This window comes from Paenibacillus tuaregi (assembly GCF_900086655.1).
GTDB classification, from domain to species: Bacteria; Bacillota; Bacilli; order Paenibacillales; family Paenibacillaceae; genus Fontibacillus; species Fontibacillus tuaregi.
The window spans coordinates 4,740,976-4,797,258 of the sequence record NZ_LT575476.1 but is presented as its reverse complement, the minus strand read 5'-3'; the positions used below and the strand labels follow the sequence as shown (position 1 = coordinate 4,797,258).

Genomic DNA, 56,283 nt, shown 5'->3' with positions numbered 1-56,283 from the left:
ATTCATATCGGGAATGCACGGCCGATGATCTTCTTCGATGTTGTGCGGAGTTATCTGGAGAATCAGAAATATGACGTAAACTATGTCGTGAATTTTACCGATGTCGACGACAAGCTGATCCGCAAAGCCGAAGAGATGAAGACTACGGTTCCGGAGGTCGCTGAAACGTTCATTAAAGCGTATTATGAGGACCTCGATGGACTTGGCATCCCCCGTGCAACTTCCAACCCTAGGGTGACCGAGAACATGACGATCATCATCGACTTCATCAAAGAGCTGGAGCGTAAAGGCTATGCCTATGAGTCGGGCGGAGATGTCTTCTACCGTACTGGAAAATTCGAGGATTACGGCAAGCTGTCTCATCAGAATCTGGATGAGCTTCAGTACGGCATCCGCATCAATGTCGATGAGCGCAAGGAGAACCCGCAGGACTTCGTACTTTGGAAAGCGGCAAAGCCTGGAGAGATCTACTGGTCCAGTCCTTGGGGAGACGGCAGACCGGGCTGGCATATTGAATGCTCGGCGATGGCCCGTGATCTGTTGGGCGATACGCTGGATATTCACGGGGGTGGGCAGGATTTGCAGTTCCCACACCATGAATGTGAGGTGGCCCAATCCGAAGCGGTGACCGGCAAGCCGCTGGCTAAATATTGGATGCATAACGGGTTTATCAACATCAGTGGCGAAAAAATGTCGAAATCACTCGGCAATGGGGTTCTAGTCAAAGACCTTCGTAATATGTACAAGCGCGAAGCCATCCGTTATTTCATGCTTTCCAGCCACTACCGCAACCCGCTGAACTTCTCGGAGGAGACGATGGAGCAGGCGGAGAAAAGCGTGGAGCGGATTGCGAATGCGGTAGGGAACCTTAACCACCGGCTTCAGGCGGTGGGAGACACAGGCGGAGAGGTTTCGCCGGAGCTGAAGGAAAGACTCGTGGAGATTCGTCAATTGTTCCACGACAAAATGCAGGACGACTTCAACACGCCGGATGCAATTACGGCTGTCTTTGAATGGGTGAACGAAGTGAATGCGCTGCTGAAGCACTCAGTAGTCAGCAGCGCTGATCTTCTGGCAGCCAAAGCGCTGTTCGATGAGATGAACGGGGTGCTGCGCATCTATACCGAGGAGAGCACCGAGCTTCCTTCGGAGGATATCGAGCGTCTCGTGGCCGAGCGCACCGAGGCCCGTAAGAACAAAAACTGGGCCCGGGCCGATGAGATTCGGGACCTGCTCGATGCACAGGGAATCGTGCTTGAGGATACCCCGCAGGGCATGCGGTGGCGGCGCAAATGACGGGGAACGATATGAACAGCGGCAGCTCCGTGCCGCCGCTGTGGTTCCCGTACCCGTCATCCAAGCCGGCCCGGCTGCTCCCTCCGCTGGCGCTCGCCTATATGGGCGACGCCATCTTTGAGGTCGCGGTCCGGCAGTATGTCATTTCGCGCCCGAACCTGCGCCCGCACCACCTGCACCAGCAGTCGACGAAGTTCGTCTCCGCCAAGGCTCAAGCCACGCTGCTCTCTCTAATCGAGCCGCAGCTTACCGAAACGGAACACGATGTCGTACGCCAGGGCCGCAATGCCAAGTCCGGCAGCGTTCCGAAGAACGCGAACGTGATCGATTACCGTCACGCCACCGCCTTGGAGGCACTGATCGGTTATTTATACTACAATCATGAACAGGAACGAATGATATACCTGATTACACATGGCCTTGACCAGATGGTCTCCGCTCCAAAGTCCTAACCGGACAAGCTGGCCGCGCCAGCCGAAGCGATTCCCGCAGGGAGAGCGCTCGCAGCACGAAGGAACGCCAAGAAGCCCGAAGCTGCCGCCCCGGGCCCTGCGCCAAACGCAAAGCGTATCCCGCAGGGAGACCGCTCGAAGCACGAAGTCACACCGCGAAGCACCAAAGCACCGCCTCAGTGCCCTGCGCTAAACGCAAAGCGAATCCCGCAGGGAGAGCGGCTCACAGCACAAAGTAGCACCGCGAAGCACCAAAGCATCGCCCCGGGCCCTGCACAAACGTAAAGCGCATCCCGCAGGGACAGCGGCTCACAGCACGAAGTAACACCAAGAAGGCACCAAACGCAGCACCCACAGCCCAGGCAGGAGCGCATCATGTAGAGCGGGCCCCGAGGGGGCGGCAAGCGGCTAACCGCACGCAGCCTACCCAGGTGCTCCACACCCTGCGCTCCCGCCAACGGAAACAGGCAACCAAGCACCACAACAAGTCAAGCGGGTCCCGCCAGGGACGGCAAGCGCTCCTCCCACCCAACTGCTAAACACCGCCTCTGCCCCCAACACTCGTTATTCCAATTCCGGGTGTCCAGAGGGCGGAGCCCTTGGGGCCCTCCCTTAGGCAAGGGAGGGTTTGGGAGGGTTGTGAAAGGTTGGTTTGAGAGGGTTGTGAAAAAAATTTGAAGGGAGTCCGAGGCCCCCCTCGGAAAATCCTACTCTGGAGGATACACAGGTGGAAACTAACAACAACGAAGATTGGATTGGCGGCAAGCACTCCTTGCTTGAGGCACTGCGCGCCGGCCGTACGATAAACAAAATTTTGATCGCGGAAGGTGCGCAGAAGCATCTCACACAGCCTATTATCGCAGAAGCGAAAAAGAACGGGATCGTCGTTCAGCATGTCGACAAACGGAAGATCGATCAGCTGGTACCTGATCTGCAGCACCAGGGCGTAGTGGCCCAAGTGGCCCCTTACGCTTATGCGGAAGTGGAAGACCTGCTGGCCAGCGCGGCTGAGAAGGGCGAAGCCCCTTTTTTAGTTATACTTGATGAAATCGAGGACCCGCACAACCTGGGCTCTATTCTACGGACGGCTGAATGCACCGGGGTTCACGGGGTGATTATTCCAAAGCGCCGCTCGGCATCCGTGACGTCTACGGTATCCAAAACCTCAGCCGGTGCGGTGGAGTATGTGCCGGTAGCCCGGGTGACGAATCTTGCCCAGACCATTGATCAGCTTAAGGAAGCGGGCGTATGGGTAGTTGGGACAGACGTAGGCGCCCGTGAAGAGATCTATGATAACGGAGTATTCACCGGCCCGGTTGCCATTGTCATCGGGAACGAGAACAAGGGAATGGGCCGCTTGATCCGCGAGAAATGTGATGTCCTTCTAAAGCTGCCGATGGTTGGCCGGCTTAATTCACTGAATGCTTCCGTTGCCGCGGGGGTCATTATGTACGAAACGCTCCGCAAACGGAAGCTTCAAGGATAGCCCTGTTATGGGGGAGATGCGGGATGTTCTCCTTGTGGATGGCTATAATATGATCGGAGACTGGCCGGAGCTGACCAAGCTCGCCAAGGTGGGACTTGAGGAAGCGAGGGACAGGCTTCTGGAGCGGTTAGCCGATTATCAGGCCTACAGCGGCCGGATGGTGATCGCGGTGTTTGATGCATACCGGGTGCCGGGCCTTGGGAAATCTTTTGCCCAGAACAAGGTTCAAGTTTATTTCACCCGCGAGAAAGAAACGGCGGATGAATGCATAGAGCGTTTGGTCCGCGAGCTCAGCCACCGCAGGCGCCAAATCTATGTTGCGACCAGTGACCTAGTAGAACAGCATGTGATCTTCGGACAGGGTGCTCTGCGTGTTCCTGCCAGGGAATTACTCACCCAGGTGGAAGAGAGTGAGCGGGAGATTCAGTCGAAAATTGCCGAGGATCGGCTTGGCTCAAGCCGAAATACACTCGGTGGCAAGCTGACTCCCGAGATGAGAAAGATGTTTGAACGCTGGCGCAGAGAGTAAAAAGGCACATTTGCGATTTGCTTCCAAAAGCTCTTGACAAAGTTCGACTTTACAAATTTTAGGACTTATGTGGTTGACGCTGTTACATGCCATCATATATACTGATCGTATACTTGATTGAAGTAACGGGGCACTGTGCGTTGCAGCCGGAGGGATTGTGGTGAGTGTCGACCTCAAAGTAATGATTAAATTTGACTATGAGATTCAAAGCGATGAAGACATTGTTGAGGCAGTCCGGGAAGGCGATAGCGAAGCACTGGAGTACTTGATCAACAAGTATCGCAGTTTCGTCAGAGCCAAAGCGAGGTCCTATTTTCTGATTGGAGCTGACCGGGAAGATATCATTCAAGAAGGCATGATCGGTCTGTATAAGTCGATCAGGGATTTTAAGGGTGATAAGCTGGCTTCTTTTAAGGCATTTGCCGAGCTGTGCATTACCAGGCAGATCATCACGGCAATTAAGACGGCGACCCGTCAGAAGCATATTCCGCTGAATTCGTACGTTTCGCTGGACAAGCCCATTTATGATGAGGACTCCGACCGTACCCTTTTGGATGTGATATGCGGCTCACAGGTATCTGATCCCGAAGAACTCATTATCAATCAAGAAGAGTTCGTGGGCCTGGAAGACAAGATGTCCGAGATTCTCAGCGACCTGGAACGTAAAGTTCTGATGCTGTATTTGGACGGAAGATCTTATCAGGAAATTGCAGTGGATTTAAGACGGCATGTGAAATCAATTGATAATGCGCTCCAACGGGTCAAGCGTAAGCTTGAACGCTATTTGGAAGTACGAGATGGACTATAGAATGATGGTAGAGAAGAGACTCAACTGGAGTCTTTTTTTCTTTTTATATGAATGATTCTAGTTTCTCCAGTACATAGGGTAGGTTATGGATCCCTACATGTGGGAGAGGTTTAGAGCAGGGATGATGGGTCCATACTTAAACATAAATGTGAAGCAGCTTGGCAGTGGAAAAAGAATACATCGACAAGGGCCCCCGCTCGGCCCAGAATAAGGCCATTCTTTCGTTGACATGGCTATACCCTTGTGATAAAGTGTTTTAGGTAGGCCGAATTTCGCGCTTGCTTTTTTTGAATTAAGGAGATTTAAGTATATGCTTATTATTTCCTTAAGTTAAGATGAGTGGATGCGGACTTGGTCTCTCTGAACGGCTCGGTTAACTGCCGAGATCAATATAGAGACTTCTGTTAAGAAAGAATGTCTTCGGGAGGTGCACATCATGCGGGTAATTATCACGTTGGCTTGTACGAACTGCAAACAAAGAAACTACACGACAACGAAAAACAAGCGTAACCACCCCGACCGCATGGAGATGAAGAAGTATTGCAAGTTCTGCAACGAGCAAATTCCTCATCGCGAAACCAGATAGTCTTTGGAGGTGTAGGTGCGGATGAAACGTAGTTTCAAGTCGATGTTTTCTTTTTTCTCTGAAAGCTGGGCTGAGCTTAAAAAGGTTCGCTGGCCTAATCGTAAAGAGCTGACTAATTACACGCTGATTGTGCTCGGTACAATCGTAGTTGTCGCCATTTATTTTTGGGTTCTTGACATCGGCATCTCCGCTGTGATCAACGCGATTATTTAAGAAGGGTCCCAGGTGGCTTGATATGGAAAAAAGATGGTATGTTGTTCATACCTACTCCGGGTATGAGAATAAAGTCAAAGCCAATTTGGAAAAACGCGTTGAGTCTATGGGCATGGAAGACAAGATATTCCGGGTTCTTGTTCCGATGGAAGAAGAAATTGTAAACAAAGACGGTAAGAAAAAAACCGTTATGCGTAAGGTTTACCCTGGTTATGTCTTGGTGGAAATGATCCAGACTGACGATTCTTGGTATGTTGTCCGCAATACACCGGGAGTTACAGGTTTCGTCGGCTCGACAGGTTCCGGTTCCAAACCGACGCCTTTGCTTCCTGAAGAAGTGGAACAGATTCTGAACCACATGGGAATGGAAGAACCGAAGCCGGTTATTGAGTTTGAACTCAAGGAGTCTGTGCGTATTAAAGTTGGTCCTTTTGCTAATTTTGTTGGATCTGTAGAAGAAATTCTCACCGACAAGAGCAAGGTCAAGGTTCACGTCAACATGTTTGGACGGGAAACCCCGCTTGAGCTTGACTATACTCAAGTGGAGAAGATATAGGTTTCTTCTGGTTTTCTGTGGGAGGGGTTATGTTGTGTAATCCCGGGTACCACTACTAGTGCAAGGAGGTGTTTTACATGGCTAAAAAGATCATTAAAGTTGTAAAACTGCAAATTCCTGCGGGGAAAGCGAATCCAGCACCTCCGGTAGGTCCAGCGCTGGGTCAAGCGGGTGTCAACATCATGGCATTCTGTAAAGAATTCAACGCTCGTACTGCCGATCAAGCTGGTTTGATCATTCCGGTTGAAATTTCGGTATTTGAAGATCGTTCTTTCACTTTCATTACCAAAACTCCACCGGCTGCAGTATTGCTTCGTGTAGCTGCTAAGATCGAGAAGGGTTCAGGAGAACCTAACAAGAAGAAAGTAGCAACTGTGACTCGTGCAACTGTACGTCAGATCGCAGAACAAAAAATGCCTGACCTTAACGCAGCTTCCGTTGAAGCGGCAATGCTTATGGTTGAAGGTACTGCCCGCAGTATGGGTATCACTGTTCAAGACTAATCGTCTGAACGCACTGGACAGGTTGTCCGGTTAACAAGTGGGAGGAATATCCGCTAATACCACAAAGGAGGAAATTTAAATGGCTAAACACGGTAAGAAATACCTTGAAGCTGCCAAGCTGATTGACAGCGAAGCAACTTACGAGCCTGCTGAAGCCGTTGAGCTGGTTAAGAAGGCAGCTACTGCGAAATTCGACGAAACTGTTGAAGCTGCAGTACGTTTGGGTGTAGACCCTCGTAAACAAGACCAGGCTGTTCGTGGCGTTGTTGTACTGCCTCACGGTACTGGTAAAACTCAACGCGTTCTTGTATTCGCTAAAGGTGAGAAAGCAAAAGAAGCGGAAGCTGCTGGCGCTGACTATGTAGGCGATCAAGACGTAATCAACAAAATCCAACAAGGCTGGTTCGAGTTCGATGTTTGCGTAGCAACTCCGGACATGATGAGTGAAGTTGGTAAATTGGGTCGTCTTCTCGGGGGTAAAGGTTTGATGCCTAACCCTAAAGCCGGTACAGTTACGTTTGACGTAGCTAAAGCGGTTCAAGAAATCAAGGCGGGTAAAATCGAGTACCGTCTTGATAAAGCAGGTCAAATTCATGCACCAATCGGCAAAGTATCTTTTGATGCTGACAAGCTGAATGAGAATCTTAAGACTCTCATCGATGCATTGAACCGCGCTAAACCAGCGGCTGCTAAAGGCGTATACTTGAAGAACATCGCGATTTCTTCGACGATGGGACCAAGCGCCCGTGTAAACACTGCTGCTTACAGATAAGAAATGTTGCATCTGGCAATAATTTCAGGGTTGACTCTTGAGACGACCCTCTGGTATAGTAAAGTGGTTGCACTACGCTTTAACTAAATTTGAATATGCTTACCGTAGACAGTAGGTGCCGCAAGGCTTAATTTCCTACCGAGGTGTTGTGATAGAAATTCGGAATTTGCAGTATTCTGTAAATGATGATTTATCAGGCCTTCGTGATTCTACGGAGGCTTTTTTAATGGATTCAAACAGATTGTTGTTCATATAACAACTTGCGTTTGAACTATTAAGAAATCTTCCTCATATATACGGCTGGTCCGTTATTGCAGGAGAGCACCGGTGTTTCTTGTACGGAATAAAGGCCGGCAGCTCAGAAAATCTATCAGGAGGTGTACAGTTTGGCAAATGCAAAAGTGATTCAAGCAAAACAAGATGCCGTTGATGTGGTAACTTCTAAACTGCGCGAAAGCGTAACGACTGTTGTTGCTGACTACCGCGGTCTGAATGTTGCTCAAGTGACTGAACTTCGTAAACAGCTGCGTGAAGCTGGAATCGAATTCCAAGTACTGAAGAACTCGCTCGTTCGCCGTGCAACTGCAGCTGCAGAATTGTCTGAACTTGATGAAGTTCTGACAGGTCCTACAGCAATCGCATTCAGCACGGGCGATGCCGTAGCTCCAGCTAAAATTCTTAGTGATTTCGCTAAGAAGAATGATGCTTTGGAAATTAAGGGTGGCGTGGTTGAAGGCCGTGTAGTCGGCGTTGACCAAATCAAAGCTCTTGCGGATCTTCCGTCCCGCGAAGGTCTCCTCTCTATGCTCCTCAGCGTTCTTCAAGCTCCAGTTCGCAACTTCGCGCTTGCAGTTAAAGCCGTTGCGGAGAAAGAGGAAGGCGCTAGCGCGTAAGAGAATTCTTGATCCAGTGATCTGAATTAACAAAAACTATAAAATTATATAACGGAGGTTCTACCATGAGTAAAGAAACAATTTTGGAAGAAATCAAAGGTATGACTGTTCTTGAGCTTAACGATCTCGTTAAAGCAATCGAAGAAGAATTCGGCGTAACTGCAGCAGCTCCAGTAGTTGTAGCAGGTGGCGGCGCTGGCGAAGCAGCTGCTGAGCAATCCGAATTCGACGTAATTTTGACAAGCGCTGGCGCTTCCAAAATCAACGTAATCAAAGTGGTTCGCGAAATCACTGGTCTTGGCTTGAAAGAAGCAAAAGACCTGGTTGACAACGCTCCAAAAGCATTGAAAGAAAAAGTATCCAAAGAGGATGCTGAAGCGGTTAAAGCTAAATTGGAAGAAGCAGGCGCTTCTGTAGAAGTGAAGTAATTCTTCCTTACCGCACAAACCCCTTGAAGAAATTCAAGGGGTTTGTTTTATATAAAGTGAGAGGGTCTTGTTCTTCTGAATGAAAGGATTCTGATCGAGGGAATCTAGGGAGAACTGATCCGAAATTTAAGGCTGGAGGGAAAGCATGCCCGATCATTATTATTCCAGTAAGCCGGAAACGGCGCATGACCGTAAAGTGTGGGAAGCCACGCTCCGGGGCAAGACCTTTAAATTTGTAAGCGATGCGGGGGTATTCTCTAAACAAGGGGTAGACTTTGGAAGCCGCGTGCTGATTGAGGCTATGGAGATGCCGGAGAATGCACATGTTTTGGATGTAGGCTGTGGATACGGCCCGATTGGGCTTGCTGCTGCAGGACTCGCTTCTAGAGGACAGGTAACCATGATTGACGTGAATGAGCGTGCAGTTGAGCTTGCCAAGGAGAACGCGGTGTCTAACGGCATTACGAATGTTACCATTCTGCAAAGCGATTTATATCAAGAACTGGGGAACCAGACCTTTGATGTTGTTCTGACGAATCCTCCGATCCGTGCAGGCAAACAGACTGTACATGCTGTATTCGAGGGTGCAGCAGAACGGCTTCGTGTAGGCGGCTCTCTCTGGGTGGTTATTCAGAAGAAGCAGGGGGCGCCATCGGCCAGGGAGAAGCTGGAGTCTTTGTTTGCCCAAGTGGACGAAGTGACAAAGGACAAGGGGTATCGGATTTTTAAAGCTACAAAATAAATCCGGAGGATTCTCAAAAAAAGTGAGGAAGGCTGTTGACTCGGGTCTTCTGGTGTGATATTATTATAAAATGTCAGTATTAGGATGCCCTACATGGCTTTAGCGCGCTGAAATGTCAAGCATAAATTCGCAAGCCGAGGTTTTCGAATCTCCTGCAAACGTATATTATGCCCAATTTTGGCAAATCTACTGAGTATGAGGACATCGACAGGAAAGGCACTAATAATGATGCTCTTTTTTCGATAGCATTCGATAAGGGCTTTTCTTTATTTGTGCGTGAATCCGTTTCTATGGACTTATTATATAGGGACAAACACGGGTTCGCAATGAAATTTTTAAGTGAGTAGACATGAGGGGTGAGTTTAAGTTGGCAGGACATCTTGTTCAATATGGTCGACGCACTCGGCGTAGTTATGCGCGAATTAACGAGGTACTCGAGGTTCCGAACCTGATTGAAATCCAACAAAAATCATATGAGTGGTTTTTGGAGGAAGGTCTTCGGGAAATGTTTCAGGACATCTCGCCGATCCAGGATTTTACCGGCAATTTGATTCTGGAATTTATCGACTACAGTCTTGGTGAACCAAAGTATACCGTGGACGATGCGAAAGAACGTGACGTTACGTATGCAGCACCACTTAGAGTAAAAGTCCGGCTCATTAATAAAGAAACCGGCGAAGTCAAAGAGCAGGAAGTGTTCATGGGGGATTTCCCGCTGATGACCGAAACCGGCACCTTCATTATCAATGGTGCAGAACGGGTTATTGTCAGCCAGTTGGTCCGCTCCCCTAGCGTCTATTTCAATACAAAAATAGATAAGAACGGTAAGAAGACTTACACGGCGACGGTAATTCCTAACCGCGGTGCGTGGCTCGAGCTTGAGACGGACGCGAAGGACATTATTTATGTCCGGATCGACCGCACACGCAAAATTCCAGTAACCGTGCTGCTTCGCGCACTCGGGTTCGGGACGGACGCTGAAATTCTGGATCTTCTCGGCAACGATGAATATATCCGCAATACACTCGACAAAGACAACACCGATTCTACTGAGAAAGCTCTCATTGAAATCTATGAGCGTCTTCGTCCGGGTGAGCCTCCTACACTGGATAATGCAAGAAGCTTGCTGGTTGCCCGCTTCTTCGATCCAAAGCGCTACGATCTGGCGAATGTAGGCCGCTACAAAATCAACAAGAAGCTTCATATCAAGAACCGTTTGTTCAACCAGCGTCTTGCTGAATCCCTGATTGATACAACAACAGGTGAAATCATTGCGGAAGCGGGTCAAATGGTTGACCGTCGTTTGCTGGATGAGATTCTTAAGAATCTGGAAGAAGGCGTCGGCTTTAAGACTTACCATGTTGCTAATGGTGTCCTGGAGTCCGAGGATGTACCTCTTCAGACGATTGATGTATTCTCTCCGATTGAAGACGGCAAAGTAGTTAAAGTGATTGCAAACCGCAATATTGATAAATCGGTGAAGCATATCACTCCTGCTGATATTATCTCCTCAATCAGCTATTTCATTAATCTGCTGCACGGAATCGGAAGTACAGATGATATCGATCATCTGGGTAACCGTCGTCTGCGCTCTGTAGGTGAGCTGCTTCAGAACCAGTTCCGTATCGGTCTGTCCCGTATGGAACGTGTAGTTCGTGAGAGAATGTCGATTCAGGATGCCAATGTGATCACGCCGCAGGCGTTGATCAATATTCGTCCGGTTATTGCCTCGATTAAAGAGTTCTTCGGAAGCTCCCAGTTGTCCCAGTTCATGGACCAGACGAACCCGCTTGCTGAGCTTACGCATAAGCGCCGTCTGTCTGCACTCGGACCTGGTGGTCTGACGCGGGAACGCGCGGGCATGGAAGTGCGTGACGTTCACCACTCTCACTATGGCCGTATGTGTCCAATCGAGACGCCGGAAGGACCGAACATCGGTCTGATCAACTCCTTGTCTACATTTGCCCGCATTAATGAGTACGGCTTTATTGAAGCTCCTTACCGTTGGGTTGATCCTAAGACAGGAAAAGTTACAGATCAAATCTCTTATCTGACTGCAGATGAAGAGGATAACTATGTTATCGCACAGGCGAACGTTGAACTGACCGAAGACGGATCATTCAAAGATGATATGGTTATCGTCCGTTACAACAAACAATCCGATAACATCTTGACGATGCCTAGTGACCGCGTCGATTATATGGACATCTCTCCTAAACAGGTTGTGTCGGTTGCGACCGCGCTTATTCCGTTCCTGGAGAACGATGACTCCAACCGCGCACTCATGGGATCGAACATGCAGCGTCAGGCGGTACCGCTTCTGATTCCTAAGGCACCTCTGGTAGGTACAGGGATGGAGCACAAGTCTGCTAAAGACTCCGGTGTATGTATTGTTTCCAAGTATGACGGGATTATCGAGCGTTCCGCAGCAAATGAAATTTGGCTGCGCCGTGTGGAAACTGTAGATGGCAAGGAAGTTAAAGGCGATCTTGTTAAATATAAATTACACAAATTTATGCGTTCGAACCAAGGAACATGCATCAACCAGCGTCCGATCGTTAAGAGAGGCGATATCGTCAAGAAGGGTGATATCCTGGCTGACGGTCCTTCCACAGAGATGGGCGAATTGGCACTGGGCCGCAATGTGGTCGTAGCCTTCATGACTTGGGAAGGTTACAACTATGAGGATGCGATTCTCCTTAGCGAGAAGCTCGTTAAGGAAGATGTATACACCTCCATCCACATTGAGGAGTATGAATCCGAAGCGCGTGATACGAAGCTTGGACCAGAAGAGATTACCCGTGACATCCCGAACGTCGGGGAAGAAGCGCTCAAGAATCTCGACGAGCGTGGAATTATCCGTGTGGGTGCCGAGATTGGAGCAGGCGACATTCTGGTTGGTAAAGTAACACCGAAAGGGGTTACCGAGCTGACTGCGGAGGAACGCCTCCTGCATGCGATCTTTGGTGAGAAGGCCCGCGAGGTTCGCGATACTTCCCTCCGTGTACCGCATGGTACGGATGGTATTGTCGTTGATGTTAAGGTGTTCACCCGTGAGAACGGGGATGAACTGCCACCGGGTGTGAATCAGCTTGTTCGGGTATATATTGCCCAGAAACGTAAAATTTCCGAAGGTGACAAGATGGCCGGACGACATGGTAACAAGGGTGTCGTTGCACGGATTCTGCCTGAGGAAGATATGCCGTTCCTGCCTGATGGCACACCGGTACAAGTCGTGCTCAACCCGCTTGGGGTACCATCGCGGATGAACATCGGACAGGTGCTGGAGATTCATTTGGGTATGGCCGCCATGCGTTTGGGTATCCATGTTGCCACTCCGGTATTTGATGGCGCGAACGAGTATGACGTGTTCGATACGATGGAAGAAGCGGGAATGCAGCGTAACGGTAAGACCGTGCTTTATGACGGACGTACCGGGGACCGTTTCGAGCGTGAAGTAACTGTAGGTGTCATGCATATGATTAAGCTGGCGCACATGGTTGACGATAAAATCCATGCCCGTTCTACGGGACCATACTCTCTCGTTACTCAACAGCCGCTGGGTGGTAAAGCCCAATTCGGTGGACAGCGTTTCGGGGAGATGGAGGTTTGGGCGCTCGAGGCCTACGGTGCTGCGTATACCCTGCAGGAAATTCTGACCGTCAAATCCGATGACGTGGTAGGCCGCGTGAAGACCTATGAGTCCATTGTCAAAGGCGAGAACGTGCCGGAACCGGGCGTACCTGAATCCTTTAAGGTTCTGATTAAGGAACTGCAAAGTTTGGGTATGGACGTTAAAATCCTGAGTGAGAACGAAGAAGAGATTGAAATGAGAGAAATTGACGATGATGAGGACACCGCAGGCGACAAACTTAGTTTGAACCTGGAAGGCTCCGAAGTCGGCGTAGAATAGAAGTACAAATCAGGATTTGGTTAAGGAGGGATGCTCTTTGTTGGACGTCAACAATTTCGAGTTTATGAAAATTGGGCTTGCTTCCCCAGATAAAATTCGTTCTTGGTCCCGCGGAGAAGTGAAGAAACCGGAGACGATTAACTATCGTACGCTGAAGCCGGAGAAAGAAGGGCTCTTCTGCGAGAAAATTTTCGGTCCTACAAAAGACTGGGAATGTCATTGCGGTAAGTACAAGCGTGTGCGTTACAAAGGCGTTGTCTGCGACCGCTGCGGCGTTGAGGTCACACGCGCTAAAGTGCGCCGTGAACGTATGGGCCACATTGAACTGGCTGCACCTGTTTCACATATATGGTATTTCAAAGGGATTCCTAGCCGGATGGGATTGGCTTTGGATATGTCCCCTAGATCTTTGGAAGAGATTATTTACTTTGCATCATATGTTGTCACAGATCCTGGCGATACGCCGCTTGAGAAAAAGCAGCTCCTGTCCGAGAAGGAATACCGTAGCTACCGTGAGAAATACGGCTACGGTTTCCAAGCCGGCATGGGTGCCGAAGCTGTCAAGAAGCTTCTGCAGGATATCGACGTGGAGAAAGAACTTGATTTCCTGAAGGAAGAGCTGCGCACGGCCCAAGGCCAGCGCCGCAACCGGGCAATCAAGCGTCTTGAAGTCATTGAGGCCTTCCGCAATTCCGGCAACGAGCCGGAGTGGATGATTCTGGACGTCCTTCCGGTCATCCCTCCGGAACTTCGTCCGATGGTTCAGCTCGATGGTGGACGTTTTGCAACGTCTGACCTGAACGATCTGTACCGCCGCGTAATCAACCGGAATAACCGGTTGAAACGCCTTCTTGACCTTGGCGCACCGGACATCATCGTTCAGAACGAGAAACGCATGCTTCAGGAAGCGGTGGACGCCCTGATCGATAACGGCCGCCGCGGCCGTCCAGTAACTGGTCCGGGTAACCGTCCGCTTAAATCTCTCAGCCATATGCTGAAAGGTAAGCAGGGCCGTTTCCGTCAGAACTTGCTCGGTAAACGGGTAGACTATTCTGGTCGTTCCGTTATCGTAGTAGGTCCTTATCTGAAGATGTACCAGTGTGGTCTGCCTAAGGAAATGGCACTGGAGCTGTTCAAGCCTTTTGTCATGAAAGAGCTTGTAAATAAAGGCTTGGCCCATAATATCAAGAGTGCTAAACGCAAGGTGGAACGCGTAAGCCCTGAGGTATGGGATGTGTTGGAAGAGGTAATCAAGGAGCATCCGGTTCTTCTGAACCGTGCACCGACGCTTCACCGTCTGGGTATCCAGGCATTTGAACCGATCTTGGTAGAAGGTCGTGCGATCCGTCTTCACCCGCTCGTATGTACGGCGTATAACGCTGACTTCGACGGTGACCAAATGGCGGTACACGTTCCTCTGTCAGCTGAAGCTCAGGCCGAGGCGCGCATTCTGATGCTCGCATCCGGTAACATCCTGAACCCGAAAGACGGCAAGCCGGTTGTTACACCATCCCAGGATATGGTCCTTGGATCGTTCTACCTGACGATGGACGACAACAAAGCCAAAGGTTCGGGTATGATTCTGGGCAGTGTGAACGAAGCCGTATCCGCTTATCAGCGCGGTGTAGCATCCCTGCATGCACGTGTTGTTATTCCGGCCAAAGCTTTGAACAAAGACGGATTTACACCTGAACAGCAAAAGGCGCTGCTTGTTACTACAGTGGGTAAGATTATTTTTAACGAAATCTTCCCATCCAGCTTCCCTTACATCAATGAAGCTACCCGGGATAACCTGTTCAACGGGACTCCTGACAAGTACTTCGTTCATGAGAAAGGCGCTGATCTGGCGGAACGCATTGCCGATCCGGCCATTGCAAGCGCTGTGGGTAAGGAATATCTGGGATCGATTATCGCACGCTGCTTCGAGACCTATCACACGACAGAAACGTCTGTGATTCTGGATAGAATCAAACAGCTTGGCTTCACGTACTCCACACGCGCCGGTGTAAGTATCGCCGTATCCGACGTTGTAGTGCCTGAAGAAAAAGCAACCATCATGCGTGAGTCCGATGAGAAGGTACGTGTGGTTACCAACCAGTACCGCCGCGGCTTGATTACGGATGAAGAACGGTATGACCGCGTAATTGATATCTGGTCCAAATCCAAGGATCAGCTTACAGACGTCCTCATGAAATCGATGGACCGCTTCAACTCCATCATGCTCATGGTTGACTCCAAAGCGCGGGGGAACAAATCGCAGATCACCCAGCTGGGCGGTATGCGGGGTCTGATGGCAACGCCATCCGGACGGATTTATGAGCTTCCGATCAAAGCGAACTTCCGTGAAGGACTTACCGTCCTCGAGTACTTTATCTCGACACACGGAGCCCGTAAAGGTCTGGCGGATACAGCTCTTCGTACAGCCGATTCCGGTTACCTGACACGCCGTCTGGTAGACGTTGCGCAGGATGTTATCGTTCGTGAAGACGACTGTGGTACGGATAAAGGGATTACTGTATCCCGGATTCAAGACGGTAAAGAGATCATTGAAGATCTGTTTGACCGTATTGAAGGACGCTATTCCTTCGAAACAATTAAACATCCGGAGACCGGAGAGATCATCGTTGCGCGCAACGAGCTGATTGATACCGATCGTGCGAATGCGATCGTGAAGGCTGGCGTTGAGAAGCTGCAGATCCGTTCTGTTCTCAGCTGCCGTGCACGTCACGGGGTATGTAAGAAATGTTACGGACGCAACCTGGCAACAGGCAAGTTCGTGGAAATCGGTGAAGCGGTCGGCATCATTGCCGCTCAATCCATCGGGGAGCCGGGAACCCAGCTCACGATGCGTACGTTCCATACCGGGGGCGTTGCGGGTGACGATATCACACAAGGTTTGCCGCGTATCCAGGAGCTCTTCGAAGCACGGAATCCGAAAGGTCAGGCTACCATCAGTGAGCTTGACGGCGTAGTTAAGGAAATCCGTGAAGCGAAGGACCGCCGTGAAATTGAGATTCAAGGTGAAGCCGAGACGAAAGTGTACTCCGTAACTTACGGTTCCCGTCTGCGCGTAAGCGAAGGACAGGAGATCGAAGCTGGGGATGAGCTGACAGACGGTTCCATTGACCCTAAAGAAATTCTGCGCATCAAAGGTATCCGCGGCGTACAGAACTACATTTTGCAGGAAGTACAGCGCGTATACCGTAACCAAGGCGTAGAAATCAACGATAAACACATTGAAGTTATGATCAAGCAGATGCTTCGTAAGATCCGTATTGTGGATGCCGGGGATACAGCACTTCTTCCGGGTTCATTTGTGGATATTTATGAATACGAGACAGCCAACAAAGAGGCCATCCTGTCGGATAAAGAGCCTGCTGTGGCCAAACCGGTTCTGCTGGGTATTACCAAAGCTTCCTTGGAGACAGACTCCTTCTTGTCTGCGGCTTCCTTCCAGGAAACCACACGGGTACTTACCGACGCTGCCATCAAAGGCAAAGTCGACAAGCTGCTCGGACTTAAGGAGAACGTTATTATCGGTAAGCTGATTCCTGCAGGTACAGGTATGAACCGTTACCGCAGCGTTCAGTTTGATGATCAAGAGGAAGATGGCGTTTCTGAAGAAAGCCTTGAACCGGTATCGGTAGAGTAATAGCCGTCCGGGTTGACGCCGGAGCAGTCATATGTGGAGCTATAACTCCACTTACGGCTGCTTCGCCGTTTTATTCATTTAATTGCTTGACATCGCCCATCTGGGATGCTAATATAGCAAAGGTGCGTGAGTAGAGGTAATTCCCTGTATTTTTGGAGGAATCGAAAGATGTCTAATGATAGAGGACTACAGGATGCTCATGTCAAGATTGGCGCCAAGCAAGCGACGAAAGCCGTGGAACTTGGAAATGCCGAAGAGGTTTACATCGCACAAGATGCAGATCCACGTGTTACGTCAAAGATCATAGGGCTCTGCAATAAGGCTTCGATCAAACTGACTTATGTTGATACCATGAAGGAACTCGGCAAAGCTTGCGGGATTGAGGTTGGAGCGGCTGTGGTTGCGATAGTAAAACAATAATCGTATGAAACGTTTTTGCATTAGGGTGAATGCCCGAGGCAAAAACTTTCCTTTGCTTTTTTATGAACCGCCTGGGTCTGTGGGCTTAATTAATTGGTTTGTAAAGATGCGTAAACATTGAGGAAGGGGGTGGCAACAACATGCCAACAATTAACCAACTAGTTCGTAAAGGACGTCAAGCTAAGGTCTACAAGTCCAAATCGCCAGCTCTTCAAAGAGGGTTCAACGCCCTGAAGCGTGAGGCTACTGATTTGAGCGCTCCACAAAAACGTGGTGTCTGCACTCGTGTAGGTACTATGACTCCGAAGAAACCGAACTCGGCGCTTCGTAAATATGCCCGTGTTCGTTTGACGAACCGCGTAGAGGTGACTGCTTACATTCCGGGTATCGGACACAATCTGCAGGAACACAGTGTCGTGCTGATTCGTGGAGGCCGGGTAAAAGACCTTCCAGGGGTACGTTATCATATCGTACGCGGAGCTCTTGATACTGCAGGTGTTAACAATCGTATGCAAGCCCGTTCTAAATACGGTGCGAAACGTCCTAAGGCTAAGAAGTCTTAAGATTAACGAATAACATTAATTGAATGAACTATTACTGAAAGGGGGATAATCCATGCCACGCAAAGGTCCTGTTACAAAGAGAGACGTGCTGCCGGATCCGGTGTATAACAGCAAGCTTGTTACCCGCCTAATCAACCGCATCATGCTCGACGGAAAACGCGGAGTTGCTCAAAGCATCCTGTACAATGCGTTCAACCTGATTCAAGAACGTACTGGTAATGATCCAATGGAAGTGTTTGAAGCAGCTATCAAGAACATCATGCCGGTCCTTGAAGTTAAAGCTCGCCGTGTAGGTGGTGCGAACTATCAAGTGCCTATCGAAGTTAAACCAGAAAGACGTACTTCCCTTGGTTTACGTTGGCTCGTGAACTACTCCCGCAATCGCGGAGAGAAAACTATGGAAGAGCGTTTGGCTGCTGAGATCATCGATGCATCCAACAACACTGGCGCTTCGGTTAAGAAACGCGAAGATACGCACAAAATGGCTGAAGCAAACCGTGCGTTTGCTCACTATCGTTGGTAGGATAAGGCCGAAACTAATAACTTCAATTTTGAAGGGAGACTTTATTCATGGCAAGAGAGTTCTCCTTGAAAAATACACGTAATATCGGGATCATGGCACATATTGACGCCGGTAAGACAACTACCACTGAGCGGATCTTGTTCTACACAGGCCGTACGCACAAAATCGGGGAAGTTCACGAGGGTGCTGCAACAATGGACTGGATGGAGCAAGAGCAGGAGCGCGGGATCACAATTACGTCCGCTGCAACTACCGCTCAATGGAAAGGTCACCGCGTTAATATCATCGATACCCCAGGGCACGTTGACTTCACAGTTGAAGTAGAACGTTCCCTTCGTGTATTGGACGGGGCAGTAGGCGTTTTCAGTGCGAAAGAAGGCGTGGAGCCACAGTCTGAAACTGTATGGAGACAGGCTGACCGTTATGGCGTTCCACGGATCGCATATGTTAACAAAATGGATATTATCGGTGCTGACTACCTGAACGTTGTAAAAGATATGCGTGATCGTCTGCAAGCGAATGCGGTGGCTATCCAGCTTCCAATCGGTGCAGAGAACGACTTTACCGGTATCATTGATATCGTTGAAGAAAAAGCGTATATGTACAAAGACGATCTGGGTCAAAACATCGAAGAAACCGAAATCCCTGCGGAATTCAAAGACCAAGTCGAAGAGCTTCGCAGTGAACTGATTGAGAAGGTTGCAGAACTTGATGAAGAACTGACTATGAAATACCTTGAGGGTGAAGAGATCACAGTAGCTGAGATCAAAGCAGCCCTTCGTAAAGGTGTAGTAGAAGTTAAGATCTTCCCAGTTATCTGCGGTTCTTCTTACCGCAATAAAGGGGTTCAGCTTATGCTGGACGCAGTTATTGATTACCTGCCAGCTCCGATCGACGTGCCGGACATCAAGGGTCACCTTGACGATGGAACTGAAGCGATTCGTAAGTCTTCGGACGAAGAACCGTTCTCGGCATTGGCATTTAAAATCATGACAGACCCTTATGTGGGTAAATTGACATTCTTCCGTGTGTACTCCGGTGTTCTTCAATCCGGTTCATACGTGCTGAATGCTACAAAAGGCAAACGCGAGCGTATCGGTCGTATCCTTCAGATGCATGCGAACAGCCGTCAAGAGATCACTGAAGTTTACTCCGGTGATATCGCAGCTGCCGTAGGTTTGAAAGATACCGGTACAGGTGATACACTGTGTGATGAGAAGCATCCGGTTATTCTTGAATCGATGAACTTCCCTGAACCAGTTATCGAGATCGCGGTTGAACCTAAAACTAAAGCCGACCAAGATAAGATGAGTGTTGCTCTTGGTAAGCTCACTGAAGAGGATCCAACTCTTCGTGCGTCTACTAATGAAGAAACAGGTCAAACGATCCTGGCAGGTATGGGTGAGCTTCACCTTGATATCATCATCGACCGTATGCGTCGTGAGTTCAAGGTTGAAACGAACGTAGGTAAACCACAGGTTGCTTACCGTGAGACTTTCCGTGAAGCTGCACGCGTTGAAGGTAAGTTCGTACGTCAATCCGGGGGCCGTGGTCAATACGGTCACGTATGGGTTGAATTCGAACCGCTTGAACCAGGCAGTGGTAACCAATTCGATAGCAAGATTGTCGGTGGTTCGGTACCAAGAGAATATATCGGACCAGCACAACAAGGTATCGAAGAGCAAATGAAGAACGGTGTCCTTGCTGGATTCCCACTCGTGGATGTAAAAGCGACAATCGTCGATGGATCATACCATGATGTTGACTCCAACGAGATGGCGTTCAAAATTGCAGGTTCTATGGCTCTGAAAGCGGCTAAAGAGAAGTGTAAGCCGGTTATTCTTGAGCCAATCATGAAAGTTGAAGTAACAGTCCCTGAAGAGTACATGGGTGACGTTATGGGTATGCTGAACTCCCGCCGTGGCCGTATCGAAGGTATGGATTCCCGTGGTGGAGCTCAAATCATCCGTGCGAAGGTGCCTCTCTCCGAGATGTTCGGATATTCCACAACTCTTCGTTCTGGTACACAAGGACGCGGTGTGTTCTCAATGGAAATTAGTCACTACGAAGAAGTTCCTAAATCCATTCAGGAAGAGATCGTATCCAAAGCCAAAGGTACAGACTAATCTGTTTTTAACTGCTGGAAGGAAGTCTTTCTTCGGAAAGGCATTCCGGACGGCCCAAACATAACAATCCCATATTTTAAGGAGGAACTGTTTAAAATGGCAAAGGCTAAATTTGAACGTACAAAACCGCATGTTAACATCGGTACAATCGGTCACGTTGACCATGGTAAAACTACCCTGACTGCTGCAATCACTACTGTATTGTCCAAGACTTATGGTGGTGCTGCTGTAGCATTCGACCAAATCGATAAAGCTCCAGAAGAGCGCGAACGCGGTATCACAATCTCAACTGCACACGTTGAGTATGAAACTAACAACCGTCACTATGCACACGTTGACTGCCCAGGTCACGCCGACTATGTTAAAAACATGATCACTGGTGCTGCTCAAATGGACGGAGCAATCCTGGTTGTATCCGCAGCTGACGGCCCAATGCCACAAACTCGTGAGCACATCCTGTTGTCCCGCCAAGTAGGCGTGCCTTACATCGTTGTGTTCCTGAACAAATGTGACATGGTTGAAGACGAAGAGCTCTTGGAACTGGTTGAAATGGAAATTCGTGACCTTCTGAACGAATACGAGTTCCCTGGTGACGACACTCCAATCACTCGTGGTTCTGCTCGTGAAGCTCTTCAAAACCCAGACGGCGACTGGGCTAAGAAAATCGTTGAAATGTTCGAAATCATCGACACTTACATCCCGCTTCCAGAGCGTCAAACTGACAAGCCTTTCCTTATGCCTGTCGAGGACGTATTCTCCATCACTGGCCGTGGTACAGTTGCTACAGGTCGTGTAGAGCGCGGTACTGTTAAAGTGGGCGACGAGATCGAAATCGTGGGTATCACTGAAGAAACTAAGAAATCCGTTGTAACTGGTGTTGAGATGTTCCGCAAATTGCTGGATTCCGCTCAAGCTGGTGACAACATCGGTGCTCTTCTTCGCGGTGTAGACCGTAACCAAATCGAGCGTGGTCAAGTATTGGCTAAACCAGCTTCCGTTAAGCCACACACTGAGTTCACTGCTCAAATCTACGTTCTGACTAAAGAAGAGGGTGGCCGTCACAAGCCTTTCTTCACTGGATACCGTCCACAGTTCTACTTCCGTACAACTGACGTAACTGGTATCATCAACCTTCCAGAAGGTTCTGAAATGGTTATGCCTGGTGATAACATCACTGTTACTGTACAACTGATCTCCCCAATCGCGATTGAAGAAGGAACTAAGTTCTCCATTCGTGAAGGCGGACGTACAGTAGGCGCAGGATCCGTAGCAACAATCCAAAAATAATCAAGCTGCAAAAGCTTGGTTTGAACAATAAAGCAACAGTGTGATGGAACGAGCAACAGTGTGATGTAAACGAAAGAAGAGAAGGTTCGTCTCTTGGAGGCGGACCTTTTTTATTTATAATAGAAGAAAGCTGTATTGGGTGACTGGAAGCGTTAAGCACACTGGTAAATATATCATCTGTGAGCTTGCAAAGTTTTTTGTATATTATGCTTGCATTCAGCCTATGGATTCTATATAATAATGAATGTTGTTCTGTGACGTTGCGATGATGTGAGAGGTTACCGACACACCCGGCCCCTTTGCCATGAGGCAGTGTGATTGGAAAATTTTCACGGAGTATGTCCGATAATAAATTGGGCGATAGAAGGAGGGACTAAAAATGGCAAAGCAAAAGATTCGTATTCGTTTGAAAGCTTACGACCATAGAATTCTTGATCAATCCGCTGAGAAAATTGTTGAAACTGCAAAACGTTCGGGTGCTGGCGTATCTGGACCGATTCCACTTCCAACAGAAAAACAAGTTATTACTATTCTTCGTGCGGTACACAAGTACAAGGATTCTCGGGAGCAATTCGAACAACGCACACACAAGCGTCTGATCGATATTGTGAATCCGACTCCACAAACTGTGGATGCCTTGATGCGCTTGGATCTGCCGTCCGGTGTAGATATCGAAATCAAACTGTAAGTCAATAAAATGCATTGTGATTAGGAAAGGAAATGAGGTGTCAACATGAAAGGTATCTTAGGAAGAAAACTTGGAATGACTCAAGTATTTACCGCTGAAGGTAATGTAATCCCTGTAACTGTAATCGAAGCAGGCCCCAATGTTGTTTTGCAGAAGAAGGATGCTGAGAACGACGGTTATGAAGCGGTACAGCTTGGTTTCTCTGATAAGAAAGAGAAAGCAGCTAACAAACCAGAAGCAGGACATGCCAAAAAGGCTAATACTGCACCTAAGCGCTACGTTCGCGAAATTCGCGGTATTGATTTGGCAGGATATGAGGTTGGCCAAGAGGTTAAAGCTGATGTCTTTGCTGAAGGTGAATTTGTTGACGTAACTGGTATTTCCAAAGGTAAAGGTTTTGCCGGCGTTATCAAACGTTGGGGACAAAGCCGCGGACCAATGGCTCACGGTTCCCGTTACCATCGTAGACCGGGTTCCATGGGTTCCATTCAAGCGAACCGTGTTCCTAAAGGCAAACACCTGCCAGGACATATGGGTAGCGAAACGGTTACGATTCAAGGACTTGAGATCATCAAGGTTGACGTTGAACGTAACGTGCTGCTCGTGAAAGGTTCTGTACCGGGTCCTAAAAAAGGCTTCGTGAAAATCAAAGAAACGGTGAAGAAATAATTCTTCTGAAGAAAGGAGGAACAAACAATGCCTAAAGTAGCACTTTTTAATGTCAGTGGCAGCCAAGTTGGCGAAGTTGAATTGAACGATGCGATATTCGGTATCGAGCCGAACGTCCATGTCCTTCATGATGCGGTTGTTATGCAACGTGCATCCCTTCGTCAAGGCACTCACAAAGTAAAAGGACGTTCTGAAGTACGCGGCGGTGGTCGTAAGCCTTGGAAACAAAAAGGTACTGGCCGCGCTCGTCAAGGTTCGATCCGCGCTCCACAATGGGTAGGTGGTGGTATCGTATTCGGACCAACACCACGCAGTTATGCATTCAAACTTCCTAAGAAAGTTCGTCGTTTGGCGATTAAATCCGCGCTTTCTTCGAAAGTTGTTGATAACGACATTATCGTACTAGATCAATTGAGCTTTGGTGCACCGAAGACTAAAGAATTCGCAGCTATCTTGAACAACCTTAAGGTAGAACGCAAAGCTTTGGTTGTAGGCTCCAGCTACGATGACAACGTTGCGCTTTCTGCCCGTAACATTCCGGGTGTGAAATTTGTAGCAGCTGATGGCATCAATGTTCTTGACGTACTTACGTACGACAAACTGATCATTACGAAAGAAGCAGTTCAGAAGGTAGAGGAGGTGCTCGCGTAATGAAAGATCCTCGTGATGTTATCAAACGTCCAGTGATCACAGAACGTACGGCTGAATACATGGGCGAACAGAAATATGTGTTCGAAGTGGATATCCGTGCGAACAAAACTGAGATCAAACAAGCGATTGAAGCGATCTTTGGCGTGAAGGTAAGCAATGTTAACACCTTGCGTGTCCCTGCGAAGCCAAAACGGTACGGACGTCATTTCGGATACACTTCCGAATGGAAGAAAGCGTTCGTAACACTTACGGCCGACAGCAAACCGCTGGAGTTCTTTGAATCGGTATAAGAATTTTTCACAGTTAGGAGGGAAAACAAGTGCCAATCAAAAAGTATAAACCGACATCCCCGGCAAGACGCGCTATGTCCGTGTCTACTTTTGAAGAAATCACAACAAATGTGCCGGAGAAATCCTTGCTTGCGCCGCTTAGCAAAACTGCTGGCCGTAACAACCAAGGTAAAATTACGGTTCGTCACCACGGTGGTGGACACAAACGTAAATATCGTATCATCGACTTCAAACGGAACAAAGATGGAATACCGGGCCGCGTTGCTACAATCGAGTATGACCCGAACCGTACTTCCAATATCGCTTTGATTCACTATGCAGACGGTGAGAAACGTTACATTCTTGCTCCTAAGGGCTTGAAAGTGGACGACGTTGTAGTATCTGGTGCAAATGCCGACATTAAAATCGGTAACGCGCTTCCTATGGAGAACATTCCAGTAGGTACAGTTATCCACAACATCGAACTTCAACCAGGCAAAGGCGGACAGCTTGTTCGTGCAGCTGGTACTGAAGCTCAACTTCTTGGTAAAGAAGAAAAATATGTCACAGTTCGTCTTTCTTCCGGTGAAGTGCGTAAACTTCTTAAAGTTTGCCGCGCTACAATCGGTTCCGTAGGTAACGGAGACCACGAGCTTGTGAAAATCGGTAAAGCTGGCCGCAGCCGTTGGTTGGGTCAACGTCCGGAAGTCCGCGGGGTAGTTATGAACCCTAACGATCACCCTCACGGTGGTGGTGAAGGACGCGCTCCGATCGGCCGTAAATCGCCATTGTCTCCTTGGGGCAAACCAACCCTTGGTTACAAAACGCGTAAAAAAGGAAAAGCTTCTGATAAATACATCGTTCGCCGTCGCACGAAGTAATACGCTTAGGCGCATTACTTCTCCGGTTAACGGGTTAGAGACTTATAAAGGTTTCATGAAGGGAGGATTCAAGCTATGGGTCGCAGTTTGAAAAAAGGGCCATTCATCGATGGCTACCTGCTTAAAAAAGTGGATGAAGTGAACGAAAGTAACAAAAAAGTTGTGATCAAAACCTGGTCCCGCCGTTCCACCATTTTCCCACAGTTTATCGGACACACTTTCGGCGTATACGACGGCCGCAAACACGTACCGGTATATGTAACTGAAGATATGGTAGGACACAAGTTGGGCGAATTCGCACCAACCCGTACCTACAAAGGTCATACGGACGACGATAAGAAAACAAGACGCTAAAATGAAGTTCTTCGTTTGAGAGGAGGTAACAAACATGGAAGCAAAAGCACATGCAAGATCCATTCGTATTGCTGCTCGTAAGGTTAAGCTCGTGGTTGACCTGATCCGCGGCAAGCAAGTGGGTGAAGCTATCGCCATTCTTCGCCACACTCCTAAAGCTGCTTCGCCAGTAGTGGAGAAGCTATTGAACTCGGCGATTGCGAATGCTGAACATAACTATTCTATGGATGTAAATAAATTGGTTATTTCGGAAATCTTCGTTAACCAAGGTCCGACAATGAAACGTTTCCGTCCTCGTGCTATGGGACGTGCAAGCCGGATCAACAAACGCACCAGCCACATCACTTTGGTGGTATCCGAAAAATAAGGAGGGAAAACGTGTGGGCCAAAAGGTAAATCCCGTCGGATTGCGGGTAGGTATTATCCGTGATTGGGAATCTAAATGGTATGCAGGCAAAGATTTCGGTGATCTTTTGCTGGAAGATGTAAAAATTCGTGAACACCTTAAAGGTAAATTGAAAGAATCCGCAGTATCTCGTATCGAGATCGAAAGAGCGGCTAACCGTGTGAACGTAACTATCCACACTGCGAAGCCAGGTATGGTTATCGGTAAAGGTGGTTCTGAAGTTGAGAACCTTCGTAACGATATCACTAAGATCGCTGGTGGCAAGAAAGTTCATATCAATATTTCTGAAATCAAACACCCTGAGCTGGATGCAATTCTGGTCGCAGAAAGCATTGCACAACAATTGGAACGTCGCGTTTCTTTCCGTCGTGCTCTGAAACAAGCGATTCAAAGAACAATGCGTTCTGGCGCGAAAGGGATTAAAACAGCAGTTAGCGGCCGTCTTGGCGGTGCTGAAATTGCTCGTTCGGAAGGCTACAGTGAAGGAACTGTTCCACTTCATACGCTTCGTGCTGATATTGACTACGGTACAGCTGAAGCTCATACAACTTACGGCCGTATCGGTGTAAAAGTATGGATTTATCGTGGAGAGGTTCTTCCTACGGCTAAGAAACAAGCTGCTCAGGAAGGAGGCAACTAATCATGTTGGTACCAAAACGTGTAAAACACCGCAAACAACAACGCGGTAGTTTGAGAGGTCAAGCTAAAGGCGGCACTGAATTGAACTTCGGTGAATACGGCCTGCAAGCAACTGAACCATCTTGGATCACGAACCGTCAGATTGAAGCAGCGCGTATTGCAATGACGCGTTACATCAAGCGTGGTGGTAAAGTATGGATCAAAATTTTCCCGGATAAGCCGATTACTCAAAAGCCTCTTGAGGTTCGTATGGGTAGCGGTAAAGGTAACGTTGAGAAATGGGTTGCAGTTGTGAAACCAGGTAAGATCATGTTTGAACTTGCTGGTGTATCGGAGGAAATCGCACGCGAAGCGATGCGTCTTGCCGCTCACAAACTGCCTGTTAAAACTAAGTTTGTGAAACGTGAAGAATTGGGTGGTGAAGCAAATGAAAGCTAATGAACTTCGCAACTTAACCACTGTTGAAATTGAACAAAAAATCGCTGGGTTTAAAGAAGAACTCTTTAATCTCCGTTTCCAACTGGCTACTGGCCAGCTTGATAACCCGACTCGCATCCGTGATGTGCGTAAGGCCATAGCTCGTGCTAAAACCGTTTTACATGAAAGAGAACTTGGTATTACTAGCTAAGTTACACACGACGCAGCTTATAGCAGCGCCTGAATTCAGGAAGGAGGCTAACCATGAGCGAACGCAATGCCCGTAAAGTGCAAATTGGTAAAGTTGTCAGCGACAAAATGGATAAAACCATCGTAGTAGCTGTTGAAACTTACAAAAAGCATGACCTGTATCATAAACGCATTAAATACACTAAGAAATTTAAAGCGCATGATGAGAACAACACTGCGAAAATTGGTGACACGGTGAAAATCATCGAAACTCGCCCGCTTTCCAAAGATAAACGCTGGAGACTTGCAGAAGTCGTTGAACAAGCGGTTATTATCTAATTGCTCGTCATTGAAGTCGAAAGGAGGATACTAGAATGATTCAACCATTTACACGATTGCATGTTGCTGACAACTCTGGAGCGAAGGAATTGATGTGTATCCGCGTTCTGGGTGGTACTGGTCGTCGTACAGCTCAAATCGGTGACTTGATCGTTTGTTCTGTAAAACAAGCAACACCAGGCGGCGTTGTCAAAAAAGGTGACGTTGTTAGAGCGGTTGTTGTTCGTACTAAACGTTCGGTGCGCCGTAAAGACGGTTCTTACATCGCTTTCGACGAGAACGCAGCTGTAGTAGTTAAAGAGGACAAGAGCCCACGTGGTACTCGTATTTTCGGACCTGTTGCACGCGAACTGCGTGACAGAGATTTCATGAAGATCGTTTCCTTGGCTCCGGAAGTTATCTAAAGAAAGAGTCCCTTATATTCATGCAACCGGGAGGTGTAATAAATGCCTAGATTGAAAAAGATTCTGGAGTCCCACAACAATAAACTGCACGTCAAAAAAGACGATACGGTGATCGTAATCAGTGGTAAAGACAAAGGCAAGAAAGGCCGCGTCATCGCTGCTTACCCTCGTGAGAACCGTGTGCTTGTGGAAGGCGTGAACATGGTGAAGAAACATCAAAAGCCAAATCAGCTGAACCCACAAGGCGGAATTATTGAGCAAGAAGCTCCGATTCACGCATCGAACGTTATGCATGTCGATCCTAAGAGCGGAAAAGTAACCCGTATCGGTTACAAAGTATTGGATAACGGCAAAAAAGTTCGTGTAGCTAAGAAATCCGGAGAAGTGATCGACTAATCCAGTAAGAAAGAAAGGAGGTCCATGATTCATGGCAGCAAGATTGAAAGAGCGTTTCTTGAATGAAGTAACCCCAGCTTTGATCCAAAAGTTTAACTATACAACGGTTATGCAAGTGCCTAAAATCGAGAAAGTGGTCATCAACATGGGTGTTGGTGAAGCAGTAGCTAACTCGAAAGTACTTGATTCTGCGGTGAATGATCTGCAGCTGATCTCTGGTCAAAAGCCAGTTATCACCCGTGCGAAGAAATCCATCGCTGGATTTAAACTTCGTGAGAACATGCCGATCGGTGTGAAAGTAACACTTCGCGGTGAGCGTATGTACTACTTCCTCGACAAGCTGTTCAATGTAACCCTTCCACGTGTCCGTGACTTCCACGGTGTATCTAACAAAGCGTTTGATGGACGTGGCAACTACACACTCGGCCTCAAGGAACAATTGATCTTCCCTGAGATTGAGTATGACAAAGTAGATAAAGTGCGCGGTATGGATATCGTAATCGTAACTACGGCTAAAACCGATGAAGAGTCGCGCGAACTGTTGGCCGGACTCGGAATGCCTTTTGTAAAGTAAGGAAAAATTCGATTCTTGGAATCGATCAGGAGGTGTCAGGCTAAGTGGCAAAAACTTCAATGAAAGTTAAACAACAACGCACACCAAAGTTCAAAGTACGTGCATATACACGTTGTGAGCGTTGTGGTCGTCCACATTCGGTACTGCAAAAATATAAAATCTGCAGAATTTGTTTCCGTGAATTAGCTTATAAAGGCCAGATCCCTGGCGTGAAAAAAGCAAGCTGGTAAACAATCAACAACGGGAAGGAGGTTTACACGAATGACTATGTCAGATCCAATTGCTGATATGCTTACACGTATTCGTAACGCGAATGTAGTGCGTCACGAAACTGTGGAAATGCCTGCATCCACGATCAAAAAACAAATCGCTGAAATCTTGAAGCGTGAAGGTTTTATCCGTGATGCAGAATATATCGATGACAATAAACAAGGGATTATCCGCATTTTCTTGAAATACGGATCCAATAACGAGCGCGTTATTTCCGGATTGAAAAGAATCAGTAAGCCTGGCCTTCGCGTGTACACGAAGAGCAACGAAGTTCCACGTGTGCTCGGCGGTCTAGGTATTGCGATTATCTCCACATCTAAAGGTGTTATGACCGACAAGGAAGCTCGTCAGGCTAAAGCCGGCGGCGAAGTTGTCTGCTACGTTTGGTAATTAAAGTCACAAAACAAGGAGGTGCAGCAAATGTCTCGTATTGGTCGCAAACCAATTAACGTACCAAGTGGTGTTGATGTTAAAATCGACAACTCGGTAATTACGGTAAAAGGACCGAAAGGTACATTGACTCGTGAACTTCACAAGGACATCAAAGTTTCTGTGGAAGAGAACGTAATCAATGTAGAACGTCCTTCTGATAATAAACTTCATCGTTCTCTTCATGGTACTACGCGCAGCGTGGTGAACAACATGGTGAGCGGTGTAACCGACGGATTCTCCAAATCCCTTGAGCTGGTTGGGGTTGGATACCGTGCAAGTAAATCCGGTGACAAGATCGTCCTGAACGTGGGTTACTCCCACCCGGTTGAAATCACTCCGGAACCAGGCATCGAATTCGAAGTTCCTGCGAATACAAAGATCATCGTTAAAGGAATCGATAAAGAGCGCGTAGGTGCATACGCTGCTAAAATCCGTTCCGTACGCGAGCCTGAGCCTTACAAAGGTAAAGGGATCAAGTATGAAGGCGAACGTATTATTCGTAAAGAAGGTAAAGCTGGTAAGAAGAAGTAAGCTTCTTACAGGTAATAACCCGATTGCGGCTTGAATTGAAACGGCTTGTATGGTAAACCGAAGGGAGTGAAATGGAAGTCATGATTACAAAAGCGGATAAAAACAAAGCGCGTCTGAAAAGACACCTGCGTGTGCGTAAAAAAATCCAAGGAACGGCTGAACGTCCAAGACTTAACGTATACCGTTCTTCCAAACATATCTATGCTCAATTGATCGATGACGTAGCTGGCGTAACTCTTGCGTCTGCTTCTACAATTGATAAAGAGCTTAGCGCTAGCATCAACAACGGCGGTAGTGTTGAATCTGCCCGTCAAGTTGGCGAACTGATTGCAAAACGTGCTCAAGCTAAAAACGTTAAAAACGTGGTATTTGACCGCGGTGGCTACTTGTACCATGGACGGATTCAGGCTCTTGCTGACGCAGCTCGTGAAGCTGGTCTTGAATTCTAAGATTATTTCTAAAAGGAGGTTAACGACTTGCGTATAGATCCTAACGCTTTAGAACTGACTGAAAGAGTTGTAAATATTAATCGTGTAGCTAAAGTTGTAAAGGGCGGACGTCGTTTTAGTTTCAGCGCACTGGTTGTTGTCGGCGACGGCAAAGGCTGGGTTGGTGCTGGCATCGGTAAAGCGGGCGAAGTTCCAGAAGCAATTCGCAAAGGTATCGAAGATGCGAAGAAGAATCTGGTACACGTTCCGCTTGTTGGAACGACTATTCCTCACCTTGTAACAGGACACTTTGGCGCTGGCCGCGTTCTTTTGAAGCCGGCTTCCGAAGGTACTGGAGTTATCGCTGGCGGACCAGTTCGTGCAGTACTTGAACTTGCTGGTGTAGGCGACATTTTGACAAAATCCTTAGGTTCTTCGAATTCCATGAACATGGTCAACGCGACTTTGGAGGGCTTGTCCCGTCTGAAACGTGCTGAAGATGTTGCGAAATTACGCGGTAAATCCGTCGAAGAACTTCTCGGTTAAGGAGGGAATCTCATGGCAAAACTTCAAATTACCCTCGTACGGAGTTTGATTGGCCGTCCGGAGAACCAACGTACTACCGTGAAAACTTTAGGACTTCGTAAAATCAACCAACAAGTGGTTCACAACGACAATCCTGCTATTCGTGGTATGGTTAATCAAGTGAGTCATTTGGTATCTGTACAAGAAATTCAAGAGTAAGACAACATAAAGCTTTAGCCCACAATTATGAAGGAGGTGCAACGAACGATGAAGTTACATGAGCTTTCCCCAGCTCCTGGTTCCCGCAAAGAGCGCAAACGCGTGGGTCGCGGACCAAGTAGCGGTATGGGTAAAACATCTGGACGTGGTCACAAAGGTCAAAACGCTCGTTCCGGCGGTGGTGTTCGTCCGGGCTTCGAAGGTGGACAAAACCCACTGTATCGTCGCTTGCCAAAACGTGGTTTTGTTAACCCAACCCGTAAAGAGTATGCGATTGTGAACATCGAGGAACTTAACAACTTTGCGGCGGATACAGAGGTTACTCCTGAGCTGTTGTTGGAACAAGGTATCGTGAAGAACGCGAAGAGCGGAATCAAGATTCTTGGCAACGGCGAAGTTACAGTGAAATTGTCTGTAAAAGCAAATAAGTTCTCTCAATCTGCGGTAGAGAAGATCGAGGCTGCCGGCGGTAAAACCGAGGTGATCTAATGTTTAAAACCCTCAAGAATATATGGAATGTGAAGGATCTACGCAACCGAATTTTGTTTACTCTGTTTATTTTCTTGATCTACCGGATTGGTACATTCGTACCGGTTCCGGGTGTTAACACGGATGTGTTCACGGCAACGAATCAAGCAGGTAATGCACTGTTCGGTCTCCTGAACACGTTCTCGGGCGGCGCATTGAAGCAGTTCTCAATACTTGCGCTTGGGATCTATCCATATATCACGGCTTCCATCATCGTTCAGCTCCTGTCCATGGATGTCGTTCCAAAGCTTGCGGAATGGGCCAAACAGGGTGAGATGGGGAAAAAGAAATCAGCACAGCTCACTCGTTATTTAACGATTGCGCTGGGTGTGATTCAAGCCTTTGCAATGTCGATCGGTTTTAACCGGATCTACGGCACTCAAATGGTTCCAAATGCTACATTTGCGGACTATGCTCTGATTGCCCTTGTGCTGACAGCGGGAACAGCGTTCCTGATGTGGCTCGGGGAACAGATTACGGAGAAGGGTATTGGTAATGGTATTTCATTGATTATCTTTGCAAGTATCATTGCGGGTATTCCAGGACACATTCAAAGCTTGATCAACTCTGATTTCATTGCGGAAGGCCAAACCTTCCTGAATATCACTAAATTTATAATCATTGCCTTGGTTGTAGCGCTGATTATTGTCGGTGTTATTTACATCCAACAGGCGATCCGCAAGATCCCGGTGCAGTATGCAAAACGGGTGGTTGGCAACAAGATGTACGGCGGACAAAATACGCATATCCCATTGAAAATCAATGCGGCTGGCGTTATCCCGGTTATCTTTGCTGTTTCCCTCCTCCAGTTCCCATCAATCATTGCTGGTTTCTGGTCTACGCATGCTTGGGCTCAGTGGATCATTGACAATTTCTCCATGCAAAAGGGCGCACCGCTCGCTATGGTGCTGTATGTCATAATGATTATTGGTTTTACGTTCTTCTACACCTTTGTTCAGATGAATCCGACTCAAATGGCGGATCAGATGAAGAAGAACGGGGGTTATATTCCGGGAGTTCGCCCAGGGAAAACAACGGCAACTTACCTCACACGTGTGATGACACGTCTGACGATGACCGGTGCAATCTTCCTGGCACTAATTTCACTGCTTCCGATAGCCTTGGGCACTTGGGCTGGATTACCTAGCTCAATTCAAATTGGGGGAACATCTCTTCTGATCGTAGTCGGTGTTGCACTGGATACCATGAAGACGATTGAAAGCCAGTTGATGAAGCGCCATTACAAAGGGTTTATTAATAAGTAGGCGATAGGTTCCGGCCGGGCTCTTCTAGACTCGAACCGGCACCTATTGTTATGTTCTTGCACTCAAGCTAGTTATGGAGGGAGTGACAGACTTGAACATCTTAATTATGGGGCCCCCTGGGGCAGGAAAAGGAACACAAGCGGAAGTCATTGTTGGTGAATTCGGCATTCCTCACATTTCGACAGGTGATGCATTTCGTCTGGCGATCAAACAAGGAACTCCCGTAGGGATTAAAGCTAAAGAATACATCGACCAGGGTCTGCTGGTACCTGATGATGTGACTGTGGGGATTGTTCGTGAGCGTCTTCAGCAGTCCGATTGCGAAAAAGGTTTTTTACTGGATGGTTTTCCAAGAACCCTTTCGCAAGCGGAAGCGCTGGAGCAGCTGTTAAGCGAGCTAGGAACTAAGCTGGATCATGTCGTCAACCTGAAAGTGGATCGCAACAAGCTGCTGGCGCGTCTCACCGGACGCCGCATTTGCAAGTCTTGCGGATCTACTTATCATGTGCTCTTTAACCCTCCTAAACAGGAAGGTGTATGTGATAAATGCGGCGGCGAGCTGTACCAACGTTCCGATGATAATGAAGAGAGCGTGGGCACTCGGCTCGACGAGTATATCTCAAAAACTGCACCGCTTCTTACGTTTTATGAACAAAAAGGTTTGCTGCGCGAAGTCGACGGCGAGCTTGAAATTGATACGGTTTCTGAGAAGATCGTATCACTACTGCGAGGTTAACTGAATGATCATTTGTAAATCCGAAACGGAACTAGGCTATATGAGAGAAGCAGGGCGGATTGTTGCGGAAACGCACCGGATCTTGGCACAAGCGATCGAGCCCGGTATTACGACGGGAGAGCTTGATCAAATCGCTGACAAGTACATTCGCAGTCAAAACGCAGTGCCGTCTTTTAAAAACTATAACGGTTTCCCCTACAGCATATGCGCTTCGACTAACGAAGAGCTGGTTCATGGATTTCCTGGCAAGCGCAAATTAAACGAAGGCGACATTATCAGTCTTGACATCGGAGCGGAGTACAAGGGTTACCACGGTGACTCGGCCTGGACGTATCCAGTAGGCAAGATTACGGATGAAGTTCAAAGACTTCTTGATGTAACGGAGCGTTCACTGTACGCTGGTCTCGCACTTGTCAAGCCGGATGTCCGCTTGTTTACAATCTCGCATGCGATTCAACAAGTCATCGAGGAAGCTGGATTCTCTGTAGTCAGAGAATATGTGGGACACGGTATTGGAGCCAAGCTCCATGAGGAACCGCAAATTCCTAACTATGGTGTTCCAGACCGTGGTCCAAGACTCAAACCTGGAATGGTGCTTGCAATAGAGCCGATGGTCAATATCGGAAAGCGTTACGTCAAGACGCTGGAAGATAATTGGACGGTTGTCACGGTGGACGGTTCATGGTGTGCTCACTTTGAGCATACAGTGGCTGTAACTGCTGATGGCCTCGAAATTCTTACAAAACTGGATGCGTAGGTGAACCTCTTGACACACCGCACAGACCCGCAGATCGGTCAAATTGTAAGGATTCTCAAAGGCAAAGATGCCGGAGGGATCGGTATTATTGTGGAAGTACTGGATGACAAGTTTGTCCGGATTGCGGATGGCGGCAAACGTAAGTTTGATCAAGCCAAACGGAAGAACATTCAGCATCTTGAATGTACGGATTGGATCAGCAGTGAAGTTGTAAATAGTTTGAATGAGAGCGGCCGGGTAACGAACGGAAAACTGCGTTATTCAGTAAGTAAGTTTAAAGAATCCAATTTAACCAATGCTGAAGAGAAAGGAGACTGACTATGGCTAAGGAAGATGTCATTGAAGTGGAAGGTACGGTCATTGAGCCGCTGCCGAATGCTACTTTTAAAGTTGAGCTTGAGAACGGCCATCAGATTCTCGCTCATGTTTCCGGTAAGCTGCGGATGCACTTTATCCGTATTCTGACAGGGGACAAAGTGGTTGTACAGTTATCACCTTATGATCTGACTAAAGGTCGTATAACGTACCGTAAATAGATTCCATACCGCAAGAGAACAATTTCGTGGTATGATAGCAAAGTTGGGTTTTTCTTAGTAAAAACTTTTACTTTGGAGGTGGGTCTGAAGTTTGGGCCAGCCGTATGCTTTCGAAATATGTTTTACTCCGGTAAAACGTTTAGGAGGTAATTGATATGAAGGTAAGACCTTCTGTAAAGCCAATTTGCGAAAAATGCAAAGTCATTCGTCGTAAAGGCAATGTAATGGTAATTTGCGAAAATCCGAAACACAAACAAAAACAAGGTTAATGAAGGGGGTGTAGCGTAAATGGCTCGTATAGCTGGTGTGGATTTGCCACGTGATAAACGCGTTGAGATCGCCTTGACTTACATTTTCGGAATCGGTAAAACGACTTCCCAGAAAATTCTGAGCGAAACAGGCATCAACCCGGACACTCGCGTTCGGGATTTGACAGAAGATGAGGTTAGCAAACTCCGTGAATCGATCGACAAAACGGTCAAAGTGGAAGGCGACCTGCGTCGTGAGATTTCTTTAAATATTAAACGTCTTATCGAGATCGGTTGCTACCGCGGTGTTCGTCACCGTCGTGGATTGCCGGTTCGTGGACAACGTACTAAGACGAATGCCCGTACTCGTAAGGGTCCTCGTCGTACTGTAGCGAACAAGAAGAAGTAAGAAGGAGGGATAACAGACAATGGCTAAACCAAAAAAAGTCGTACGTACTAAACGTCGTGACCGTAAAAATATTGAATCTGGTGTGGCACATATCCGCTCCACGTTCAATAACACTATCGTAACGATTACGGATCCACACGGAAACGCGATCTCCTGGGCAAGCTCCGGTGGTCTTGGTTTCAAAGGTTCCCGTAAATCGACTCCTTTTGCCGCTCAAATGGCTGCGGAATCCGCTGCTAAAGCTGCGATGGAGCATGGTATGAAATCCGTTGAAGTCATGGTTAAAGGTCCTGGCGCCGGCCGCGAAGCTGCAATCCGCTCGCTTCAAGCTGCAGGACTCGAGGTTAACATGATTAAAGACGTAACTCCAGTTCCGCATAACGGATGTCGTCCTCCAAAACGTCGTCGTGTCTAATGAAGTCAACCTCTAGTGTGGTATAAGCGTATCGCAACTTGGAAAGAATGGTTGTTTAGGCATACTACATGACAGACTCACAAAAAGGTGACAGTTTCAGAAGAAGCGACGTTTCGAAGGAGGGTATTGCAGTGATAGAAATCGAAAAGCCAAAAATTGAGACCGTAGACGTTAACGATGAAGGCACCTACGGGAAATTTGTAGTAGAACCACTAGAACGGGGATATGGCACGACTCTCGGGAACTCGCTTCGCCGGATCTTGCTTTCCTCTCTTCCAGGTGCAGCCGTAACTTCGGTTCAAATCGACGGTGTTCTGCATGAGTTCGCTACGATCCCTGGTGTGATGGAAGACGTTACGGAAATCATTCTGAACTTGAAGGCTCTTTCGCTTAAGATTCATTCGGATGAGGAGAAAGTGCTCGAGATTGATGCTGACGGCGAGGGAGCAATCACTGCAGGTGATATCCGTGCGGACAGCGATGTAGAGATTCTGAATCCAGAACTTCACATTGCGACCCTGGCACCGGGTTCAAGACTCCATATGCGTATCTTTGCCAACCGTGGTCGCGGTTATGTTCAAGCTGATAAGAACAAACGTGAAGACCAGCCGATTGGTGTGATACCTGTTGATTCTATCTATACCCCGATTTCCCGTGTAAACTACACCATCGAGAATACGCGTGTTGGTCAAGTAACCAACTATGACAAGCTTACGCTTGAAGTATGGACCGATGGCAGTATCAGACCGGAAGAAGCGGTTAGTCTCGGCGCAAAAATTTTGACCGAGCATCTTTTCTTGTTCGTGGGCCTCACGGATGAAGCGAAGGACGCTGAAATCATGGTAGAGAAAGAAGAAGACAAAAAAGAAAAAGTGCTTGAAATGACGATAGAAGAGCTTGATCTTTCCGTTCGTTCTTATAACTGCCTCAAACGTGCTGGTATCAACACAGTACAAGAGCTGACAACGAAAACCGAAGAAGACATGATGAAGGTCCGCAACCTCGGACGCAAGTCTTTGGAGGAAGTTCAGGAGAAGCTAGAGGAACTCGGTTTAGGACTCCGTACAGAAGAATAGCCTGCTAGCGTTTAGTAAAGGAGGGGAAAAACATGGCTTATCAAAAATTAGGACGTGATTCCAGCGCTCGTAAAGCATTGTTCCGCGACTTGGTAACTGATCTGTTCTTGTATGAACGCATTCAGACTACTGAAGCTAAAGCGAAAGAAGTTCGCTCTATTGCGGAAAAGCTGATTACGAAAGCAAAACGTGGTGACTTGCACGCTCGTCGTCAAGTAGCTGCATTTGTACGCCGCGAATCCGTAGACGGTGAACAGGATGCAATCCAAAAGCTGTTCTCGGAAATCGCAACTCGTTACTCTGAGCGTCCAGGCGGATACACTCGTATCCTGAAACTGGGACCTCGTCGTGGTGACGGTGCACCTATGGTTTACCTTGAGTTGGTAGACCGCGCATAAATTTGAGTTGACCCCCTAAATCCCCCTACTAGGGGGACCCCAAAGGGCGGCAGCCCTCTGGACACCCGCAATTCTTGCGGATGGATTAGGGATACTCATAGAGAGCGACTTTCGCGGTGGAGCCCGGCTCATTCCCGCGGCTTTCAGCCCCGGGCGAGCCTTCTGGTTTGCGCGGGGTTTGCTCTATATTAGAGCTGCTCCTATGTTGTACAAGTGTAGCTCCGAAGCTAAGTTACTCTCTGTCAGCGGGCCCTGTGGACCCGGCTTCCAGAGAGTTTTAGTTTGTCTGGGGCTATTCTTCGAAGGGAGGCCCCCGGTCAGCGCGACCTACGGCCCCGACTTCCTGAGGCATGAGGCTGTGGGCAGTTCGAGGAAGTAGAGCGGGTCCCGGAGGGACGGCAAGCGGCTTGCTGTACCCAAGTCACTCCTAAACGCATAACACCTCTCCCTCCGTCAAAGATCAGCTTGTACCTAAACACCACCATCCCAAGCGGGTCCCCGGAGGGGGCGACAAGCGAATCCCAGCACGTACTCACCAAACACCGTCTCTGCCCCTCTCTAGTCACTTATCCAGGTGTCCAGAGGGCGGAGCCCTTGGGGCCCTCCCTTAGGCAAGGGAGGGTTTGGGAGGGTTGTGAAAGTTCGGTTTGGGAGGGTTGTAAAATTAAGTCGTGTCCAGAGGGCGCAGCCCTTTGGAATCCCCCGCTGGGGGACTAAGGAGGATACAGCTTTGCGCAATCTCTGCATGACCGTCAGCTTTGACGGCACGAATTATTATGGCTTTCAATCCCAGCCTGACGGGAACACCATTCAAGACTATGTGGAGAAGGCTATTCATCAATTAACCGGCGAACAGATTAAAATTATTGGTTCGGGTAGAACAGACGCAGGGGTGCACGCCTACCGGCAAATGTTCAATTTTCATACAGAGTCTGCGATTCCCATAGAGCGCTGGTGTCTTGCGTTGAATGGCCGTCTGCCGAAGGATATTGTCATTCTTGAAGCAAGAGAAGTGAAACCGAATTTTCATGCCCGGCACTCCGCTAAGAGGAAGACTTACCGATACACCATTAATGCCAACCAATTTCCTGATGTGTTTCATCGTCATCTTCAGCTGCATCATCCAGGCGTTCTTAACGTGGAAGCCATGAAAGAAGCGGTAACATTTCTGATAGGAACACATGACTATACGTCGTTTGCCTCCCGTCATTCCACGAAGAAAAGCCACGTGCGTACGATCTATGAGGCTCATATTGAAGTGGATGCATCCAAATGCCGTCCTGGGCATGCCAGGGATCAAGGTGTAATCGAGCTCTTCATTACAGGCAATGGATTTCTACAGCATATGGTTCGGATTATTGTCGGCACCCTACTCCAGGTAGGTGAGGGGAAGCGTACGCCTGCGGATATGAAGCGGATCCTTGAAGCTAAGGACCGAAGTGCAGCTGGACCTACTGCTGAAGGCAAAGGTTTGATGCTGTGGAATGTGGAATATGACTTTCTGGAGGATCAGCCTGAACCGCCATCTTTTCCCGTGGACGATGAAGATATATCGGAGTGAAACTTAGAGCGGACTAAAACGTAACGATAAGGATAACTACGTTAAACTCTAAGGAGGCTAATGATATGTATTGTCCGTTATGTGATGGTGTTCAGCTGCGTGAGGTAGAGAAGAATGGGGTTTTAATTGATGTCTGTCCAAGCTGTAAAGGAGTATGGCTCGACAGAGGGGAATTGGACAAGCTGATGAGTCAGGTTAATGAGCAGCGCCCCGCTTATGACGAATGGGTAGGCCAGCGTGAGCGGGATGATTACCGTAGACCACAGGACACTAATTACAGACCGGAATACGGCAAAGACCGGCATGACTCCCGCTATCCTAACCAGGGAAGCCACGGGTCGCATGGACATCATCACAAGAAGAAGAAGTCTTCGGTATTCGACGTATTCGGTGACCTGTTCGACTAAGAAAACTCTGTAAAAAAACTTGATTCTGCGTACGAAAAATTGCTTGCGTAATATTCTCGTATCCTGTAGAATAAAAGTTGTGTTTTCTTGATGGCTATCCCACAGCCCCCAATCAGGAAGACCGCCAAAGATGTTTTATCAAGCAGTATTAACTACGACAAATGAACAACGAACGAAGATATATATGATGGAAATGAAGAGCTGGAAGAGCGCCATTTGTATCATAGTAACTTAGATTTCGGATGAGAATGAAGGAGGATCTTTTCATGCGTACCACCTATATGGCTAAGCCAAACGAAGTAGAGCGCAATTGGTACATCATTGATGCTGAAGGCAAAACTCTGGGTCGTCTGGCCAGTGAAGCTGCTGCTCTGATTCGCGGCAAACATAAGCCACAATTTACACCGCACGTTGACACTGGTGATTTCGTTATCGTCATCAACGCAGAGAAAATTCATTTGACAGGTAAGAAGATGGAGAACAAGAAATACTATCGTCACTCCCTGCACCCAGGTGGTTTGAAAGTGACAGTTGCTCAGGACCTTCTCAAGAACAAACCTGAACGTATGATTGAATCTGCAGTTCACGGTATGCTTCCAAAAACTCGCCAAGGTGAGAAAATGAAGCTGAGACTGAAAGCTTACGCTGGCACTGAGCATCCACATGCAGCACAAAAACCTGAAGTTTACGAACTTCGCGGATAATTAAAAGGGAGGACAGTTTCATGGCACAAGTACAATACTATGGGACAGGTCGTCGTAAACATTCGGTAGCTCGTGTTCGCCTTGTACCGGGTGAAGGACGCATTGTCATCAATAAACGTGATATCAATGAATATTTCGGTTTGGAAACACTCAAACTGATCGTTAAACAACCTCTTAACCTGACTGAAACACTGACTAACTATGATGTAATTGTTATTGCACATGGTGGCGGTATTTCCGGTCAAGCGGGTGCAATCCGCCACGGTATCTCCCGTGCTCTGCTGAAAGCAGACCCTGAGTTCCGTCCAGCTTTGAAGAAAGCCGGATTCTTGACTCGTGACCCTCGTATGAAAGAGCGTAAGAAGTATGGTCTCAAAGCCGCTCGTCGCGCTCCTCAGTTCTCGAAACGTTAATATCAGCAAAGCCCTTGGTCTTGTGGCCAAGGGCTTTTTTGCGTTTTTAACTGTAGCTACATGATCTCTGAACTTTACACTCATTTTGAAATTAAGTTAAGTTTTTACTTATATAGACAGCAGCCCGTACATTTCTGCGTAACCCCCTTAACATACAGTCATTAAATTAATAATACGGGGCGAACTCCGTATAGTAACAGTACTCAAGAAGGGTGGAAAACAACGAATGGTATTAAATATTCGAAAAGGCCTCAGGAAAGCGGCGATCAGTTCGCTTGGACTCTGTGTACTTTCTACGCAGTTCCTGCTTGGGAATGTGCATGCTGCGGCAACGGCTGAAATTGGAACCGTATCTTCACAGAAGGTATCTACAACGGCTGTAGCAGGCACGCAAGCTTCGGCGCGTTCTTTTGTCATTAGCAATCCTTCCATGACAACGGTTGGAGGGGTTAAAGCAACAGTACAAGTATCTCCAACCAGTAATCCGCATGATGGGGAAGAGGCTGTGGTATTTGAGCTCTTTAACGGTACTACCCCTGTTGGTATTGCGGCTATGCAAAAAGATATTATTTCACCTGAGAAGTTGACAGTTCATTTTAATACAACAGGAAGCAACTTAAGTGTGAAAGTCTATGTAGTTGATTCCTATTCGGGAGACCTAAATCAGGTTGGCAATAGCTTAGCTGACCCTCTTACCATTTCAGGATCGCCGGTAACTTCTAATGCTCTGAAGCTAAGAATTATGGAGACTACTGACATCCATACAAATTTAATGGCCTATGATTATTACAAGGATCAAGTATCTCCAACCGTAGGTTTGGTTAAGACGGCAAGCTTAGTTAAGCAGGCCCGGGATGAAGTGAAGAATACGCTGCTTGTAGACAACGGGGACCTGATTCAAGGTACACCACTGGGAACTTACGTCGCTAAAGTCGACGGGCTTAAGGATACAAACGCCGTTCATCCAGTATACAAAGCTATGAACCTGATGAAATATGATATTGCCACCTTTGGTAATCATGAATTCAACTATGGGCTTGATTTCCTGGAAAAATCCATCAAAGGGGCAAGCTTCCCGTATGTCAATGCCAATGTCTATGTGGACGATCACGACAACAACCCGGATAACGATCAGAACAAGTACACTCCATACAGAATTTTAGATAAAACCTTTATTGATGAAAAAGGAGTGGCCCAAACCGTCAAAATTGGTGTGCTTGGATTGGTAACTCCTCAGATTATGGATTGGGATAAAGCCAATCTGGAAGGTAAAGTTACAACCAAAGATATTGTGGCAACAGCCGAAAAGTTTGTTCCTCAAATGAAGGCAGAGGGTGCTGATATTGTCATTGCTATGACCCATTCGGGCTTTGACGCGAATGCGAAAGCAAATACGCTGGCAGAGAATGCTATTTTGCCGTTAAGTAAGGTGAAGGGTATTGATGCCATAACATTCTCTCATACCCATAAAGTGTTCCCAACCGGGGATAACAAGTCCTTGGATGTGATCTTCAAAGATGCGAATGGAAATCCAGTAGCAGGCGTGGATAATGTGAAAGGAACCATCAATGGTGTGGCAGCGGTACAAGCCGGTTATGGTGGTGCAGAGCTTGGGCTTATCGACTTGACGCTGGTCAAGGAGAATGGGAAGTGGAAGGTCTCTGACTCACAATCTTCTAATCGCGAAATTTATGACAAGGCAAGCAAAAAGGCACTGGTTGAAGCAGACCCAACCATTGAAAATGCGGTTAAAGCGGAACATGAAGCCACCATTAAATATGCTAACGGGCCCATTGGGCAAACCACGTCACCGATTTACAGCTATTTTGCATTGGTGAAAGATGACCCGTCTGTCCAAATTGTAACCAACGCTCAAAAATGGTTTGTTGAGAAATATATCAGCACCAATGTTCCTAAATACAAGGATCTGCCAATTCTCTCAGTTGGAGCTCCATTCAAGGCGGGACGCAACGGACCGGAAGAATATACAGATATTAATGCAGGACCAATCGCCATAAAAAGTGCCAGCGACTTGTATCTCTATGACAATACCCTTAAGGCAGTTAAAGTCAAAGGTTCTGTGGTCAAAGAGTGGCTGGAAATGTCAGCAGGCATGTTCAATAAAATTGATCCGGCTAAGACCGATGAGCAGCCTTTGCTGAATCCGCTGTTTGCTGTGTTTAATTTTGATGTTATTGATGGGGTAACTTATCAGATTGATGTAACGAAGCCGGCAAAATACAAAGCGGACGGTTCGATCAATGACGCCAACTCAAGTCGTATTGTTAATCTGCAATTTAACGGCAAAGCAATTGATCCAAACCAGGACTTCATCGTAGTTACGAATAACTACCGTGCCGGTGGAGGAGGTAATTTCCCTGGACTCAAAGGTGCAGAGCTGGTTGTGGATTCGGCAGATGAGAACCGTCAAATTCTGATGAACTACATCACGGAGCAGAAGAACATTAATCCTTCAGCAGACCATAACTGGTCGATTTCCCCGATTAGTGACAAAGTGAATGTCACATTCACTACGTCGCCGGGTGCAGTGAAATATCTGAACGATCATAAGGATATTACGTATACCGAGAAGACCAATGATAAAGGCTTTGGTGTGTACAAGCTTTCCTTGGCGGATGGGAACACCCCTCCAGTGGACCCAGGTCATGAAAATGTAAAAGTTCAAATTTTGGGTATTAATGATTTTCATGGACAGTTGGATACCACGTCTAACTTTGGCGCGGGTGATGTGGGAAGAGCAGATTATCTGGCTGCCTATCTGAAGCAAAGAAAAGCCACGAATTCTAACACGCTGTTAGTTCACAACGGGGATTCTGTGGGGGCCAGCGCACCTGTTTCTTCTCTGGATCGGGATAAGCCTACTTTGGATTTCTTGAATATGATGGAATTTGATGTAGGTACGCTTGGCAATCATGAATTCGACCAAGGGGTTCCTGCGCTGCTTGCCCAGGTGAATGGTGGCAAGGATCCGATCAAACCGGAAATCGAATTCAACAAGCTGAATTTTGATGTAATCAACGCGAATGCACTTTATAAATCTCCTACTGCAACGGACGATACTTATAATCCTATCGTTAAGCCTTATGTAATTAAAGAGATTGGCGGGGAGAAAGTCGGATTCATTGGAGTCGTTACAATGGCTACAGTGACCAAGGTATCCCCTAGCGCGTTAGCAGGAGTAAAGCTGGTTGACCAGGCTCCGGTCGTGAATGCGGCGGTAAAAGAACTGCAAGCTCAAGGTGTTCATGCCATCGTTGTGCTGGCTCATGATCCGGCTAGCACCAAGAATAATGTGACTACTGGCGAAGCTGTTGACTTGGCGAATGCGGTTGATTCGGATGTTGATGTGATTTTTGCGGGCGATAACCATGCCAAAGTCAACGATACGGTGAACGGTAAACTGATTGTTCAGGCTTATTCTTACGGAACCGCCTTTGCCGATATCGATTTGGAGATTGATCCGGCTACCCACGATATCGTCAAGAAACAAGCCGATATTGTTGATGTTAAGCAGGATGGAATTACACCTGATGCGGAAGTTACTAAATTTATTGAAGACGCCCTAGCCAAATACCCGATCTTGGCTAAACCCGTGGGGACAACAACGGAAGCTATTACAAGAACGGATGCCTATAACGCTGAATCCGCATTAGGTAATCTCATTGCTGATGCAATGCGGGTTACTATGAATAGTGACTTTGCCTTTATGAATCCTGGTGGTATCCGTGCGGATCTCCCTAAAGGCGACATTAAGTTCTCAGATTTGGCGAAGATCCAGCCTTTCGGCAACTCGCTTGTCAAGCTGGAAGTAACTGGCGCTCAAATTAAAAAGCTTCTTGAACAGCAATGGGGTTCTAAGCCAGATGGCAGTGCTGATACTAAAACACTTCAAATTTCCGGTTTGAAATACACTGCGGATTTCAGCAAGCCAATTGAGGGACGGGTGACCAAGCTGGTAAAAGCGGATGATCAGGAAACGCCGATTACCGATGACGGGATTTATACGATTACGGTGAATAACTTCATGGCGGCTGGCGGAGACAATTACAAGGTTCTAACAGAAGCCAAAGATATTACTACTGGGAATACGATTAACGATCTTGATGCCTTCTATAACTACATTGTCGATACATTTAAGGGCGGAACAATTACTTCAGAGCTGCAAGGAAGGATAACTAACCTTAAATAAGCAGAACTTTATTTCGGATATCGGACCTGAGATTACATATCTCAGGTTCGGTAACTTATTGGAAAGGGGCATTTATACTTGAGGAAGAACTCAATTAAATTCGTATTGTTGGGCCTTCTGCTTACAACCTCGTTTCCCGCAACCATTTATGCGGATAATCAGCTTGTGCAGACGGATAAAGTTACGTTGAATTCACTCAGTGGTTCTTATCAGCGCGGAGGTTTGGTGACTATAGCAGGTAAGACATCTTTAACTGAAGTGACAGTAAAAGTCTTGGCACCGGATGGAACTATACTGTTCTTTGATGTTGCTCCGGCAGCAAGTGGGGCTTTTAGTACCTCATTCACCCTTCCGGATACATCGGTCTTTGGCACTTACCAGGTGGCGGTAGGTAAAGGAAACGAGGTTAGCAGTACAGCATTTAATGTGATCCAGAATGGTGGCTCCGGTGGTAATAATGGAGGAGGCAATTCCGGGGGCGGCAGCAGCGGGGGCCAGCCGTCCACAAGCACTGGCACCAATAATGGTAAAGGCACAACTACCACACCTGAAACACCGAGTGCGAACTCAGCAATTGAAGTTAAGGCTGCGGACATTCCTAAACCGCAAAACGGTGTAGTTACGATTAAGGTGGCTATCCCGCAAACTCAAAGTGCGGGAGAAGTGCTGCTGCCGGCGAATCTCGGCCAACTAACCGGAGACAGCAAGATTGAGTTGATCTGGGATACAGCTTCTATCGTTATCCCGAAAGAAGTGGTTCAAAGCTTGTCCAATTTGATTTCAGCTGACAAGCAAAACGGATCTTATATCGTTCTGCAGGTTGGAAGTCTAAAATCAGAACAAGTTAAACCGATCACAGATTCGAACGGCACAAAGGGAGCTTCTTACCAACCGGCAGGTGCAGCTCAGGAACTGTCCCTGGTGGTTAAAGACAGCAGCGGCAAAATCACCAAGCTGGACCAGCTCAGCCAGCCAGTGACCATTAGCTTCCAATTGAACAGTCAAGCGAATCAAGCTTTGGCGGGAATTTATTATATAACCGATCAAGGGAAACTTGAGTATGTAGGCGGGAAGATCTCAGGGAACACCATCACAGCAGAAGTTCCCCATCTCGGCCAATATGGCGTTTTTGCTTATGAGAAGAATTACAGTGATATCCCTGCTTCCCACTGGGCATCCAAAGTCATTCAAGAGCTTACAGCTAAGCATGTCATCCAAGGCGTCACGGAGACTTCTTTTGCTCCGGAGAAGGAAGTAACCCGGGCAGAATTTGCCGCCATGCTTGTTAGACAGCTTAAGCTGAAAGCAACTACTCCGGTCCAATTGGAGGATGTGAAGCCAGGCAGCTGGTATGCCGATGCTATTGCTGCAGCGTATAGCAGTGGACTGGTAAAGGGAATCAGTGATACGAAATTTGGTCCAGATCAGAAGATCACTCGTGAAGAGATGGGTGTGATGATTGTCAAGGCACTGAGTCTGGCGACAGGTAAGACGGGGGGAAGCGCCGAGCTTTCTTTTGCAGATAGTAAAGAAATTAGCGGCTGGGCTAAAGATGCGGTTAGCACGGCTCTTAGCGAAGGTCTAATGAAAGGAAGATCCACAGGTAATTTCGCTCCGAAGCAGCGGGCTACCCGGGCGGAAGCCTCCCAAGTCATCTACAATCTGATTCACAAACAGCAGTAACAGAAACAGCTTTAAGAAACCCCTCCAGGTCGTGAAGACGATCAGAGGGGTTTTTGCTCCTATTTAAAATAAGCCTAATTCGATTAATTCCTGGCGGAATTCCTGTATAAGCCATTGACATCATAAGTAAAAGATTTATACTATTAACAGTAATTCTTATTCGTTTAGTTGGTTTTTATCGCTTTATTTCTTTATTACATTAAACTTTGGGGGTACGACATATGAATCTGATGGAGAAAGAGGACTTGGTCAAGGTTAAGGCTGAAGAGCTGGAGACAGCCTCGCCGCAGGAAATTATCGCTTGGGCTGTTGAGACCTTTCCTAATATTACGTTTGCCTGCAGCTTTGGGGCGGAAGATGTCGTATTGGTGGATATGCTCCGCAAGATCAGCACTACCGCAGATATTTTCTATTTGGATACCGATTTCCACTTCAAAGAGACATATGAGACCCGTGATAAACTTGCTGAGCATTACAACATTGATTTTGTACGTGTATCTCCTAAGCTGACTCCAGAAGAACAGGCTAAGGAGCATGGGGATCAATTGTGGCTTAGCGATCCTAACGCCTGCTGTAATATCCGCAAGGTGGAACCGTTAACCCGTGTACTATCCAATTATGAAGCCTGGATTACCGGAATCCGGAGGGATCAGGCTCCGACCCGTGCCAATGCGAAGAAGGTTGAATACGACTATAAATTTGGTCTGATCAAATTTAATCCAATTGCGGACTGGACCACCGAGGATGTATGGAACTATATCCGCGAGAACGAGATCATTTATAACCCGCTTCATGATCAGAACTTCCCGAGCATTGGCTGCGAATACTGCACACGGGCCGTAATGCCAGGTGAAGACCCGCGTGCCGGACGCTGGGCGAATTCTGAGAAGACAGAATGTGGACTTCATAAATAAACGATAGGAGAGAATGTCATGACAGCCATTTTGCCTCATGGAGGAACCCTCGTACAACGTGTTGTTGAAGGGGGAGAACGGGACAAGCTTTTGGAAACGGCCAAAGGGCTGAAGTCCCTGACGATTAACACGTGGACGATTTCAGACCTGGATCTGATCGGAGTGGGTGCATTCTCTCCACTGACCGGTTTTCTGAATGAAAATGATTATAAGTCGGTAGTAGACCGTATGCGTCTGGCTGACGGAACGGTATGGAGCATCCCGATTACCCTTTCCGTTGAGCCCTCAGATGCAGCGGGACTTGCGGTTGGGGATAGAGTAGCTCTCAAGGGCGAGGACGGGGTCATTTACGGGTTGATTGATGTGGAGAGCATCTACACGGTCGACCAGGCCGAAGAGGCGCGTAAAGTGTTCAAAACCGATGATCCTGAGCATCCCGGAGTCAAGAAGCTGTTTGACAGATCCTCCACTTATGTGGGTGGACCGATTCAGGTGCTGAGCCGTCCTAAACCAGAGAAGTTTGAAGAGTTTTATTTTGATCCGGTACAGACCCGGCAAATTTTTGCCGAGAAGGGCTGGAGAACGGTAGTTGGCTTCCAGACCCGGAATCCGGTTCACCGGGCGCATGAGTATATTCAGAAGAGCGCTATGGAAATCGTGGATGCTCTGTTCCTTAATCCATTGGTGGGTGAGACGAAGTCGGACGATGTTCCTGCCAATGTACGGATGAAGAGCTACCTGGTGCTTCTTGAGCATTATTATCCAGCGGATAGAACCTTCTTAGGCGTATTTCCTGCAGCGATGCGGTATGCCGGTCCGCGTGAAGCGATCTTCCATGCCATGGTACGGAAAAACTATGGCTGTACCCATTTCATCGTCGGCCGGGATCATGCCGGGGTAGGTGATTACTATGGCACCTATGAGGCACAGGAGATCTTCTCCAACTTCAGTGCCGAAGAGCTTGGCATCTCACCGCTGTTCTTCGAGCACAGCTTCTTCTGCACCAAATGCGGCAACATGGCTTCAAGCAAGACCTGCCCGCATCCGAAGGAAGATCATATGACCTTGTCGGGTACGAAGGTGCGCGGGCTCCTGCGTGACGGAGTATGTCCGCCGCCGGAATTTACACGTCCGGAAGTGGCACAGGTGTTGATTGAAGGCTTGAGTGAGCCTGTAAATTCTTAAGGTTATATTTGTCCATCTCCGCCCATATAGATGATTAGAATCATTTATGGGACGGGGGTGGACTTTTTTGTATGAGACAAGATAAGAAGAATGTGACCGTCTGGATACCGATCAGCTATATCAAGCGGGCCCTTATCGGACTTGCCCTGGTTGCGGTCATTGCCGGGGTTGCGGCCTATGAGGTTCCCGCATCAAAGGTGTGGAATTATTGGGGGCTGCCGCTTGCCGGACAAGTTATTGCCCTGGATGCGGGACACGGCGGGGTGGATGGCGGTGCAGTGAGTAAGCAGGGAGTCATTGAGAAGGATATCAATTTAGCCGTGACCTTGTATTTAAGAGATTATTTGCAGCAGGCTGGGGCCGTGGTTGTGCTAACCCGGGAAGATGACCGGGACCTCGCTAACCCTGATACCAAGGGCTATAGTAAGCGTAAGACCGAGGATCTGCAGCAGCGCCTTCGTTTTATCCAGGGCAAGGAGGCGAAGCTGTTTGTCAGTATCCATATGAACAGTATCCCTTCAGAGCGGTGGAGCGGGGCACAGACGTTCTATCCCAAGGGCAATCAGGACGGCAGTACCCTAGCTGATCTTGTACAGCAGGAACTCAGAAGAAACTTGGAGAACACGGACCGGGTGGCCAAAAGTGCGGATCACATCTATCTGCTGCAATCTCTAAAGATCCCTTCCATCCTCGTGGAGGTAGGTTTCTTATCACACCCGGCTGAGTCCAAGCTTCTTGCAGATCAGGAGTATCAGAGAAAAGTGGCAGCCTCGATTTATAAAGGGATCCTCAGGTACAGCTCGGGAGAGAAGCCAAGCTCTTCCACAGACAGCGCCTCATAGTGGTATAATGGACTTAGGAACTAAACCTAAGGCATATATCTCACAAAATAAAGTCGAGGTGCTACTATTGTTATCAAGAGAACAAGTCCTGGAACAGCTTCGCCCTCTAATTGAGCCTGCGACGAAGAAGACGATGGTTGAGCTGCAGTGGATCCGCGATATTATGGTCAAGGAAGACCGTGTATCTTTAACTGTGGTGAATGCAAGCATGGACGAGCAGACTAAGCTAAGCTTTGAACGTCAGATCAAGGAGCTTATTGGCGAGGCTGGCGTTGCCGATGTCCATATTCGCTTTAGGGACGCCTCTGAACGCGAGTTGGAAGAAGCCGGGATCAAACATCCTGAGCAATCCGGGGAGCGCTTTAAAGGACGCGGAGAAGGTCTTGAGGCCCTGCCTTTGCTTGATCCTGCTTCGAAGGTGAACTTCATTGCTGTTGCCAGTGGTAAAGGTGGTGTGGGCAAGTCTACCGTCACCGTTAACCTGGCTGTCGCTTTGGCCCGTCAAGGGAAGAAGGTTGGCTTGATTGATGCCGATATATATGGATTCAGCGTGCCTGATATGATGGGCATTGAGGAATCCCCAGTCGTTGTGGAGGGAGCAATTCAGCCAGTTGAGCGTTTTGGTGTAAAAGTCATGTCTATGGGCTTCTTCATTCAAGAGAACAGCCCGGTGATTTGGCGTGGGCCTATGCTCGGCAAGATGCTTCGCCAGTTCCTTACTGATGTGCAGTGGGGAGAACTCGATTATCTTCTGCTTGATCTTCCGCCAGGAACAGGGGATATTGCGCTGGATGTACATCAGATGCTGCCTCAGAGCAGAGAGATTATTGTAACCACCCCACATGCTACCGCCGCATTTGTTGCTGCGCGTGCTGGCGCGATGGCGGTACAGACCCAGCACGAGGTACTGGGTGTCGTTGAGAATATGGCATATTATGAATGCTCCGATTGCGGCAAGCGTGACTACATATTCGGCCGTGGGGGCGGGGCCAAGCTAGCAGAGAATCTCCATTCCGAATTGCTGGCTCAAGTTCCGCTTGGAGCGCCTGACAACCATATTTCCGAAGCCGATTACTCACCTTCGGTATACAAGGCGGACAGTGCCACCGGCGCAATCTATGCGGATGTGGCGGTACAAGTTATCCGTAAATGCGAACAAGACTGACCCTTGGGCCAGTCTTGTTTTTTTATACACATTACTTATAAAAAGAATTGACCATCCCCTTAGGGGTCAGCTTATCATGGTTTCGAGGTGATAAAATGCTAATAAAGGAAGCCTGTAGAAAAAGTAATCTTACGAAAAAGGCCATAGAATATTATGAAGCCAAGGGGCTGATTTCTCCTGGAATTCTTGAAAATGGCTATCGGGATTATAACGAAGAAGACATACTTACTTTGAAAGAAATATCGGTTTTGAGAAAGTGCGAAATAGGTGTTACGGATATTAAAAATATATTGAGGAGCAAAAATAAATCCGCCGCATTGGCAAAATGTAAGTACGTTACAGAAATAAGGCTGCAACGGCTTCCAACTGTTCAGCAATGTATGGAAAATCTGATTAGTAGTTACGATATTGAAAGAGAGTTTGACTATTTGCTATCCCATGATGAAGATTTGCTGACAATAAAAGAAAGACTTGTTTTGGCTTTTCCCGGTAACTATGGACTGTTCTTGTCATTGCATTTTGGCAGATTCTTGCACGGATTTATTGATACAGATGACAAGCGTAAAGCCTACAATGAAATTATCAACTATCTGGATAATGTGGAATTGTATTTACCTTCAGAATTATCTGACTACTTAGAAGAAACTTTCACGTTGAACGAAAGACTTAATGTCGAGCAATTTGTGGATACAACCAATAAAGCTATGGCTGAAATGTTAAATAATACAAACGATTATTTAACCCAGCACCATCAAGAGATCGAAGAATATCATGCTTATCTAAAGTCAGATGAATTTCTAAATTCCCCCATAGCAGCCATGCAAAGAAAGTTACGGGATTTTCAAAAACAAAGCGGCTATTATGAACGGTTAGTCGATAATCTGAAGGTGCTTAGTCCGAATTATGCAAAATATCTTACGGAATGGGAAACAGCGAATGAACAGTTTTTTCGCATCTTCCCGAATTCAAAAGATATTTATGGTTTAAATTAACCCCAGACCCTCTTTGTTCTGTGGATATCCTATTATCTTGCCTAAGCCGCCCGAAAAGAACCAGTCGGAACGTCCAGCGCCTAAACGCATGAATAGTGTAACCGTTAAGCTTTGACTGGCGTTTATCGCTGCCATTCCGTGTTCTTTCGGGAGGCTGGAGATACGGAGAAGAANCCCCACCCCCACCAGCTCCTTTACCGCCCCCGCCACTGCTTTCCTTGGACTGATTCTGTCCTTCTGACCCACCTTGACCGCCTTTGCCCCCGCCCTCAGGTTGTTTCTCAACTTTAGGGATTAACTGTTCCTGAACAACGGTCTTTAAGAGATCCATAACCTCCATTTTAAACAAGGGGCTTTGCATAGACTCCTGCATTACCGTCATCGACTGTTTGCGGTAGTCCGGGGTTTTCATAAGATCCAGGAACATCTTCGAAATTTCCGGGGATTTCATGATTTCGCTAACGGACTTTTGATACGTTGGATCTTTGATTAAATCCATATGCAGCTGTTTGCTTTGAGTGTTGATCACCTTCGCGAAATCGCCAGCAAATTTCGGATCGGTCATGATCTTTTCGATTTCCTTTTTGTATTCTGGTGAAGTGATGGTTTCTTTTACGGCAGATCGCACCTGATCCGCTGTTTGGGGAGCAAGAAGCATTTTAATTCCCATGCCGCCTCCCGATCCTCCGCTTGAACCTCCACTAGATCCTCCACTTGAACCGCCGCCTGATTCACCGCCTGAGCCGGAACCTCCACCGGAAGATCCAGAGCCTGAGCCGGATTCACCTCCGCCTCCGCCGCTTCCCTCGCTGCTTCCGCTGGTTCCTGAGCTGAGTGCTTCCATGATGGCTTTTTTGCCGTCATCTGTTTTGAGAATATCCAAAACCATGCTTTTGGTGTCTTTGTATCCTCCGCCTTGTGAGGAAGAAGAGGAGCTTTGTTCAGAACCGCATGCAGTCAGTGGAAGAATGATCATACAGAGTGTGCACAATAATAGGCGGAAACTCGTCCGTTTCATGGTTCCTTTCCTCCTTCTGAGAATGATTGTGTGTAGTATGTGAACTGCAAAAAGGAATTATGTCGGGAAAGGAATGGTTTTTTATTATAAACGTTGGTAAAATAAATCGGAGTGGGGGGCGAAACGACATTGAATCTGAAAAGATGGCTGTATTTATTTTGGACAACGCTTGCAATTGGGGCGCTTTGCTCGTTAATCGCAGGTGAAATCCTGAAGCTGAGTCAAGGCGGAGGCTTCAAGGACACGGCAGATTTCTTTATTTACGTGGGTATCCTTTTAGGTGTGGGGATCATGGTGAGTGTATACTCACAAATGGGCTTTTTTGCTTACCTTATGATGAATTACATGGGTACCGGTGTGTTCTCCAGAAGGACATGGCAATATGTTCAGCTGTTCTTGACCGCACTAGCCCTGCTTGAGCTGATGTTCTTCCGGATTTTTGTCAGTGGGGATAACGGTGGAATTTCAGATATTCTTTTAGGTATTCTTATCCTGGCGGTGGCCGTTGTTGTCTCTTATTTCAAGGCAAGAGCCACGAATGCAAGTGCATGGATTCCAACGCTCTTCTATATGATAGCGGGGACTATTGTGGAAATGGTGGGGGTACTCAAGATCCAGGTAAGCTTCGCAACCACATTAATCCTGGTTCCATTAATCGCCTGTAATGCTTATCAGATCCTGCTGCTGCATAGGATTGTCAAAAGAAGCTCTTAAGTCTAAACGTATCCAAGTCCGGCGGGCATGCCGGGCTTTTTTCATACCTGCCGGGCTCATTCATAAAATAAAAAAGGCCCTGATTTTTACAGGACCCTGGTTTTTGAGATGGAAGTTAGAAGCCTGCTGCAGTCTCAAGCTGCTGGTTCACCCAAGCCTGATCGCGAACCTCGGCACCTTTTGCACTAGATTGGTTTAGCAGCTCGGATACCGTGACGAACTCATAACCCTTCTTTCTCAGCTCGTCAATAATGATCGGTAGGGCCTCATGAGTTTGTTTGCAGGAATCACTTGCGTGTAGAAGAACGATGTCTCCTGGATGGGACTTGCTAACCACACGGTTTACAATCGTGTCTACACCTTTGTTCATCCAATCCTGGGAATCCGTGTCCCACTGAATCACCTTGTAGCCAAGTTCGTCTGCTGCTTTAAGCACCTTCTTGTCAAAATCCCCGTTGGGCAGACGGAGTAATTTGGGTTCTTTCCCTGTCAGATCGGTTAGAATAGAATGGGCAGTTTTGATTTGTTCTCTAATTTCCTCTTCTTTAAGGCTGCTGTAGTTGACATGCTTGTGTCCGTGACTGCCAATCTCGTATCCTTGGGATTGAATGGCTTTTACAATTTCCGGATGTGTTTTGCTCCATGGTGAAGAAAGAAAGAACGTGGCATTCTGTACCCCCTTATCCTTCAGCACTTTAAGGATGGGCTCCGGTCTTTTCTCACCCCAACTGATGTCGAAGGTCAAGGCAATGATTTTCTTGTCTGTGGAGACACTGTATACGGCCGAAGGGCTGCCTCCTTCGGAGAAAACCGTGATATTATCACTCTCCACATAAATGACCCCGGCGGCGAACAGGGCAGCCGCGAAAACAAAGAAAAAACGCTTTATTTTCTTCCCGTTCAAGACATAGAAGAAATTGTTCATGCTTTCATAAACCCCTCTCGTCAACAGAATAATGAATTTCGCGCAGGGCTCTAATTCACTTTGTACAATCTATGCTCGTACCGCATGACTTTATTACTGCACGTACAAAAGACTAAGGAGGCAAAAAGCCATGTTATCATTACGCCAATTTGGCGCACATCTAAAAACCGCCAAAACACCTCTGATTTTTGGAGTTCTCCTCTTTGCGGTTGGAATCGCACTGGGGATGATGAATGCGGAGGCATTACAGCAGGTTGTGATCGGACAAATCGAGGGACTCCGGGAAACAAGTCAGAGATTAGCGAAGAATCCGAATCCGGAGTTCAGCTTCTTTTTGTTTATCTTTTTTAACAATGCCATAAAAGGCGTGTTGATGATTTATTTGGGTATGTTTGCAGGTATCATCCCCGCTCTTTTTCTGATCATTAATGGCATGGTGCTCGGTTATCTGATTGAGCTGCAGTCTGTACAAGGCGCGAGTATTGCCGACCTGGTTTTCCGCGGATTGCTTCCTCACGGAATTATAGAAATCCCAGCTATTATTATTGCTTCCGCTATCGGCATGAAGTTTGGACTCATTTCGCTGCGCCGCTTAGGAGGAGCACTGACAGGCCGCTCAGACAGAGAACAGGGAGAGTGGAGGCAGTTTTTCAGGTCAACCCTGAATGTTTCATTCTGGATTGTCATTCTTCTGTTTATTGCGGCAATTATCGAGAGCACACTGACCTTTCATTTAATGAAATCCTAAAATAAAAAGCAGCTTATTCATATTTTTCCATAAAATTGTGCATAACAGTAAAGCGGTTGCGGGAAAGAAGTTTATTAATAAGATAAGGATCGAACAAAGTTGGTTTCCGATAGTGGAGGCTAAAATCCCTTTGTTTAGTCCACAAGCTGGAAGGAGCCTCATCCTCTATCCGACAAAGGTAATTCGAAGCGGTTGACTCTTGGTAATAGACGCACCCTTGTAACGGCAATAATCGAAATCTGCAGGATAAAGGAGCTGAGTGGTTATGTTGGGGATGCTATTTAACGAGAAGGAATGCAAGGAACTTGATTACGTTCTCCGTAAAGAACTGGACGAGATGCTTCTGGATATGGGGGATACCCGTCTCGATCAGGAGATACGTCACGCGATAGCCAGCCGCTACAAAACGGTTTTCCGAATGTATGCCCGTTTCGCTCCTTCCAAAGAGCTGTCGAAGTATGCATGGAAGGGCCGCTTTCCACAAGTCAAGCACTAACTGGGCATATCTGTTTATTGACTTGGATGTTTGGAATATGATAAGTTATTTCTCGTTCCGCTTTTGGCGGGACGGGAGTAACTGCAGTAGACTTTTAGAAGTTGAGAAAAAACTTTTAAAAAAACTATTGCAAAAAACAGTGAACCTATGATATATTATAAAAGTCGCCGCTGAGACAACGCGGTGATGAACAAAAGCGAGTTTGATCTTTGAAAACTGAACAACGAGTGAGATACAAGATTGAAGAACTTCGGTTCTTTAGTCAAATGAGAAGTAAAATTCTCGTCAGTTTCAAAATGAGCAAGTCAAACACTTTAATGGAGAGTTTGATCCTGGCTCAGGACGAACGCTGGCGGCGTGCCTAATACATGCAAGTCGAGCGGACTTGATGGAGAGCTTGCTCTCCTGATAGTTAGCGGCGGACGGGTGAGTAACACGTAGGTAACCTGCCTGTAAGACTGGGATAACTACCGGAAACGGTAGCTAATACCGGATACGCAAGTTTCTCGCATGAGGGATTTGGGAAAGACGGAGCAATCTGTCACTTATGGATGGGCCTGCGGCGCATTAGCTAGTTGGTGAGGTAACGGCTCACCAAGGCGACGATGCGTAGCCGACCTGAGAGGGTGAACGGCCACACTGGGACTGAGACACGGCCCAGACTCCTACGGGAGGCAGCAGTAGGGAATCTTCCGCAATGGACGAAAGTCTGACGGAGCAACGCCGCGTGAGTGATGAAGGTTTTCGGATCGTAAAGCTCTGTTGCCAGGGAAGAACGTCCGGTAGAGTAACTGCTACCGGAGTGACGGTACCTGAGAAGAAAGCCCCGGCTAACTACGTGCCAGCAGCCGCGGTAATACGTAGGGGGCAAGCGTTGTCCGGAATTATTGGGCGTAAAGCGCGCGCAGG

The 56,283-nt window shown here is 47.6% G+C and carries 67 protein-coding genes, 1 rRNA gene, 1 pseudogene and 1 other annotated feature (2 of these 70 cut by a window edge); of the genes and pseudogenes, 66 read left to right on the top strand and 3 right to left on the bottom strand.

Going from position 1 to position 56,283, the window contains the following annotated elements; genetic code table 11:
- A protein-coding gene (gene cysS, locus BN6628_RS21655; protein WP_068620458.1) for a cysteine--tRNA ligase crosses the window boundary here: on the top strand, positions 1 to 1,296 show its 3' portion. The gene continues 108 nt to the left of window position 1, outside the view; the window shows 1,296 of its 1,404 coding nt (coding positions 109–1,404); its start codon lies off the left edge, out of view; the stop codon is at positions 1,294 to 1,296.
- Entirely contained in the window at positions 1,293 to 1,748 is a 456-nt protein-coding gene (locus BN6628_RS21650; protein ID WP_068620456.1) for a Mini-ribonuclease 3, read from the top strand. The genes cysS and BN6628_RS21650 overlap by 4 nt, the downstream gene beginning before the upstream one ends.
- On the opposite strand, the gene BN6628_RS26215 is transcribed toward BN6628_RS21650, so the two are convergent.
- A complete protein-coding gene (locus tag BN6628_RS26215; protein ID WP_157692498.1) occupies positions 1,745 to 1,912 on the bottom strand; it encodes a hypothetical protein in 168 nt (55 codons plus the stop codon). The two genes, BN6628_RS21650 and BN6628_RS26215, sit on opposite strands and share 4 nt — an antisense overlap.
- A gap of 563 nt (positions 1,913 to 2,475) precedes the next feature.
- On the opposite strand from BN6628_RS26215, the gene rlmB reads away from it, so the two are divergent.
- The 60 genes from rlmB (at position 2,476) to BN6628_RS21355 (ending at position 51,473) form a co-directional block, all read left to right on the top strand.
- On the top strand, positions 2,476 to 3,234 hold the full coding sequence (gene rlmB, locus BN6628_RS21645) for a 23S rRNA (guanosine(2251)-2'-O)-methyltransferase RlmB (RefSeq protein WP_068620454.1): 759 nt from the start codon (positions 2,476 to 2,478) through the stop codon (positions 3,232 to 3,234).
- 7 nt (positions 3,235 to 3,241) lie between these two features.
- Positions 3,242 to 3,763 (top strand): NYN domain-containing protein, encoded by a 522-nt coding sequence (locus BN6628_RS21640; protein WP_068620452.1) that lies wholly within the window; start codon positions 3,242 to 3,244, stop codon positions 3,761 to 3,763.
- Between the two features lie 160 nt (positions 3,764 to 3,923).
- Complete coding sequence (gene sigH / locus BN6628_RS21635; RefSeq protein WP_068620450.1) at positions 3,924 to 4,571, top strand: RNA polymerase sporulation sigma factor SigH; 648 nt, start codon at positions 3,924 to 3,926, stop codon at positions 4,569 to 4,571.
- 436 nt (positions 4,572 to 5,007) lie between these two features.
- The gene (rpmG, locus tag BN6628_RS21630; protein ID WP_068620448.1) at positions 5,008 to 5,157 is read left to right on the top strand and encodes a 50S ribosomal protein L33; all 150 of its coding nucleotides are present in this window, start codon (positions 5,008 to 5,010) and stop codon (positions 5,155 to 5,157) included.
- A 21-nt stretch (positions 5,158 to 5,178) separates the two neighbouring features.
- Entirely contained in the window at positions 5,179 to 5,370 is a 192-nt protein-coding gene (secE, locus tag BN6628_RS21625) for a preprotein translocase subunit SecE (RefSeq protein WP_068620446.1), read from the top strand.
- A 22-nt stretch (positions 5,371 to 5,392) separates the two neighbouring features.
- Positions 5,393 to 5,926, top strand: a complete 534-nt coding sequence (nusG, locus tag BN6628_RS21620; protein ID WP_068620442.1) for a transcription termination/antitermination protein NusG — start codon at positions 5,393 to 5,395, stop codon at positions 5,924 to 5,926.
- Between the two features lie 77 nt (positions 5,927 to 6,003).
- Positions 6,004 to 6,429 (top strand): 50S ribosomal protein L11, encoded by a 426-nt coding sequence (rplK, locus tag BN6628_RS21615; RefSeq protein WP_068620440.1) that lies wholly within the window; start codon positions 6,004 to 6,006, stop codon positions 6,427 to 6,429.
- 79 nt (positions 6,430 to 6,508) lie between these two features.
- On the top strand, positions 6,509 to 7,201 hold the full coding sequence (gene rplA, locus BN6628_RS21610) for a 50S ribosomal protein L1 (protein WP_068620437.1): 693 nt from the start codon (positions 6,509 to 6,511) through the stop codon (positions 7,199 to 7,201).
- Positions 7,202 to 7,285: 84 nt separating this feature from the next.
- Positions 7,286 to 7,435 (top strand) — a sequence feature (ribosomal protein L10 leader region).
- 152 nt (positions 7,436 to 7,587) lie between these two features.
- A complete protein-coding gene (gene rplJ, locus BN6628_RS21605) occupies positions 7,588 to 8,094 on the top strand; it encodes a 50S ribosomal protein L10 (RefSeq protein WP_068620435.1) in 507 nt (168 codons plus the stop codon).
- 65 nt (positions 8,095 to 8,159) lie between these two features.
- Complete coding sequence (gene rplL / locus BN6628_RS21600; RefSeq protein WP_068620433.1) at positions 8,160 to 8,522, top strand: 50S ribosomal protein L7/L12; 363 nt, start codon at positions 8,160 to 8,162, stop codon at positions 8,520 to 8,522.
- Positions 8,523 to 8,667: 145 nt separating this feature from the next.
- Positions 8,668 to 9,264: a class I SAM-dependent methyltransferase gene (locus BN6628_RS21595; RefSeq protein ID WP_068620431.1), complete on the top strand. Its 597-nt coding sequence runs from the start codon at positions 8,668 to 8,670 to the stop codon at positions 9,262 to 9,264.
- 367 nt (positions 9,265 to 9,631) lie between these two features.
- Positions 9,632 to 13,177 carry a DNA-directed RNA polymerase subunit beta gene (gene rpoB / locus BN6628_RS21590; RefSeq protein ID WP_068620429.1) on the top strand — a complete coding sequence of 1,182 codons (3,546 nt, stop codon included), beginning with the start codon at positions 9,632 to 9,634 and terminating at the stop codon, positions 13,175 to 13,177.
- 37 nt (positions 13,178 to 13,214) lie between these two features.
- Positions 13,215 to 16,829, top strand: a complete 3,615-nt coding sequence (rpoC, locus tag BN6628_RS21585; protein ID WP_068620427.1) for a DNA-directed RNA polymerase subunit beta' — start codon at positions 13,215 to 13,217, stop codon at positions 16,827 to 16,829.
- A gap of 168 nt (positions 16,830 to 16,997) precedes the next feature.
- Positions 16,998 to 17,249 carry a ribosomal L7Ae/L30e/S12e/Gadd45 family protein gene (locus tag BN6628_RS21580; protein ID WP_068620425.1) on the top strand — a complete coding sequence of 84 codons (252 nt, stop codon included), beginning with the start codon at positions 16,998 to 17,000 and terminating at the stop codon, positions 17,247 to 17,249.
- A gap of 140 nt (positions 17,250 to 17,389) precedes the next feature.
- Entirely contained in the window at positions 17,390 to 17,812 is a 423-nt protein-coding gene (gene rpsL / locus BN6628_RS21575) for a 30S ribosomal protein S12 (protein WP_068620424.1), read from the top strand.
- Positions 17,813 to 17,864: 52 nt separating this feature from the next.
- Positions 17,865 to 18,335 (top strand): 30S ribosomal protein S7, encoded by a 471-nt coding sequence (gene rpsG, locus BN6628_RS21570; protein WP_068620423.1) that lies wholly within the window; start codon positions 17,865 to 17,867, stop codon positions 18,333 to 18,335.
- Between the two features lie 47 nt (positions 18,336 to 18,382).
- A complete protein-coding gene (gene fusA / locus BN6628_RS21565) occupies positions 18,383 to 20,461 on the top strand; it encodes an elongation factor G (RefSeq protein ID WP_068620422.1) in 2,079 nt (692 codons plus the stop codon).
- Positions 20,462 to 20,557: 96 nt separating this feature from the next.
- A complete protein-coding gene (gene tuf, locus BN6628_RS21560; protein ID WP_068620421.1) occupies positions 20,558 to 21,748 on the top strand; it encodes an elongation factor Tu in 1,191 nt (396 codons plus the stop codon).
- Between the two features lie 379 nt (positions 21,749 to 22,127).
- Entirely contained in the window at positions 22,128 to 22,436 is a 309-nt protein-coding gene (rpsJ, locus tag BN6628_RS21555; protein WP_009226637.1) for a 30S ribosomal protein S10, read from the top strand.
- Positions 22,437 to 22,481: 45 nt separating this feature from the next.
- Positions 22,482 to 23,105: a 50S ribosomal protein L3 gene (rplC, locus tag BN6628_RS21550; protein WP_068620420.1), complete on the top strand. Its 624-nt coding sequence runs from the start codon at positions 22,482 to 22,484 to the stop codon at positions 23,103 to 23,105.
- Positions 23,106 to 23,132: 27 nt separating this feature from the next.
- On the top strand, positions 23,133 to 23,756 hold the full coding sequence (gene rplD / locus BN6628_RS21545; protein WP_068620418.1) for a 50S ribosomal protein L4: 624 nt from the start codon (positions 23,133 to 23,135) through the stop codon (positions 23,754 to 23,756).
- On the top strand, positions 23,756 to 24,046 hold the full coding sequence (gene rplW, locus BN6628_RS21540; RefSeq protein WP_068620416.1) for a 50S ribosomal protein L23: 291 nt from the start codon (positions 23,756 to 23,758) through the stop codon (positions 24,044 to 24,046). The genes rplD and rplW overlap by 1 nt, the downstream gene beginning before the upstream one ends.
- A 29-nt stretch (positions 24,047 to 24,075) precedes the next feature.
- Entirely contained in the window at positions 24,076 to 24,906 is an 831-nt protein-coding gene (gene rplB / locus BN6628_RS21535; protein WP_068620414.1) for a 50S ribosomal protein L2, read from the top strand.
- A gap of 75 nt (positions 24,907 to 24,981) precedes the next feature.
- Entirely contained in the window at positions 24,982 to 25,260 is a 279-nt protein-coding gene (gene rpsS, locus BN6628_RS21530) for a 30S ribosomal protein S19 (protein ID WP_068620413.1), read from the top strand.
- Positions 25,261 to 25,294: 34 nt separating this feature from the next.
- On the top strand, positions 25,295 to 25,627 hold the full coding sequence (rplV, locus tag BN6628_RS21525; RefSeq protein ID WP_068620412.1) for a 50S ribosomal protein L22: 333 nt from the start codon (positions 25,295 to 25,297) through the stop codon (positions 25,625 to 25,627).
- A 13-nt stretch (positions 25,628 to 25,640) separates the two neighbouring features.
- Positions 25,641 to 26,306, top strand: a complete 666-nt coding sequence (gene rpsC, locus BN6628_RS21520; RefSeq protein ID WP_068620411.1) for a 30S ribosomal protein S3 — start codon at positions 25,641 to 25,643, stop codon at positions 26,304 to 26,306.
- A 2-nt stretch (positions 26,307 to 26,308) separates the two neighbouring features.
- Positions 26,309 to 26,743 carry a 50S ribosomal protein L16 gene (gene rplP, locus BN6628_RS21515; RefSeq protein ID WP_068620409.1) on the top strand — a complete coding sequence of 145 codons (435 nt, stop codon included), beginning with the start codon at positions 26,309 to 26,311 and terminating at the stop codon, positions 26,741 to 26,743.
- Positions 26,733 to 26,933, top strand: a complete 201-nt coding sequence (gene rpmC / locus BN6628_RS21510; RefSeq protein ID WP_068620407.1) for a 50S ribosomal protein L29 — start codon at positions 26,733 to 26,735, stop codon at positions 26,931 to 26,933. The genes rplP and rpmC overlap by 11 nt, the downstream gene beginning before the upstream one ends.
- A 53-nt stretch (positions 26,934 to 26,986) precedes the next feature.
- Positions 26,987 to 27,250 carry a 30S ribosomal protein S17 gene (gene rpsQ, locus BN6628_RS21505; protein ID WP_068620405.1) on the top strand — a complete coding sequence of 88 codons (264 nt, stop codon included), beginning with the start codon at positions 26,987 to 26,989 and terminating at the stop codon, positions 27,248 to 27,250.
- A 35-nt stretch (positions 27,251 to 27,285) separates the two neighbouring features.
- Entirely contained in the window at positions 27,286 to 27,654 is a 369-nt protein-coding gene (rplN, locus tag BN6628_RS21500) for a 50S ribosomal protein L14 (RefSeq protein ID WP_068620404.1), read from the top strand.
- 42 nt (positions 27,655 to 27,696) lie between these two features.
- The gene (gene rplX / locus BN6628_RS21495; RefSeq protein ID WP_082927007.1) at positions 27,697 to 28,050 is read left to right on the top strand and encodes a 50S ribosomal protein L24; all 354 of its coding nucleotides are present in this window, start codon (positions 27,697 to 27,699) and stop codon (positions 28,048 to 28,050) included.
- Between the two features lie 31 nt (positions 28,051 to 28,081).
- Positions 28,082 to 28,624, top strand: a complete 543-nt coding sequence (gene rplE / locus BN6628_RS21490; RefSeq protein ID WP_068620403.1) for a 50S ribosomal protein L5 — start codon at positions 28,082 to 28,084, stop codon at positions 28,622 to 28,624.
- 44 nt (positions 28,625 to 28,668) lie between these two features.
- Complete coding sequence (locus BN6628_RS25765; protein WP_009226651.1) at positions 28,669 to 28,854, top strand: type Z 30S ribosomal protein S14; 186 nt, start codon at positions 28,669 to 28,671, stop codon at positions 28,852 to 28,854.
- 31 nt (positions 28,855 to 28,885) lie between these two features.
- Complete coding sequence (gene rpsH, locus BN6628_RS21485; protein ID WP_068620401.1) at positions 28,886 to 29,284, top strand: 30S ribosomal protein S8; 399 nt, start codon at positions 28,886 to 28,888, stop codon at positions 29,282 to 29,284.
- 30 nt (positions 29,285 to 29,314) lie between these two features.
- Positions 29,315 to 29,857, top strand: coding sequence for a 50S ribosomal protein L6 (gene rplF, locus BN6628_RS21480; RefSeq protein WP_068620398.1), 543 nt, complete (start codon positions 29,315 to 29,317; stop codon positions 29,855 to 29,857).
- Positions 29,858 to 29,937: 80 nt separating this feature from the next.
- Positions 29,938 to 30,306, top strand: coding sequence for a 50S ribosomal protein L18 (rplR, locus tag BN6628_RS21475; RefSeq protein ID WP_082927147.1), 369 nt, complete (start codon positions 29,938 to 29,940; stop codon positions 30,304 to 30,306).
- 27 nt (positions 30,307 to 30,333) lie between these two features.
- Positions 30,334 to 30,831, top strand: a complete 498-nt coding sequence (rpsE, locus tag BN6628_RS21470; RefSeq protein WP_068620394.1) for a 30S ribosomal protein S5 — start codon at positions 30,334 to 30,336, stop codon at positions 30,829 to 30,831.
- Positions 30,832 to 30,843: 12 nt separating this feature from the next.
- Positions 30,844 to 31,029 carry a 50S ribosomal protein L30 gene (gene rpmD, locus BN6628_RS21465; protein ID WP_068620389.1) on the top strand — a complete coding sequence of 62 codons (186 nt, stop codon included), beginning with the start codon at positions 30,844 to 30,846 and terminating at the stop codon, positions 31,027 to 31,029.
- Between the two features lie 48 nt (positions 31,030 to 31,077).
- The gene (rplO, locus tag BN6628_RS21460) at positions 31,078 to 31,518 is read left to right on the top strand and encodes a 50S ribosomal protein L15 (RefSeq protein ID WP_068620387.1); all 441 of its coding nucleotides are present in this window, start codon (positions 31,078 to 31,080) and stop codon (positions 31,516 to 31,518) included.
- Positions 31,518 to 32,822: a preprotein translocase subunit SecY gene (secY, locus tag BN6628_RS21455; protein WP_068620385.1), complete on the top strand. Its 1,305-nt coding sequence runs from the start codon at positions 31,518 to 31,520 to the stop codon at positions 32,820 to 32,822. Before rplO ends, secY begins: the two co-directional genes overlap by 1 nt.
- Before the next feature lie 91 nt (positions 32,823 to 32,913).
- On the top strand, positions 32,914 to 33,558 hold the full coding sequence (locus BN6628_RS21450) for an adenylate kinase (RefSeq protein ID WP_068620383.1): 645 nt from the start codon (positions 32,914 to 32,916) through the stop codon (positions 33,556 to 33,558).
- A 4-nt stretch (positions 33,559 to 33,562) separates the two neighbouring features.
- The gene (map, locus tag BN6628_RS21445; protein WP_068620381.1) at positions 33,563 to 34,315 is read left to right on the top strand and encodes a type I methionyl aminopeptidase; all 753 of its coding nucleotides are present in this window, start codon (positions 33,563 to 33,565) and stop codon (positions 34,313 to 34,315) included.
- A gap of 9 nt (positions 34,316 to 34,324) precedes the next feature.
- Positions 34,325 to 34,633: a KOW domain-containing RNA-binding protein gene (locus BN6628_RS21440; protein ID WP_187386148.1), complete on the top strand. Its 309-nt coding sequence runs from the start codon at positions 34,325 to 34,327 to the stop codon at positions 34,631 to 34,633.
- 2 nt (positions 34,634 to 34,635) lie between these two features.
- The gene (infA, locus tag BN6628_RS21435) at positions 34,636 to 34,851 is read left to right on the top strand and encodes a translation initiation factor IF-1 (protein WP_006212898.1); all 216 of its coding nucleotides are present in this window, start codon (positions 34,636 to 34,638) and stop codon (positions 34,849 to 34,851) included.
- A gap of 155 nt (positions 34,852 to 35,006) precedes the next feature.
- Positions 35,007 to 35,120, top strand: coding sequence for a 50S ribosomal protein L36 (gene rpmJ, locus BN6628_RS21430; protein ID WP_003333770.1), 114 nt, complete (start codon positions 35,007 to 35,009; stop codon positions 35,118 to 35,120).
- Between the two features lie 19 nt (positions 35,121 to 35,139).
- Complete coding sequence (gene rpsM, locus BN6628_RS21425) at positions 35,140 to 35,508, top strand: 30S ribosomal protein S13 (protein ID WP_068620377.1); 369 nt, start codon at positions 35,140 to 35,142, stop codon at positions 35,506 to 35,508.
- 19 nt (positions 35,509 to 35,527) lie between these two features.
- Positions 35,528 to 35,923 (top strand): 30S ribosomal protein S11, encoded by a 396-nt coding sequence (gene rpsK, locus BN6628_RS21420; RefSeq protein ID WP_068620375.1) that lies wholly within the window; start codon positions 35,528 to 35,530, stop codon positions 35,921 to 35,923.
- Between the two features lie 131 nt (positions 35,924 to 36,054).
- Positions 36,055 to 36,999 carry a DNA-directed RNA polymerase subunit alpha gene (locus BN6628_RS21415; RefSeq protein ID WP_068620367.1) on the top strand — a complete coding sequence of 315 codons (945 nt, stop codon included), beginning with the start codon at positions 36,055 to 36,057 and terminating at the stop codon, positions 36,997 to 36,999.
- 32 nt (positions 37,000 to 37,031) lie between these two features.
- Positions 37,032 to 37,397, top strand: coding sequence for a 50S ribosomal protein L17 (gene rplQ / locus BN6628_RS21410; protein ID WP_068620364.1), 366 nt, complete (start codon positions 37,032 to 37,034; stop codon positions 37,395 to 37,397).
- Positions 37,398 to 38,127: 730 nt separating this feature from the next.
- Positions 38,128 to 38,958, top strand: coding sequence for a tRNA pseudouridine(38-40) synthase TruA (truA, locus tag BN6628_RS21405; RefSeq protein WP_068620363.1), 831 nt, complete (start codon positions 38,128 to 38,130; stop codon positions 38,956 to 38,958).
- A gap of 65 nt (positions 38,959 to 39,023) precedes the next feature.
- The gene (locus BN6628_RS21400; RefSeq protein ID WP_068620362.1) at positions 39,024 to 39,365 is read left to right on the top strand and encodes a TFIIB-type zinc ribbon-containing protein; all 342 of its coding nucleotides are present in this window, start codon (positions 39,024 to 39,026) and stop codon (positions 39,363 to 39,365) included.
- A gap of 266 nt (positions 39,366 to 39,631) precedes the next feature.
- Positions 39,632 to 40,069 carry a 50S ribosomal protein L13 gene (gene rplM / locus BN6628_RS21395; RefSeq protein WP_068620361.1) on the top strand — a complete coding sequence of 146 codons (438 nt, stop codon included), beginning with the start codon at positions 39,632 to 39,634 and terminating at the stop codon, positions 40,067 to 40,069.
- 20 nt (positions 40,070 to 40,089) lie between these two features.
- Positions 40,090 to 40,482, top strand: a complete 393-nt coding sequence (rpsI, locus tag BN6628_RS21390; protein WP_068620356.1) for a 30S ribosomal protein S9 — start codon at positions 40,090 to 40,092, stop codon at positions 40,480 to 40,482.
- Positions 40,483 to 40,708: 226 nt separating this feature from the next.
- Positions 40,709 to 44,692, top strand: coding sequence for a bifunctional 2',3'-cyclic-nucleotide 2'-phosphodiesterase/3'-nucleotidase (locus tag BN6628_RS21385; RefSeq protein ID WP_235847680.1), 3,984 nt, complete (start codon positions 40,709 to 40,711; stop codon positions 44,690 to 44,692).
- Positions 44,693 to 44,770: 78 nt separating this feature from the next.
- The gene (locus BN6628_RS21380; RefSeq protein WP_068620355.1) at positions 44,771 to 46,375 is read left to right on the top strand and encodes an S-layer homology domain-containing protein; all 1,605 of its coding nucleotides are present in this window, start codon (positions 44,771 to 44,773) and stop codon (positions 46,373 to 46,375) included.
- A 221-nt stretch (positions 46,376 to 46,596) separates the two neighbouring features.
- Positions 46,597 to 47,289, top strand: coding sequence for a phosphoadenylyl-sulfate reductase (locus BN6628_RS21375; protein WP_068620354.1), 693 nt, complete (start codon positions 46,597 to 46,599; stop codon positions 47,287 to 47,289).
- Between the two features lie 18 nt (positions 47,290 to 47,307).
- Positions 47,308 to 48,474 carry a sulfate adenylyltransferase gene (sat, locus tag BN6628_RS21370; protein WP_068620353.1) on the top strand — a complete coding sequence of 389 codons (1,167 nt, stop codon included), beginning with the start codon at positions 47,308 to 47,310 and terminating at the stop codon, positions 48,472 to 48,474.
- 71 nt (positions 48,475 to 48,545) lie between these two features.
- Positions 48,546 to 49,316: an N-acetylmuramoyl-L-alanine amidase CwlD gene (cwlD, locus tag BN6628_RS21365; RefSeq protein ID WP_068620351.1), complete on the top strand. Its 771-nt coding sequence runs from the start codon at positions 48,546 to 48,548 to the stop codon at positions 49,314 to 49,316.
- A 67-nt stretch (positions 49,317 to 49,383) separates the two neighbouring features.
- Complete coding sequence (locus tag BN6628_RS21360; protein WP_068620350.1) at positions 49,384 to 50,481, top strand: Mrp/NBP35 family ATP-binding protein; 1,098 nt, start codon at positions 49,384 to 49,386, stop codon at positions 50,479 to 50,481.
- A 95-nt stretch (positions 50,482 to 50,576) separates the two neighbouring features.
- Complete coding sequence (locus BN6628_RS21355; RefSeq protein WP_068620348.1) at positions 50,577 to 51,473, top strand: MerR family transcriptional regulator; 897 nt, start codon at positions 50,577 to 50,579, stop codon at positions 51,471 to 51,473.
- Positions 51,474 to 51,645: 172 nt separating this feature from the next.
- Here BN6628_RS21355 and gerD read toward each other — a convergent pair.
- Positions 51,646 to 52,491, bottom strand: a pseudogene (gene gerD, locus BN6628_RS21350) (spore germination lipoprotein GerD); the annotation flags it as partial.
- 129 nt (positions 52,492 to 52,620) lie between these two features.
- Between gerD and BN6628_RS21345 the strand changes: the two are divergent.
- Complete coding sequence (locus BN6628_RS21345; RefSeq protein WP_068620345.1) at positions 52,621 to 53,205, top strand: KinB-signaling pathway activation protein; 585 nt, start codon at positions 52,621 to 52,623, stop codon at positions 53,203 to 53,205.
- 115 nt (positions 53,206 to 53,320) lie between these two features.
- Here the strand turns inward: BN6628_RS21345 and pdaB are convergent, their stop codons facing one another.
- A complete protein-coding gene (gene pdaB, locus BN6628_RS21340; protein ID WP_068620343.1) occupies positions 53,321 to 54,130 on the bottom strand; it encodes a polysaccharide deacetylase family sporulation protein PdaB in 810 nt (269 codons plus the stop codon).
- A 130-nt stretch (positions 54,131 to 54,260) separates the two neighbouring features.
- Between pdaB and BN6628_RS21335 the strand changes: the two genes are divergently transcribed.
- The 3 genes from BN6628_RS21335 to BN6628_RS21325 all read left to right on the top strand — a co-directional run.
- Complete coding sequence (locus BN6628_RS21335) at positions 54,261 to 54,878, top strand: stage II sporulation protein M (RefSeq protein ID WP_068620341.1); 618 nt, start codon at positions 54,261 to 54,263, stop codon at positions 54,876 to 54,878.
- A gap of 265 nt (positions 54,879 to 55,143) precedes the next feature.
- On the top strand, positions 55,144 to 55,374 hold the full coding sequence (locus BN6628_RS21330; protein WP_068620339.1) for a hypothetical protein: 231 nt from the start codon (positions 55,144 to 55,146) through the stop codon (positions 55,372 to 55,374).
- A gap of 314 nt (positions 55,375 to 55,688) precedes the next feature.
- A 16S ribosomal RNA gene (locus BN6628_RS21325) occupies positions 55,689 to 56,283 on the top strand; it runs 958 nt beyond the window's last position.

Excerpts from the sequence above, each read along its gene's own strand:
- BN6628_RS21650 (WP_068620456.1), top strand. The coding sequence starts at position 1,293 with ATGACGGGGAACGATATGAACAGCGGCAGCTCCGTGCCGCCGCTGTGG.
- BN6628_RS21640 (WP_068620452.1), top strand. The coding sequence starts at position 3,242 with ATGGGGGAGATGCGGGATGTTCTCCTTGTGGATGGCTATAATATGATC.
- rpmG (WP_068620448.1), top strand. The coding sequence starts at position 5,008 with ATGCGGGTAATTATCACGTTGGCTTGTACGAACTGCAAACAAAGAAAC.
- secE (WP_068620446.1), top strand. The coding sequence starts at position 5,179 with ATGAAACGTAGTTTCAAGTCGATGTTTTCTTTTTTCTCTGAAAGCTGG.
- nusG (WP_068620442.1), top strand. The coding sequence starts at position 5,393 with ATGGAAAAAAGATGGTATGTTGTTCATACCTACTCCGGGTATGAGAAT.
- rplK (WP_068620440.1), top strand. The coding sequence starts at position 6,004 with ATGGCTAAAAAGATCATTAAAGTTGTAAAACTGCAAATTCCTGCGGGG.
- rplA (WP_068620437.1), top strand. The coding sequence starts at position 6,509 with ATGGCTAAACACGGTAAGAAATACCTTGAAGCTGCCAAGCTGATTGAC.
- rplL (WP_068620433.1), top strand. The coding sequence starts at position 8,160 with ATGAGTAAAGAAACAATTTTGGAAGAAATCAAAGGTATGACTGTTCTT.
- BN6628_RS21595 (WP_068620431.1), top strand. The coding sequence starts at position 8,668 with ATGCCCGATCATTATTATTCCAGTAAGCCGGAAACGGCGCATGACCGT.
- BN6628_RS21580 (WP_068620425.1), top strand. The coding sequence starts at position 16,998 with ATGTCTAATGATAGAGGACTACAGGATGCTCATGTCAAGATTGGCGCC.
- rpsL (WP_068620424.1), top strand. The coding sequence starts at position 17,390 with ATGCCAACAATTAACCAACTAGTTCGTAAAGGACGTCAAGCTAAGGTC.
- rpsG (WP_068620423.1), top strand. The coding sequence starts at position 17,865 with ATGCCACGCAAAGGTCCTGTTACAAAGAGAGACGTGCTGCCGGATCCG.
- fusA (WP_068620422.1), top strand. The coding sequence starts at position 18,383 with ATGGCAAGAGAGTTCTCCTTGAAAAATACACGTAATATCGGGATCATG.
- tuf (WP_068620421.1), top strand. The coding sequence starts at position 20,558 with ATGGCAAAGGCTAAATTTGAACGTACAAAACCGCATGTTAACATCGGT.
- rpsJ (WP_009226637.1), top strand. The coding sequence starts at position 22,128 with ATGGCAAAGCAAAAGATTCGTATTCGTTTGAAAGCTTACGACCATAGA.
- rplC (WP_068620420.1), top strand. The coding sequence starts at position 22,482 with ATGAAAGGTATCTTAGGAAGAAAACTTGGAATGACTCAAGTATTTACC.
- rplD (WP_068620418.1), top strand. The coding sequence starts at position 23,133 with ATGCCTAAAGTAGCACTTTTTAATGTCAGTGGCAGCCAAGTTGGCGAA.
- rplW (WP_068620416.1), top strand. The coding sequence starts at position 23,756 with ATGAAAGATCCTCGTGATGTTATCAAACGTCCAGTGATCACAGAACGT.
- rpsS (WP_068620413.1), top strand. The coding sequence starts at position 24,982 with ATGGGTCGCAGTTTGAAAAAAGGGCCATTCATCGATGGCTACCTGCTT.
- rplV (WP_068620412.1), top strand. The coding sequence starts at position 25,295 with ATGGAAGCAAAAGCACATGCAAGATCCATTCGTATTGCTGCTCGTAAG.
- rplP (WP_068620409.1), top strand. The coding sequence starts at position 26,309 with ATGTTGGTACCAAAACGTGTAAAACACCGCAAACAACAACGCGGTAGT.
- rpmC (WP_068620407.1), top strand. The coding sequence starts at position 26,733 with ATGAAAGCTAATGAACTTCGCAACTTAACCACTGTTGAAATTGAACAA.
- rpsQ (WP_068620405.1), top strand. The coding sequence starts at position 26,987 with ATGAGCGAACGCAATGCCCGTAAAGTGCAAATTGGTAAAGTTGTCAGC.
- rplN (WP_068620404.1), top strand. The coding sequence starts at position 27,286 with ATGATTCAACCATTTACACGATTGCATGTTGCTGACAACTCTGGAGCG.
- rplX (WP_082927007.1), top strand. The coding sequence starts at position 27,697 with ATGCCTAGATTGAAAAAGATTCTGGAGTCCCACAACAATAAACTGCAC.
- rplE (WP_068620403.1), top strand. The coding sequence starts at position 28,082 with ATGGCAGCAAGATTGAAAGAGCGTTTCTTGAATGAAGTAACCCCAGCT.
- rpsH (WP_068620401.1), top strand. The coding sequence starts at position 28,886 with ATGACTATGTCAGATCCAATTGCTGATATGCTTACACGTATTCGTAAC.
- rplF (WP_068620398.1), top strand. The coding sequence starts at position 29,315 with ATGTCTCGTATTGGTCGCAAACCAATTAACGTACCAAGTGGTGTTGAT.
- rplR (WP_082927147.1), top strand. The coding sequence starts at position 29,938 with ATGATTACAAAAGCGGATAAAAACAAAGCGCGTCTGAAAAGACACCTG.
- rpmD (WP_068620389.1), top strand. The coding sequence starts at position 30,844 with ATGGCAAAACTTCAAATTACCCTCGTACGGAGTTTGATTGGCCGTCCG.
- rplO (WP_068620387.1), top strand. The coding sequence starts at position 31,078 with ATGAAGTTACATGAGCTTTCCCCAGCTCCTGGTTCCCGCAAAGAGCGC.
- secY (WP_068620385.1), top strand. The coding sequence starts at position 31,518 with ATGTTTAAAACCCTCAAGAATATATGGAATGTGAAGGATCTACGCAAC.
- map (WP_068620381.1), top strand. The coding sequence starts at position 33,563 with ATGATCATTTGTAAATCCGAAACGGAACTAGGCTATATGAGAGAAGCA.
- infA (WP_006212898.1), top strand. The coding sequence starts at position 34,636 with ATGGCTAAGGAAGATGTCATTGAAGTGGAAGGTACGGTCATTGAGCCG.
- rpmJ (WP_003333770.1), top strand. The coding sequence starts at position 35,007 with ATGAAGGTAAGACCTTCTGTAAAGCCAATTTGCGAAAAATGCAAAGTC.
- rpsM (WP_068620377.1), top strand. The coding sequence starts at position 35,140 with ATGGCTCGTATAGCTGGTGTGGATTTGCCACGTGATAAACGCGTTGAG.
- rpsK (WP_068620375.1), top strand. The coding sequence starts at position 35,528 with ATGGCTAAACCAAAAAAAGTCGTACGTACTAAACGTCGTGACCGTAAA.
- rplQ (WP_068620364.1), top strand. The coding sequence starts at position 37,032 with ATGGCTTATCAAAAATTAGGACGTGATTCCAGCGCTCGTAAAGCATTG.
- BN6628_RS21400 (WP_068620362.1), top strand. The coding sequence starts at position 39,024 with ATGTATTGTCCGTTATGTGATGGTGTTCAGCTGCGTGAGGTAGAGAAG.
- rplM (WP_068620361.1), top strand. The coding sequence starts at position 39,632 with ATGCGTACCACCTATATGGCTAAGCCAAACGAAGTAGAGCGCAATTGG.
- rpsI (WP_068620356.1), top strand. The coding sequence starts at position 40,090 with ATGGCACAAGTACAATACTATGGGACAGGTCGTCGTAAACATTCGGTA.
- BN6628_RS21385 (WP_235847680.1), top strand. The coding sequence starts at position 40,709 with ATGGTATTAAATATTCGAAAAGGCCTCAGGAAAGCGGCGATCAGTTCG.
- BN6628_RS21375 (WP_068620354.1), top strand. The coding sequence starts at position 46,597 with ATGAATCTGATGGAGAAAGAGGACTTGGTCAAGGTTAAGGCTGAAGAG.
- sat (WP_068620353.1), top strand. The coding sequence starts at position 47,308 with ATGACAGCCATTTTGCCTCATGGAGGAACCCTCGTACAACGTGTTGTT.
- cwlD (WP_068620351.1), top strand. The coding sequence starts at position 48,546 with ATGAGACAAGATAAGAAGAATGTGACCGTCTGGATACCGATCAGCTAT.
- BN6628_RS21355 (WP_068620348.1), top strand. The coding sequence starts at position 50,577 with ATGCTAATAAAGGAAGCCTGTAGAAAAAGTAATCTTACGAAAAAGGCC.
- pdaB (WP_068620343.1), bottom strand. The coding sequence starts at position 54,130 with ATGAACAATTTCTTCTATGTCTTGAACGGGAAGAAAATAAAGCGTTTT.
- BN6628_RS21335 (WP_068620341.1), top strand. The coding sequence starts at position 54,261 with ATGTTATCATTACGCCAATTTGGCGCACATCTAAAAACCGCCAAAACA.
- BN6628_RS21330 (WP_068620339.1), top strand. The coding sequence starts at position 55,144 with ATGTTGGGGATGCTATTTAACGAGAAGGAATGCAAGGAACTTGATTAC.